The organism is Paenarthrobacter sp. UW852, from assembly GCF_024608385.1.
In the GTDB taxonomy this organism is placed as follows: domain Bacteria; phylum Actinomycetota; class Actinomycetes; order Actinomycetales; family Micrococcaceae; genus Arthrobacter.
In genome coordinates, this window is the sequence record NZ_JAMSGY010000001.1 from 400,916 (window position 1) to 457,823 (window position 56,908).

Here is a 56,908-nt window from a genome sequence, read left to right on the forward strand (position 1 = left end):
GGCGCAGGCTCCATTGGATCGGCTGCGGGACAGTGGCCGCGGGTTTGTGGATCTGCCCTGACTCCCTGCGGGGGGAGGTGGAGGAAATCCTGGCCGACCTGGACCTGCGGGACATGGCAACCGTCTTCGTGACCGAAACCCCGTTGGTAGGTGGCAGCCTCCGGGATGCCGCGTCGAACTGGTGGGACCTGGAGGCAGTGGCCGGCCTTCACAAGGACTTCATCAGGCAGCATGGTGCCGCGGTTTCAGGCCACGCCGTTGACGTCTCAGCGCAGGCCTTCGCCACCTATGTCCAGTGCATCGACCGATGGCGGATCATCCCGTACCTCGACCCCGGGTTGCCGGCAGCATTCCTGCCAGCCGACTGGCCCGGGGCCGAGGGTGCTGAATTGTTCAAACGGATTGTTGCCGCCTATGCCGAACCCAGTGCCGAATTCGTTCGACGCTGCCTGGCGGGCACGGCCGCAGCTACGGTTTCCTGACGGCGTTTCCCCGCCAGTACGGCTCCCCCAGGTCTTCGATGGGAGTCTTGGCGGTTTCCCGCGAGAAATAGGCGGAGACGCCGGCGATGGCCATGCACAGCACCGCGAACCCGGCGACAGGAAGCCACCCGTCGTGGCCCTTGCCCAGCAGCAGTCCTGCGATAAGGGGAGCAAAGCCAGCCACCACCAATCCCAACTGGTTCCCCAAAGCCATGCCCGAATACCGGACCGGTGCGGCGAAGAGTTCGGCGAAGTAGGCGGGCCAGATTCCGTTGAAGCAGGAATAGAGCAGCGTCATGTTGATGAACGCGGCGGCGAAGACCAGGAAGATGTTTCCGGTGGACAACGCCATGAAGTAGGCAAAGATCGTCGCTGAGCACCCTATTGCCGCTGTCAGGAGCAACGGCCTGCGACCCCAATTGTCGGACAGTTTCGCCGTCAGGGGCATCACGAACATGGACAAGCCAATGGCCACCGCGTTGACAGTGAGGATGGATGCCTTGTCGAAGCCTGCCGCGCCGGTGGCGTAGGACAAACCGAAGACTGTGAAGATCGTCTGCATGACGGACATGATGGACATGCCAACCACCCTCGCCACATCAGCCGACTGGAAACGAAGGACTTCCCGCAGCGGCATCGGGGCCACGGCGTGCCGATCCTTGGCGTCCTCAAACACCGGAGTCTCATCCAGGTGCGTCCGCACCCAGTAAGCGATGCCCAACACCACAATGGACAACCAGAAGGGGATGCGCCAACCCCAGCTCAGCAACGCCTCGGTGGGCAGTGCGGACACCGGGATAAAGACGAGTGTCGCGAGCACCATGCCGGAGGCATAACCGGTCATGACGAAGCTGGTAAAGAAGCCGCGGCGGCCCTCGGGTGAGTGTTCCAGGGTCAGTGTGGACGCACCTGCCGATTCCGCCCCTGCAGAGAACCCCTGCGCCAGGCGGCCAATGACCAGGAGGACCGGTGCCCAGAAGCCAATCTGGCTGTAGCTTGGCAGGAACCCGATGCCGAGGGACGACAGACCCATGACGCCCAGGGTGATGAGCAGGATTTTCTTTCGGCCCAGCTTGTCGCCGAAGTGGCCCATGACCAGCCCACCCACCGGCCGGGCCACATAGGCCACGCCGAAGGTGGCGAAGGCCCCGATCAGGCCCACCGCAGGATTATCGGAGGGAAAGAAGAGCGGCCCGAAAACCAGCGCGGCGGCTGAGCCATAAATGAAGAAGTCGTAGTACTCGAGGGTGCTTCCGAGGAACGAGGCCAAAGCCGCTTTTCCGGGGGTCTTGCGCAGCGTCGTTTGCTGGGCAGTTGTAGTCATGGCTGTTCTCCTTCGAACGGCGTCCAAGTGGTGCTAGAGGTGGAAATCGACGGCGATGATGTGCTCGCTGTTGGGAAACGAGTACTTCTTGAGTGGCTCGTGGAGGGGATGGGTGTTGTAGGCATCGATGTCCTCGGCAGAGGCAAAATCGGCAACGATCGCGTAGTCGAAGGAGCGTTCGTGCTGGAAGACATCAGCGCCGTGGGTCAGTTGCAGGAGGCCCGGAATCTTGCCGTCCATCGCATCCAGGCCTGCCACCCAGGCGGCTTTGTCCGCTGCGGGAAAGTCAGGCTTGAACTTGAACAACACTGCGTGGCGGATCATGCTCCCACCCCTGTCGGGACGCTTGCTCCCGCATACTCGGCCGGTTGGCCGGCAATGGTCCGGCCCGCAAGGTATCCCATGGTCATGATGGGGCCAAGGGTGGCTCCCGCCCCCGGGTAGCCTGCGGCGTAGGCATTCTCCGTGGTGTTACCGGCGGCAAAAAGGCCTGGGATGGTGTTGCCGTCCACGTCCAGGACGCGGGCCCGGCCGTCCGTCGCTACGCCTCCGTTGCTTCCGAACGCACCGTTGACCACCTCCATTGCGTAGAACGGTCCGGTCAACAGCGGGCCCAGTGACGGATTGGGCCACGGGCAGTCGTCATCGCCCCAGTACTTGTCGTAGGCGCTTTCACCCCGGCCGAAGTCCGGGTCCTCACCTTTAACGGCATATTCGTTGAAGCGGCTGACCGTTGCGTTGAGTTCGTCGGCAGGGACACCGATCCTTTCGGCCAGCTCTTCCAGCGTGGATGCTTCGATCAGGTAGTCCGGCGTCGGTTGGCCGGCCCGGTGAGCCAGGACGCCGTAGCGCTCCAGGTAGCCGTGGTCGAAGACCACATGTGCCGGGGTGTTCAGGGTCTGGTTGTTCGGCGAATCCCAGGACTGCAGGCAGCGTGCGAGGTCGTTGTAATTCTGGGACTCGTTGGCGAATCGGCGTCCGTGCCGGTTGACCATGAGCGAGCCAGGTCCTTGCCGTTCGAACCTCAGCAAGGTGCCAATGGGCGCTCCATCGCGGGTGTCTCCCGTGATGGACATCGGCGCCCACCAGGCTTCACGGGTTCCGCGGGTCTGTGCCCCGATCCGCTGTGCCATCTTTAGTCCGTCGCCAGTGTTGGAGGGTGGTGAGCACATGATGTAAAGGCGGGAGGCCAGCAACGAATCGGCCAGCGCCTTGTCCCACTCGAAGCCACCGGTAGCGAGGACGACGCCGTCGTTGGCGTGGATAGTTTCACCCGACTCGAGTTCGACGCCCACTACCCTGCCGCCGTCGAGCAGGAGTCGTTGACCGCGGGCGCCAACCACCAGTGCCGCGCCGTCCCGGACCAGGCTCGCAAGCAGCATGGCAACCAGGGCCTGGCCCTTGGCCACAAGTCCTTGGTCCTGCCGCTGGTTCAGTTCCTTCCACGGAAACTTGGTGAAGGCACCCCAGTTCTCATACTCCTGCATAGTGAACGGCGCCCTGCCGTCGGACCGGACATGGTGTGCAAGTTCGCCAAGTGCCTCGCGGATGTTGAACAGTTCGGGTTCAACGGTCCGCCCGCCTTCAACGGAACCGGGAAGGTCCTGGCGGTAGTCCGGGAAATTATCCAGGAAGATGAAACGGACCCCGCATTCGTCCTCGGTAAAACGGAGCATGGTGTCCCCGTAGTCGAGGGCAGCATCAAGGAGCTCTTCGCGGCTACGTCCGCGGGCCACAGCGCGGATGTATTGCGCCGCGGCTTCTTTGGAGTCGCTCAGACCGGCTTCGCGGGCGTGGTGGTTGTCGGCCACCCACAGCATGCCTCCCGATACCGCTGAGGTACCGCCCAGCAGCTCGGTCTTTTCGAGGACGACGACGGATTTGCCCGCCTTTGCGGCGGTGGCCGCTGCCGTCAGGGCGCCTGCGCCCGAGCCGACCACGACGACGTCGTAGGTATCGGTTTGTGTGCCGTTCAGGAATTTCACGGTGGAGCCTTTCGGGAATGAAATGGGGTTGCAGTTGCCAGGCGGGTCAGACCGCGGTGTAGCCGCCGTCGATCACCAGTTCGGATCCCGTGGTGAACCGGGACTCATCGGAAGCGAGGTACAGCACGCCGTAGGCAATTTCGTCCGGTTCGCCCTGCCTGGGCAGCGGGTTGCTGCCTACCAACTGCCGGTAATAGGCCTCTGCCCCGATCTCTGACTGTTCCGCCGACCGGCGGCTCATCCTGGTGTTCATGGATCCCGGGTGGATGGAGTTCACCCGTACACCGTGGGCGCCGTAGGTGGCGGCATCGGACTTGCTGAGGAGCCGGACAGCGCCCTTGGTTGCGTGGTAGAGCGGCACGTTGCGTCCGCCGGTCAGTCCGTGGATGGAGGAAAAGTTGATGATGCTTCCGGACTGCTTGGCGATCATGCCTGGAACCACGTACTTGGTCATGAGCCAAACCCCTTTGACGTTGACGTCAAAGATGGCGTTGAAGTCTTCCATGGACGCGGTGTGGCTTGCTCCGGCGACGCCGATGATACCGGCTGCGTTGACCAGGATGTCCGGAGCGCCGAGCTCTTCGCTGAGTTTTCCGATCGTCCTTGCGACGCTGGACTCATCGGTGACATCCACGTCGTATTCGGTGATACCGGGATGGTTGCCCCCGGCCGGCGTCCCGGCCCGGTCCAACGAGGCTACGGACGCCCCGTGGTCAGCCAACAACCGGGCGGTTGCGCTTCCCAGGTCTCCCCTGCCGCCGGTAACCACAGCCACTTTCCCGGCCACGCGTTGGGACGGCTTTCCGTGTACTGCTGACTCCATGACCAAAACTCCTCCTGCCGCGGCATTGCGGCGTTCAAACATCACTACGGCGCAGGGCAGCACGGAAGAGGGCCCGGGGGCCGTTGATGTACTTGGGCTGAATGCCTTGAAGGTCAATGTCCTCGTGTATGGCGCCGGCCGGTGGTCCGGTCCGCAGTGCCCTGCTGTGCGCTCCACTCTGCCAGCGGGCCTGTGAGTGGGGCCACAGCGTTACCGATGAACGGGAATCAGATGTTGCCATTGCTTTGGCGGAGTGCGCCTTTGAGCTCGCCGCGCCAACCCAGGGCCCTCGAAATACCGCGCGCGGCAGTCATCAATACCGGCACGCGCACGGCCGCGTTTTCTTCATTCCTGGGCACCACAACGCTTAAGGCAGCCACAACGGTGTTCGTTCGGCCGAAGACGGGAACGGCGATTCCGCTCGATTCCGGCACGATGATTCCGGGCATGGACGCGAATCCCCGTTGGCGGATGGCTGCAAGGTGACGGCGCAGATCGGCTGGATTGGTCAGCGTGGCATCGGTGAACTTCTCCAGCGTCCGGGAGAGAAAGAGGTCCTGGTAGGCAGCCGGCGAGTAGGCCAGCAGGACCAACCCTGACGATGTACCGTGCACGGGAAGCCGGCCGGCCACCTTGGTGATGTCCACCATGGAATCCCTGGAGCCGATGCGTTCGATGTAGAGGACCTCGTCGGAGTCCAGGATCCCAAGCGTCGTTGAATGCTGGACCACCGATTGAACGTCTTCCATGAACGGCAGCGCGGCTTCCCGCAGGCCCACCATCCGTGAACTCCTGGAGACGAGCTCCCACAGCCGTATGCCTACGCGGACCTCGGCATTGGCTTCGCGTTCAAGCAGGCCCTCGGCCAGCATCTCGTCCACCAGGCGATACGTGGTGGTCACTGGAAGCCCGGATCGGCGCGCCAGCGTGGCGACATTCATGGTGCGGTGGGAGTCATCAAATGCTTCCACCAGACGGACGACGCGGCGGATGACGGACTCACCTGAGGCCGAGTTGGCCATGCTAATCGCCTGATTTCACGCGTGAGACGAACCTGAACCTGTCCCCGCGGAACGTGCTGCGGGTCCACTCCACCGGAACACCTGTGGCGGATCTGGCCAGCCTGTGTACCACCAGCAATGGTGCACCCATTTCGATTCCGAGAAGCTGAACGTCGCCAGGACCTGCCAGGGCAGTTTCCACGGTATCTTCCACGTCGGCGACCCGGATCCCGTAGACGTCCTCGAGGACCGCGTACAGCGACCCGGATTTGGACAGGTTCGACTTGAAACGTGGCAGCTTGCCCGGCAGCCAGGCGACTTCGTGGGCCAGCGGTTCGCCCTCAATCAGGCGGATCCGCTCCAACCGGGTGACCTGCGCGCCCTCTTCCAATCCCAAGTGCGTCGAGACGACGGTGTCCGCCCGGACGACGTCGAGGCCGATCAGGGTGGAGTCGGGACGGAGGCCTTGCGTGCGGGCGTCATCGGAAAAGGACGTCAATTGCCGGACGTGCGTCACCTTAGGTGGTGCTACGAACGTTCCGTGCCCTTGGATCCTGCCCAACCTGCCTTCCGCGACGAGCTCGCTGATCGCCTGCCGGACCGTGGTGCGGGAGGTTGCATACTTTTCCGCCAGTGCCCGCTCGGTGGGGATAAGCGTCCCGGGCTGCAGACCCGCGATCAGCGCCAAGACCTCCGTTTTGAGGAGGTAATATTTCGGCGCAGCAGGTGCAGCTTCTGGTTGCATGTTGGACATCCTACTTGTAGACAGCTGGATTGGTCTATGCCAATCTAGGGACTGTTGGTTTCAACCAACTGCGGCGAGCCAGGGGCACTCCCCCACCTTCGCACAGACAGTCCGCACCTGAACCGAAGGGACGCCAGTTGAAGGACAATGTGAACTCGAGGAGCGCCGCTGCGAAGCGGGCCGGGACCCTGATCCGCGCCATCGCACCCGGCAGGACCAAAGCATCGGCGATGCTCCCGTGACGCCGCCAGTCCTCGGCCTCCACATCGGCGGCTCAAAGACACACGCCGTCCGCTCGGAGGAGACCCAGACAGTTAGCGGATCACCGGGGAGCTCCGGTGATGAAATCACGGAAACCAGCGCCAACTTGTCATCGGTCGGGCATCAGGGCGCTGACGCGGTCCTGCGCCGGATTGCCGCAAGCGTGGGAGGTGGAGTCAAAGCCGTCTGTGCGGGTGCAGCGGGCGCCGACACGCCAGCGAGCCGTGCTGTCCTCTCCGCCCTTCTCATGGAACATTTCCCCGGCGCCAAAGTCGAGGTGGTCCACGACACCCGCATTGTCCTCGCGGCCGCCGGCCTCGACGCCGGCGCCGTGCTGGTCGCTGGCACCGGCTCGGTAGCCTGGGGTCGAAACGCCGAGGGACGCGAAGCGCGAAGCGGCGGGTATGGCTATTTGCTGGGCGATGAGGGCAGCGGCTACTCAGTGGTGCGCGACGCCGTCCGGGAAGCCCTGCGCGAGTACTACGCCGGACTGGAGCCCGGGATACTGGTTCGGGCGCTGATGGAAGCAACCTCCAGCGCCGATGCCCTGCAGCTCATGGACTTCTTCTACGCGAAGCCGGAACCGGACCACTGGGCCAGCCTGGCCCCGCTCGTCCTGGAGTTTGCAGCTGAGGGAGACCCCGCTGCCGTTCGGATCCAGGCCGAGGCCGCGCATTCCCTGGCAACACTTGCCCGCCAGGTACTGGGGGAACTGGGCCTGGACTTGCCGCTCGTCATGGCCGGGGGCCTGCTGGTCAACCAGAGCCAGCTGGCTGGTGCCGTAGCCCGGAAAGTTTCACTCGAGGACCCGTCTTCCGTCCGGATCCTGACACAGGCACCGGTGCACGGTGCGGTGGAACTGGCGCGCCAGCTGATCCGGGACTAACTCGCGCTTCTGCGTAACTGCCCCCGATTCCGGCCAGGAACGGGAGTAGTCTTAATCCATGCCTTTCACGTGCGGTGGTCGGTAGCAATGACGCGGGCCAAGCGGCGGTGGCTGCCAGCCCTCCTGATCCCCCTTGCCCTTGCCCTTGCGGTGCTCACCGGTTCGGTCCAGGCCGGTGCCACAGTGTCGCTCCCGCCCAAGACGGCGGATGAGGTTCTTGCCATGATTGCGCGCACGCAAGTGCGTGAATTCTCCGGAACGCTTCAACAGACTGCGGAGCTGGGACTCCCGGATATAACCTCCTCGGCCCCAGGCATCACTCCGGCTGCTGGTACCGCACTTGAGTTCCTGGCGGGCAGCCACACCGCACGCGTTTTCGTTGGCGATCCCACCAAGGCGCGACTGCAAGTCATGGACGCCATGGCTGAGCGCGACCTCATCGTCAACGGCAAGGATGCATGGTTCTACAACTCGGCGGACAACAGCGCCACCCACCTTCAAGTCCCAAAGTCCGGCGCCCCCACGGAGACTCTTCCAAACAAGCCGACGTTGCCCACGCCCGAGGCACTGGCCAGCAGGTTCCTGGCCGCTGTTGATGCCGGAACCGAGGTAACGGTGGGAGAGGCTTCATCGGTTGCCGGTCGTAGTGCGTACAGGCTTAACCTTGCCCCGAAGGACCCCGGCACCCTGGTGGCCTCGGTGTCCATCGACGTCGACTCCGAAACCGGCTTCCCGCTGGGCGTCCACGTGCAGGCGAAGAACCAAGCCGACCCTGCCTACTCCCTGGCCTTCACCGATCTGAGCCTTAGCGCTCCCGATCCCGGCCTGTTCCAGTTCACGCCGCCCGCGGGATCCACTGTCACCACGAAGGTACTTCCCGCGCGGCCCACTCCGGTGCCCGATGCCGATGCCAGTGCCAAAGCGCCGTCCCCTCACGGCACACGGGTTTCCGGCGAAGGGTGGGGATCGATCGTCGTGCTGCCTGCCGCCGCTGTGCCTGCCGGGCTTACTTCGAATCCCCAAATCTCCCAGATGTTGCAAAGCGTTTCCGGCGGACGGGCATTGACCTCTTCGCTGGTGAGCGTCCTGATTCTCGACGACGGCCGCGTCCTCGCAGGGCTGGTCCCGTTGGAGCGGCTCCAGTCAGCGGCAGCCGCCCAGTGAAGGAGCCCTCACCAACGCAGCGCGGGGCCGCCGCTGAGGAGCTGGCTGTTGAGACCCGCGGGCTGGTGAAACGCTTCGGGCAACGCGCCGCCGTTGACGGCATCGACCTCGCTGTACCGCGCGGAGCGGTGTTCGGCTTCCTTGGACCCAACGGTTCGGGAAAGACCACCACCATCCGGGTACTGCTGGGGCTGGCTTCCGCCACGAGCGGCGATGTCCGGGTCCTGGACCAGTCCATGCCGGCCGCGCTGGCATCGGTCCTCCCCAATGTCGGCGCCTTGGTGGAAGGGCCCGGTTTCTACCCCTTCCTCACAGGACCCGGAAACCTCATGCGCCTCGATTCAGCTGACCGCCACGCCTTGCCGGCGACACGTCGACAACGCGTCGCCGAGGCCCTGGACCGTGTTGGACTTACCCACGCTGCCGGTAAGAAGGTCCGGGCCTATTCGTTGGGCATGAAGCAGCGCCTTGGCTTGGCGAACGCGCTGCTCAGGCCGCGGGAACTGCTGGTCCTGGACGAACCCACCAACGGATTGGACCCTCAGGGCACCCGCGAGGTCCGTAGCTTGGTGCGATCCCTCGCCGCGGGAGGGACCACTGTGTTCGTTTCCAGCCATTTGCTGGCCGAGGTGGAACAAATGTGCACCCACGTTGGCGTCATGAGTGCCGGGCGCCTGGTCGCCCAAGGACCGCTGGCGGAGTTGCGGTCCGCGGGCCAGAGGCAGGTTGTGGTTGAAACGCCCGACGCCGAACGCGCCATCGGCGTCCTGGCGCGCCTGGGGTTGGTCCCGGCCGCCACACCGGATGGGGAACGCCCCATCGAGGCGAGGGCTGTCATGAACGGTGGACTGGCCGGGCCTGCCCCTGAGGTGATCGTGGCAGCCTTGGTTGCCGATGGCGTTCGGGTACGGGGTTTCGCTGTTGAAGATGCAAGCCTGGAAGACCGGTTCGTGTCCCTGACCGGAGAGGGGTTCGACGTTGTCGGCTGACACCTCTAAGCCCTTGGCCCCGGGGGCGCGGCCCCCGGTTGGCTGGTCCCTGCTTGGCTCTGAATTGTCGGTGCTGTTCCGTCGCCTCCGTACATGGGCGATGCTGCTCGCCCTCGCAGCCGTACCCATCCTCATAGCTGTGGCCGTCAAACTGTCGTCCCGGCCCGTCGCCCCAGGCCGGGGACCGCTCTTTTTGGACCGCATCACCCAAAACGGACTTTTTGTGGCCGTGACCGCCCTGGTGGTGTGCGTACCGTTATTCCTGCCCCTGACCATCGGCGTGGTGGCTGGGGATACCATCGCCGGCGAAGCCAACATGGGGACCTTGCGCTACCTGTTGCTTGCACCCGCAGGCCGCGTCCGGCTCCTGCTGGTCAAGTATGCCGGGGCCGTTGCGTTCTGTTTCGCCGCGACGGTGACCGTGGCAGCGTCAGGTGCCTTGGCCGGCGTCGTGCTTTTTCCTGTAGGACCCGTGACGCTCCTCTCAGGCGACACCATTGGCGTGGGCGAATCGATGCTGCGGTCCTTGGGGATCGCCGGCTACATCACGGTTTCGCTGTTGGGTTTGTCTGCCATAGGACTGCTGATTTCCACTTTCACTGATGTTCCGGTGGGCGCCATGGCCGCCACGATTGTCCTCTCTGTTGTCTCCCAGGTGCTGGACAACCTCCCGCAACTGGACTGGCTGCACCCGTGGCTGTTCAGCCACCATTGGCTGGGCTTCGCGGATCTGCTGCGGCAGCCGATCGACTGGACGTCGTTCGGTGCCAATGCGTTGCTGCAGGCCGGATACATCGCCGTGTGCGGCACACTGGCCTACGCAAAATTCTCGAACAAGGACATCCTGTCCTAGCTTTGTCGTAGGCTCTTCCCATGGCCAGATTCTTTGATGTGCACCCGGAAGATCCCCAACCACGCGCCATCGGCCAAGTGGTCAAAATGCTGCAGGACGGCGGCCTGATCGCCTACCCTACCGACTCCTGCTACGCGTTGGGGGCACAAATCGGAAACAGGGAAGCGCTTGACCGCATCAGGGCGATCCGGCATTTGGACGACAAGCACCACTTCACGCTGGTGTGCAAGGACTTCGCCCAGATGGGCCAGTTCGTGATGCTCGACAACGACGTTTTCAGGAGCATCAAGGCGGTCACTCCGGGCAGCTACACGTTCATCCTGCCGGCCACCCGCGAGGTACCCAAGCGGCTCCTGCACCCCAAGAAGAAGACGGTGGGTGTGCGTATCCCTGACCACCGCGTTGTCCAGGCCCTGTTGGCTGAGCTGGGCGAACCGCTGTTGTCCAGCACGCTCCTGCTGCCCGACCAGGAAGAACCCCTGACGCAGGGCTGGGAAATCAAGGAACGGCTGGACAACCAGGTGGACGGTGTCATCGACGCCGGCGACACCGGAGCAGAGCCGACTACCGTGGTGGACTTTTCCAGCGGCGTTGCCGAAGTCGTGCGTCGCGGAACCGGAGATCCGTCCCGGTTCGAATAACCCCCGGACCGATGCCCCCCGACAGATGCCCCGGGCGCTGGCCGAGGCGCCGGAGGCATCCCCTGCCCGCGGCTTATTCCTCCGTCTTACGTGCGCGGCTCGGTTGCACCCGCATGGGTTCTCCCGGCATCTTGGGAAATTCCGGCGGGAAGGGCATCTCGCCCTGGCCGTTGCTGACATCGCGTTCCCACCAGGAAAGCAGAACGTCGATCTCCCCCGGTTGCGAGTGCATGGTCGCCCACGGGTCACCGGCTTTCCTGAGGCGCTCGGGAACTGTGGCGATGGTGTATTTCGCCGGATCTGCGTGATCCAGTTCGTCCCACGTCAGTGGACAGGACACCTGCGCTGTGGGTACTGCGCGTGGGCTGTAGGCACCGGCGATGGTCCTGTCCCGGTTTGCCTGGTTGAAGTCAACGAAGATCCGCTTTCCGCGCTCCTCTTTCCACCATGCCATGGTGACCTTATCCGGCATGCGGCGTTCCAATTCACGGCCGGCGGCGATCACGGCGTGACGTACGTCCAGGAACTCATGCTTGGGGTGGATGGGGGCATAGACGTGAAGCCCCCGGTTCCCGGAGGTCTTAATGAACGCCGTGAGGCCCGCCTCCTCCAGGACTGACCGAAGTTCAAGGGCGGCCGGCTTGGCGTCATCAAAGTCCGTCCCTGGTTGGGGATCGAGGTCGATCCGGAGCTGGTCCGGGTTGTCCGGATCGTCGGCCCGGGAAGCCCACGGGTGGAACACCACGGTGTTCATTTGTGCGGCCCACACTGCGGCCGCCGGCTCGTCGATGACCAATTGCGGATGGGACCGTGCGCTCGGGTACGTGACGGGCACGGAACGCACATAGTCTGGCGCTCCCTTGGGCGGATTCTTCGAGAAGAACATCTCGCCCTCGATGTTGCCCGAATACCGTTGAAGGCTGACAGGACGGTTCCCGTTGGCTGCCACAAAGGCCTCGCCCACGTCAATGAGGTAATTGGCCAGGTCCAGCTTGGTCAGTCCTGCCTCCGGCCACATGACTCGGCTGGGACTGGAAATTCGAACCTCCCGGGGGCCGTCGGGGCCGGGCACGGTGACAATGGTTGCTTCGCTCGCCATGGCCACAAGCTACCGTGTTTGAACCGCCCGCGTCAGCATTCGGGCCCGTTCCGGTGCGCATGTCCATCGCGGACCGCCTCACTGCAGGATGATGGATGCATGCCAACGCCTGAAACATCCTTGCGGATCGCCGTCAACGAACTCGAAATTTCGGCCCTTTCCATCCGGCCTGACCACCCCTCGGCCACCCTGGTAGTGGCCCATGGCGCCGGCGCGGGAATGGAGCACCCGTTTCTGCAGGGTTTCGCTGAAGCGATGGCGGACGAAGGCGTCGCAACCCTGCGCTTCAACTTCCCGTACCGCGAAGCGGGCCGGCGTTTTCCTGATCGGCCGCCTCTGGCTATCGCTACGTGGCGGGCCGTGATGGACAGGGCCACTGAGCTGGGCAATGCGGAACCCATCTGGGCTTCCGGAAAATCCTTCGGCGGACGCATGGCATCAATGGCCGTGGCTGAGGGAATGCCCGCACGGGGGTTGGTGTTCTTGGGCTACCCGTTGCATGCACCGGGTAAGCCGGAGAAGCTTCGCGACGAGCACCTCTATGGAGTCACTGTGCCCATGCTCTTTCTTCAAGGTACCCGCGATACCTTTGCCACGCCGGAACTGCTGGAGGGCGTGGTGGCAAGGATTGGCCCGACGGCGACACTCCAGTGGTGTGGGGGCGGCGATCATTCGTTCGCGGTCAAGGGTGTGAAGCGGGGCGCAGCCGAAGTGGGCGCATCGCTGGCGCCGGCTGTGGCCGCGTTCCTGGGGGCCAACCCGTAGGTCCTACTTGGGCAGCGCTTCATGCCGGAGGTAGGACCGCCGGAAGCGGCCCGTCCCGGCGGTCAGTGCACGCAGCTCGATGGCGTACCGCAGGAGCTCCTGGTCCGGGACCTCGGCGGTAATTTCGGTCCCTGCGGTATCGTCAGCCGTCGTCCCGGTGACGCGTCCCCGCCGACCGGAAAGGTCGCTCATGACTGTCCCTACATACTCATCGGGAACGCTGATAACCACCGCGGATACTGGTTCCAGGAGTTGGATTTTCGCCGCGGCTGCCGCTTCGCGCAGCGCCAGGGCTCCGGCCGCCTGAAAAGCCGCATCAGAGGAATCAACGCTGTGGGTCTTACCGCCCACCAGCGTCACTTTGATATCCACCACGGGGAAACCGGCCAAGACACCCTTAAGCATCTGCGCCCGGACGCCTTTCTCCACGGAAGAAACGAAAGTGCCCGGGATGGCGCCGCCCACGACTTTATCGGAGAACACGAATCCTTCGCCGCGGCCGAGGGGCTCGACTTCTATGTCGCAGATGGCGAACTGCCCGTGGCCCCCGGACTGCTTGACGTGCCGGCCGTGGCCATTTGCCTTCGTGGCAAAGGTCTCCCGGAGAGGCGTGATCACCTCCACGGTCTGCAGCTTGACGCCCTGGTTGCGGAGCCGGTCCAGGACTACCTCCGCGTGGGCCTCCCCCATGCACCAGAGGACGAGTTGGTGGGTATCCGGGTTACGTTCCAGGCGCAGCGTGGGGTCGGCGGCCGCCACCTTGCCGATGCTCTTGGCAAGCGCGTCCTCGTCACTTCGGGAGGCGCCTTCTATGGCGACCGGCATCAGGGGCTCGGGCATGTTCCAGGTCTCAAGAAGCAGCGGCGCCTCACGGTCTGATATCGAGTCGCCGGTCTCGGCGTTGGCGAGTTTGCTGATCGCGCAGATGTCACCTGCAATGCACTGCGGAACTGCTTTCAGTCCCTGACCGACAGGTGAGTAGAGGTGCGTGACGCGTTCGTCGGCGTCGTGGTCTTCATGGCCCCTGTCGGCGAGTCCCCTGCCGCCTACGTGGATCGATGAATCTTCCCGCAGGGTTCCCGAAAAAACCCGGACAAGGCAAACACGGCCAAGAAACGGATCCACGGTGGTTCGCACTACTTCGGCCGCCAATCGTGCTGCCGGATCACAGTGCAGGGGCTTCAGCGATGTGCCGTCCAACGTCATGGCCGGCGGGGGAACCCGTTCCAAGGGTGATGGCAGGGCTTCGGTCATGAGGGCCATGAGCTCAGCGAGCCCCATGCCGGCTTCTGCGGCGGTGGGAATGACGGGGAAGAAGCTTCCCCTGGCCACCGCTGTTTCGAGGTCCTTGATGAGGTCCGCCAGCGCCAGTTCTTCACCACCGAGATACCGGTCCATCAGTGTCTCGTCTTCGCTTTCGGCGATAATGCCTTCCACCAGGGGTCCCCGGGCTTCCTCCACCCGCGGCTCGCTGCTGGTGCCATGGATGATGCCGATGAGGCCGGCGTTGTCGGCGGCGGGAAGGTACAGGGGAAGGACAGAGTCACCGAATGCTTCCCGGCAGCGCACGACGGCGGCGGCGAAGTCAGCACGCGGATGGTCCAGTTTGCTGAGCACCACCGCACGCGGCATCCGGACCTTCTGGCACTCGCCCCACAACGTAACGGTGGCGCCGTCGATGTCGTCCACAGCGGAGACAACAAAAAGGGCCGCGTCTGCGGCCCTCAAACCTGCCCGAAGTTCGCCGGTGAAATCGGTGTAGCCCGGGGTGTCGATCAGGTTGACCTTGACCGCACCGACCCGGATCGGCGCCACCGACAAGGTCACCGACCGTTGCTGATGGATCGCGGACGGATCCGAGTCGCTGACCGTGGTCCCGTCGCTGATGGTCCCCATCCTGGGAATGGCGCCAGTGGCTGCAAGCAGGGCTTCCACCAGCATGGATTTACCTGCACCGGAATGTCCGACGAGTGCCACATTCCGGATGCCGGCAGGATCCGTGGGTGACATGGTCGAGCCATTCTCGCCGCCCTTGGCCTCAGCAGTGCCTGGGCCGCCTCCTTTTGCCGGTTCGCGCGTACCCTTCACGGACATGGGCACCTCCTGGTGTTCTCTCCGGCGCTCATGCAAACGCCCTGAACGTGGAACGTTAAAGAGGATTGGACACCCTGGGGTGGCCGCAGGACAAGGGCTTGCAGCGAGCAAAACCAGCCTGCCGGCGTCGGCCTTTGATCCACCGGCCCGGCTTTGGACTAAACCGTGAGCATGCCCCACAGCAACCAGGCAGCCACGAGTGAGCACCCCGCAATTACCAGGGTGAAGCCGGCCAGCCAGACGTAGGCCGGGACACCCGTGGTGCGGCCCAGAATGAACGCGTCCGAGGCCGCCAACCGGTTCCGTCGCCGGGTATGAACACCGACGAGTTTGAAGAGATCGCGGACACCGCCCACGGAGAGCGCAACACCAAGTGCCAGCACGACGTAATTGACGGTGGTGGGCGCCGCAAACAGTATCAGGACCTGGGCAATGACCGCGCTGCACACTGCCACCAGTATGCCCGTCAGGTTCCTGAGGAAGACCAGCGAAACCAGCAGTATCAGGGCGCCCACGGACATTGCGGCTCCCGAACGCCCGGCAGCGCATGCGGCGATCAGGCTTAGGCCCACAACCGCCGGGGCCGGATAACCCCAGAATCCTGACCATGCCGCACCGAAGGAACTCCGGCCGCTGCTGACCAGCCGGCCCGAATGGTCCAGCCCGATGCGAAGTCCGTGCACGAACCGGCCGGTCATCAGGGCTGCGTACGCGTGGCCGAGTTCGTGGACGAAGGTCACGTACAGGCCGAACCAGCGCCATGTGGGCCGTGGAATGCTCAGGACCACGGAGCAGGCGAGAATGCCGAGCAGGGCAGGGAGGGGAACTGCAGTGGTATGGGTGTCGGTGAAACCGCGAAGCACCGCGTCCCACCAGTTGTGGGCCACATTTCCAGCAGCGTCCACGTCTATTGCACCGTCGACTGGAGGCGCGAGTGGAGGCCTGCGATGAGGATTTCCAGACCGAATTCGAAAGCGGCTTCACCGCGTTCAGTGGGAGGGCCCGCATAGCTCAGGGCATGGGTGAGCGTCGGATAGCCGTGCTGTGGCGGAGCCCAGACGACGTCAGGAGCTGCCAGGTCCAGGGCGAACCCCAGCGCGAAGCTGTCAATGGTGGAGATCGCGGAGACTACGTCCCGGCCGGTGAACCCGGCTGCGCGGAGGGCGACGGCAAGGTTTTCGTAAAGCGCCAGTACTTGGGGGTCCTGGACTGTTTGGAGAACCAGTAGGGGCGCCAGCCTGGGGTGGCGGGCAAAAGCGTCGCGGTAGCTGCGGACGATCGCGCGGAGTGATGCTTCCCAATCCTGGTCGTCGCCGAGTACGTAGGGCAATTCTGCGATGATCCGCCCGCGCATGAGCTCAAGTATCTCTTCGCGACCGCTCACGTGGTTGTAGATGGAGGACTGGCTGACCCCGATCCGTTTGGCCAGTTTCGGCAGGCTGAAATCCCCTGCCTCGTCCACCAGTTCGAGGGCGGCGGTGACGAGTGCGTCGACCGATATCAGCGGGACCAGCGGGCGTGCCATGCGGGTGTCTCCATTCGCGGTTGTTGTTACGACTCTAGCCAGAAGTTTGCGTCGAAGTATTGTGCGGAGGGTCACAGGCCCTTACGATAAACGAAAGCCTTTCGCTTTAGGTTCCGGAACCTCCAAGAATTCCCCTCCCCACAGAACCCCAGAGGACCCCCATGTCTGACCTCGAAACCCGACCCCCGGCAGCAGATGCCGGGAATGGGCTCAAACGGAATGCCATCGGCACCGGCGGCATCGCCTTCCTGGTGATCTCCGCAGCAGCCCCCCTCACCGTGATGGCCGGAGTGGCACCAGTAGCCCTTGGCGTTGGGGGCATCGGCGCCCCCATGGGGTATGTCATCGCCGGCGCGGTACTCCTGGTGTTTGCCATCTCCTTTATGGCCATGACCAAACACGTCAAGGCCGCCGGCGGCTTTTACACCTACATCACACTGGCCATGGGCAAGACCGTGGGCCTGGCCTCAGCCATCCTGGCAATCGTTTCCTACAACTGCCTGCAAATCGGCGTCTACGGGCTCTTCGCCGTCCAGACCCAGGCGATGCTCCACACGCTCTTCGGCCTCGACGTTCCCTGGCCGGTAGTGGCCTTGGTTGCGATCGCAGCGGTGTGGTTCCTTGGATACCGCGGCATCGACGTCGGGGCAAAGGTCCTGGGGGTCCTGCTCATCGCCGAAACCGCAATCCTTGCCGTCATGGGGGTTGGAATCCTGGCCCATGGAGGCGCCCAAGGCATCAGCTTCTCCTCCTTCTCCCCCGAGCACGCGTTCACGCCAGGCGTGCTGGCCATCCTCGCCATCTGCTTCGCAGCTTTCATGGGCTTTGAATCCACGGTGCTGTACCGGCGCGAAGCACGCAATCCTGACAAGTCGGTCCCCCGGGCAACCTACATTGCCGTAGGTTTCATGTCCGTGTTCTACGCATTCATCGTCTGGACCGTCATCCAGGCATATGGGGACGGAAACGTGGTGGAGGCTGCCGGTGAACTGGCCGATGGCATGTTCTTCGCTACCATCAACCAATACGTTGGGCCCTGGGCCGAAGTCGTCATGTACGTGCTGATCGTGACCAGTGTCTACGCATCCCAGCTTGCCTTCCACAACGCCATCAACCGCTACGTGTACATGCTGGCGAAAGACGGCGTCCTGCCCGCATTCCTTGGCAAGACACACCCCAAATACAAGTCGCCGCATCGTGCAGGTCAGATCCAGACTGTCCTGGCTGCCGTCGTCATTATCATCTGTGCGATCGCAGGGGCCGACCCGTACAAGCAACTCCTGATCTGGGTCAACACACCGGGTATTTTCGGGATTGTCGCACTCCAGGGACTGGTGTCCGTTGCTGCCTCTATCTACTTGCGCCGTAACCCTGCCGCTGTCACGAACCGCCTGATCATCCCCCTGACAGTAGCCTCGGCCATCCTCCTGTTCGGAGTGGTGGCACTGATCGCCATCAACATCGAACTCCTCACCTTCGCCGATGCGCTGACCAATACCATCCTGCTCCTGGTATCACCGCTGGTGTTCCTTGCCGGCCTGCTCATCGCCCGTAGCCTGCGCACCAACCGCCCCGACGTCTTTTCCCGGATTGGAAGCTTTGAAACCCATGACTCCTGACCTCATCGTCCTTGCCGACACCGTTCACACACTGGATGACCGGCCACACCATGAGCCCATACAAGCCGTCGCAGTCAGCGGTGGCGTGATTGCCGCCGTCGGAAGCCGCACGGACGCCCAAAGCTGGCGCCAAGCGGGAACCCGGGTGGTGGACCTCGGTACGGCTACGCTGACTCCCGGCCTGGTGGACTGCCACATCCATCCTGTCTTTGGCCTTGACCTCACCATGGGGGTCGACCTGTCCGGTGCGGCGACATTGGCGGACGTGCGCGCTCTGTTGCGATCGGAAGCAGCGAACGACGGCGAGTGGTTGCGTGGCTGGGGCCTGAACCCGAACGCTTTCGGCACCACCCCCATGCACCGCCATGCCTTGGACGATGTCAGCGGCGGGAAGCCAGCCCTTGTACGGCTGTTCGATGGCCATTCGGCGCTGGCCAACAGCCGGGCGCTTGACCGTGCCGGTGTCCATGGGCCGGAGGAATTCAACCAGGCTTCAGAGGTGGTTTGCGACGGCGATGGCACCCCTACCGGGCTCCTGCTGGAAGCCGCGGCCATGGAACTCGTCCAGCGGCACATGCCGCAGGAGTCCTTCGCCGAGCGTAAGGCGCGGCTGGCCGGGTTGCTGAGGGACTTCGCCCGTTCCGGACTGACCGGCGGGCACATCATGGACCACAGTGAGGAATCGACCGCCCTGTTGCAGGCACTGGAAGCAGACGGTGACCTGCCCCTTCGGCTGCGCACGGCCCCGTGGTGCATGCCAGGCAGCGGCGAAGCCCAGTGGAAGGAGATGGCCCGCAGTATCGGAACCGGTGGTCGCCGCTGGTCCATTGAGGCCATCAAGCTCTTCGTCGACGGAACAGTGGACAACGGCACCGCGTGGCTCTACGAACCGGACACCCTTGGCCAATCCACAGCAGCGTTCTGGCCTCGTCCCGAGGACTACACCGCCGCTGTCCGCTACTTCGCCTCCCGGGGAATCCCCACAGCGACCCACGCCATCGGAGACGCGGGCGTGCACCATGTATTGAACGCGTTGGAATCGCTCTCCGAGACTGTTCCTGCCGATGTCCTGCGCCGGACGGTGCACCGGATCGAGCACATCGAATCCGTACCGGACCAACTGGTGGAACGCTTCAGGGACTCGGGAGTGGTGGCCAGCATGCAACCAACCCATTGCACGCACTATTCGCTCGCGGACCACAGCGACAACTGGTCTATCCGCCTGGGCCCCGAACGTGCGGACAGGGCATGGCGGTGCAGGGACCTTCGTGATGCCGGAGTGACCCTGGGCATCGGCTCGGACTGGCCCATCGCCCCCTACGAGCCGCTTCCCACCATCGCCGATGCGCAGCTGCGCCGGCGATCCGGACATCCCGAGCAGCAGCCCATCGCCCCGGCCCAGGCCCTCACCGCGCTCCAGGCCCTGGAGGGATACACCTCGCACGCGGCCAAGGCCGCAGGGTTGTGGGATGTATCGGGCTCCATCACCGTGGGCAAGCGCGCAGACTTCACAGCCTTCGAGCTCGATCCCCTGACCACCGGGCCTGACGAGTTCGCCGCCAGCAGCGTTGTGGGAACCTTCGTGGATGGCGAGATGCAGTTCATGGTGGAGCGGTTGGGCTAGCCGGCCTGCATCCGGTTCTTGGTTTTGGCCGTGGCCGGCGCCGTCCACGGGTCTTCGGGCCAGGGATGCTTGGGGTAGCGCCCACGCATCTCGGCCCGGACCTGCGCGTACGGCCCGGACCAGAACGAGGTGAGGTCGTCCGTGACAGCCAACGGGCGTCCGGCCGGTGATAACAAATGGAAGAGCACCGGAACGCGGCCATCGACCAGGTGCGGCGTACGGTCCCAGCCAAAGCATTCCTGGAGCTTGACCGCCACAACCGGCCTGCCGCCGTCGTCGTCCACGTCCGGATAATCGATCCGCACCCGCGAACCGCTCGGCACCTCAAGGCGCTCCGGCACCAGGCTGTCCAGCCTGGCCGCTTCCGGCCAAGGCAACAGGCGCCGCAAGGGTTCCACGAGGTTGATGGAGCCGGCAGGCGTGCCGGAGGCGATGGTCTCCAGCTCCGGGCCGAACCATTCGTCCAGGCGGGCGAGCAGGCCATCCTCACTGACGTCCGGCCACGGATCACCGAGCTCGCGCCTCAGTAAAGCGAGCCGCCTGCGCAGGGCATCGGCCGGTGCAGACCACCCCATCATCGAAAGCCCGGTGTTCTTCAGCGCCTCCGTCACGGCGTGCCGACCGGCTTCCACGCTGGGCCTGACCGGCGTGGAGGACAAGACGATGGCGCCCAGGCGACGTTCCAGCTTGGCGGTGACGCGCCCTTGGCCAAACTTTGCCTGCACCGTCTGGAGAAGGAGGTGGGGGGCTGCGGCTTCTGCAAGTTCTGCCGACAGTGGTGCTGCCGATCGGATCACCGCACCGGTACCCGCAGCGTCACGGCCATGGGCCCGGGACACTTCGGCGACAGCAAGCCACTCATGGGCCGTCAACGGGCTACCAGCCGGGAGACCGGCACGCGTTCCGGAGGAGAGCAGGTACGTGATGCTTCCATCGCCGGGAACGCGCCGGGCGATCCGATCCGGGAACGCCAACGCCACCACAAATCCGGGCGCTTCCCTCGCCGTGACGCCCTTGCTTCCTTGGGAAGGTTCGACGGCGGCCGCCTCCCGCCGCGCCATCGACTCCATCCGCCGCGTGTCCTCCGCGAATCGCCGGGCGCCGGGGTGTGAAGCCGTGCGCAGCGATGAGAGCAATGCAGTGAGATCGGCTCCGGGAGCCCGCTGGTCCCCCGCCACCAAGGCCACCGTTTCAGCGGCCGAACGTGGGCCGGCAACGCTGGATCCTTCCAGCAAGGCGCGTGCAAGCCGCGGATCGGCCGGGATCCGGGCCAGGGTTTTGCCCAAACTGGTGGCGGTTCCGTCGTCCGCCACCGCTCCCAATTCCCGGAGCACCTCCACGGCATCCCTCATGGCGATGGCCGGAGGTGCATCGGGAAGCGATAAGCCCTCGCCGCCAGGCGCGCCCCAGCAAGCCAGGACCAATGCCGCACCTGTCAGGTCCGCGACGGTAATCTCCGGGGTCTGGTGAGCGGGGGCAGCGGAAAACGCCTGCTGGTCATAACAACGCACTACCGTGCCCGGACCCTGCCGCGCAGCCCGGCCGGCGCGCTGCTCCGCCGAGGCGCGGGAACAAGAGACCGTCACCAGACCGGACATGCCCCGCCCCGAGTCGCGGCGCGGTTCCCGGGAGAGCCCCGAGTCGATGACCAGGCGAACCCCCGGAACGGTGAGCGAGGATTCCGCCAGGGACGTGGAGACAATGATCCGGGGCGCGCCTCCGGGTTCCCGGCCTGATACAGCGCGGTCCTGGGACTCCGGTCCGATCTGGCCGTGCAGCTCCAGCACCTCGATTTCGTCGGCCACCTGCCCCCGCAGGCGGGCAGCGACGTCGGACACCTCCCGGGCGCCCGGAAGGAACACCAAGGCATCCACCCCGGGATTGGTGTCCAGGGCAGCAGCGTGGGTGGTCGCCGCGGTGAAGGCAACGTGGTCGAGGAAGCTCCGGGTTATGCCCCGCTCATCCAGCCGCCGGTCCCGGGAAGGCACCCACCGGACCTCCAACGGATGCAGCGCGGACGGGCAATCAACCACCGGAGCAGGACCGGCGCCGTCGAGCCCGGATTTACCCAGGAGCGCCGCAAAACGAGGCGCGTCGACGGTCGCCGACATCGCCACCAATGACAGGTCATCCCGGAGTTCGCGGACCTCAGCGAGCATGCCGAGAAGAAGGTCCGTTTCCAGCCCGCGCTCGTGGACCTCGTCCAGGACGACCGCATGGACGCCGTCAAGCCCCGGATCAACCAACAGCCTACGGAGAAGAATGCCGGGCGTGACGAACTCCACCACGGTGTCGTTACTGATTTTGCTTTCACCCCGGACGGTGTAGCCGACCCTGCCACCAAGCCGCGAACCGTCCAGGCTGGCAAGCCGGCGGGCGGCGGACCGGGCAGCGACGCGCCGCGGTTGGGTGACGACGACGCGAGGCTGGCCGGGGTGCCGTTCGGACACAAGATTGGACAGCAGCGGAGGCACCAACGTGGTTTTACCTGTTCCTGGCGGTGCCTGCACGACTGCGGTGCCGGCGTCGCCCTGGTTGGTGAGGGCCGAGGCGAGGTTGTCGAGGGAATCGGCGAAGACCAGTCCCCTGCCAATGGTGTCCAGTCTGAATGTCACCAGACCATTGTCCCTGTTGGGGGCGCGGGAAAGGCCACGCTTCCGGGAGGAGGTGTGGCCTTTCGTGTTTTTGGTGGCGCCGTGTTGACGGTGTCGCCGGGGGTCCTAGCCGATGGTGGAGGTGTCTATGACGAAGCGGTAGCGCACGTCGGAGGCCAGGACTCGCTCGTACGCCTCGTTGATCTGGCTCGCGGGAATGACCTCGATTTCGGCGCCAAGGCTGTGCTCGGCGCAGAAGTTCAGCATTTCCTGGGTCTCCGGGATGCCGCCGATCATGGAACCGGCGAACCGTCGACGGCCGCCGATAAGGGCGAAGGCGTTCACCGGCAGCGGTTCAGCCGGCGCTCCAACGTTGACCAACGTTCCATCGAGGGTCAACAGCTGCAGGTAGGAGCTGATGTCGATGGAAGCGCTGACAGTGTTGATGATGAGGTCGAAGGTGCCTGCAAGCGCCTCGAAGGTGGCGGGGTCGCTGGTGGCGTAGTAGTGGTCCGCGCCGAGCTTGAGGCCGTCTTCCATCTTTTTCAACGACTGCGACAGGACGGTCACCTCGGCACCCATTGCGTGGGCGATTTTGACGCCCATGTGGCCCAATCCGCCCAAGCCGACAATGGCGACCTTCTTGCCGGGACCCGCACCCCAGTGGTGCAGCGGGGAGAAGGTGGTGATGCCTGCGCACAACAGCGGTGCGGCAACATCGAGGTCCAGACCTTCCGGAATGGTGACAACAAAGTCTTCGTTCACTACGACGTTGGTTGAGTAGCCACCTTGGGTGATGGTTCCGTCGCGGTCCACTGCGCCATAGGTGCCCACGTTGCCCTTGAGGCAGTACTGCTCTTCGCCGGCCAGGCAGTTCTTGCACTCCTTGCAGGAATTGACCATGCAGCCGACGCCGACGCGGTCGCCCACCTTATGCTTGGTGACCTCGGAGCCGACTTCGGTGACGATACCGGCGATCTCATGACCCGGGACCAGCGGGTACTGCTGGGGGCCCCAGTCACCGCGGACGGTGTGGATGTCCGAGTGGCAGATTCCGGCGAACTTGATGTCGATATGGACGTCGTTCGGGCCAACCTCACGGCGTTCGATGGTGGTCAGGGTCAGGTCGCCCGTGGCCGAGGGTGAAGCAAATGCGGAAGCGGTAGGCATGTTTCTCCTGCGTGTCTGTCTTAAGTGGATGTTTCCATCTAACACTCTTTGCCTGAAAGGAAGGGAGGCACTGCTGATAGGGGTATTGGCAGTGACTCCCTGAGCCGACCAAAAGTCTTACCGTTGAACCATAGACAACCGGACCGAGACACGCGACTTCCTCTCCACCCGGCGGGCAAAGATCACTCCGGAGTATTTCGCTATCTCACTCAATCTCCTGTGTCGTGGAAAGTCGTCTCGACTTTCTCGTCCATACGTCGAGTGGGTCGAGGAAATTTCGACATCCTGCCTCGAGATTTTTCGCGGGCTTTGTTTGGGGTTGGGGCGTACTCTGAAGAGACGGTGGAAAACGATGTGTTCAGTCCACCGGTAATTGGCTAGAGGCACCGTGGCACCAGAAGTTTCGTCCGAGAAGTACCGTCCGGAGCGAGGTGCCACCGCCCGGGCGGTCAACTCGTACTCCGCACTCCTGAGGTCCGTCCGCGATGCAGGCCTGCTTCAGCGCCGCAGAGGGTTCTACATCACCATCTTCATCGTCCTGATGATCGCATGGGCCGGAACGTGGAGCGGTTTCCTCCTGCTCCGGGATACGTGGTTCCAGCTCCTCATCGCAGCGTTCATGGGCGTGGTACTTACCCAGTTTGCTTTCCTGGCGCACGAAGCCGCTCACCGGCAGGTGTTCAAGTCCAAAGGAATGAACGAGTGGTCCGCTCGACTGATCGGCACAGGACTTGTCGGTATCAGTTACTCCATGTGGGCGCAGAAGCACACAAGGCACCATAACTTTCCCAATGTCATCGATAAGGATCCGGACATCCACACTGGAGCCATTGCGTTCCACCCCGGGGCGGCAAGCGGCCGGCATGGAGTCATGGTGCATGTCACCCACAAACAAGGCTGGCTGCTGTTTCCCCTGTTGTTTTTCCTAGGTGTCAGCTTGCACATTGATTCGTTGAAATACCTGTTGCGTCAAGGGAAAGTGGACCACCGATGGGTGGAGATCCCCGTCATCGTGCTGCGGTTGCTGATTGTACCGTTCTTGGTCTTTTCGCTCCTGCCGTTAGGGATGGCATGTGCTTTCCTTGGCGTACAACTGGGTGTTTTCGGTTTCTACATGGGCGCTTCCTTTGCGCCGAATCACAAAGGAATGCCCATACTCCCACCGTCCAGCAGGGCCGACTTCCTGAACCGCCAGGTCCTCACGGCACGCAACATCACCGGCGGCCTGTTGATGGACACCCTGATGGGCGGATTAAACCGCCAAATCGAACATCACCTTTTCCCCGACATGCCGCGGCCCTACCTCCAGCGGGCTTCTGGGATCGTCAGGGGGTGTTGCGATGATCTGGGCATTCCTTACACGGAGACCAGTTTGATTGCTTCCTATGTGATCGTTGTGAAGTATCTGGACGGTGTAGGCCTGTTTGCCGGGGAACCTTTTGAGTGTCCCGTTGCAGAGCAGTTCAGGCCGCATTAGGTGTCTCCCCGAAACATGACGCGAAGGATCCCCCAAGCCGAAGCCTGAGGGATCCTTTTCAGTTGGCTTCCAGCCAGGGAGGGGCGGGCACCTAACGCTCGCCGCCGCCTCCGATGACCCCGGCTTCGACAGCCTTGGTCACGGCGTCAGCTTCGGCCTGCGTGAGCTTTCCGTCTGAAACGGCTTTGTCGAGCCTGGTCTTCAGTGCAGCTGCCCGCTCTGCCTGGCCGGCGGTGCGGATCTCCTCCAGCGCGCTGGTCACCTTGGCCTCGTCAACACCCAATGCCGTGGCCAGGGACTTGGCCAGTGCGGCCTCTTGCGCCGTCCGGTCCGGCTTGGTGCCTTCCGATCCTTCAGCAGGTGGCGTGGCGGGCTTGTTGGCTTCGCGGAAAGCCTTGAGGGCTTCGGTGACCTTGGCTTCATCAACGCCCAGCTTGGTTGCGAGCTGGGAGGCGATCTGGCCCCCGTCACGTCCATGGCCGTGGCCTCCGGGCTTGCCCGCGTGATCAGCTGGGGCCGTGCCCGCATCCGTGGAGGATGTGGCACTCGGCGACGGGGTAGTGGCTGCTGTCGCCATCCCTGTCACTCCCATCCCCGCGCCAAGGGCCAGGGCTCCGGCCGCGATTCCGAGTGTGATTCTCTTGGTTCTCGACATATACCTCTCCTCAATGGACCGTGTTGCCTCGGTCCGTGCCTGAGGGACGGTCAGGTGTGCCGTCCTCCTAACACGATGGAGGTGCTACCCCAGTCTGCGCTGTTGTGAACCTGTAATTCCGCTGTGAATTCGAGGTTCAGCCGAGCTTGTCCAACGCATCCAGGAGCCTCTTCACAGCGCCACCCAGGTTCCACTCGGTAGCGAGCCGCTCAAGTTCAGCGCGTGCATCCCCTGTTACTGGCCGCAGTTCGGCGCCGGCTTGTTCGAGCGTAGGAACCTCCAGGTCCCGGACAACATTGACGACGGCGGGCGCAACCTTAAGGTAGTCCGCCGCCGCTGAAAGTTTGGCCCGCACCGTAGCCGACAGTCCGCCGTCGGGCGTCTCGGCAGCCTCCAGCAGGCCAGCCAACGAACCGTGCTCGCCCAACAAGGACGCTGCGGTTTTTTCACCGATTCCGGCCACGCCGGGCAGCCCGTCGGAAGCGTCACCCCGCAGGGTCGCAAAGTCGGCGTACTGCTGGGGCAGCACCCGGTACTTGCCCACAACAACGACGTCGGTCATCACCTCAAGGTTCTTCATGCCGCGGGCGGTGTAAATGACCCTGACGCCGCGGGCGTCGTCGACGAGTTGAAACAGGTCGCGGTCGCCGGTGACCACATCGGTGGGGAACTGTGCGTGACTGGCGTACGTGCCAACGACGTCGTCGGCTTCGTGATCATCCGCGCCAACGACCGCAATGCCGGCGAGCTCCAGCACTCGCTGGATCATGGGGATCTGTGCCTCCAACGGGTCGGGAACCACTTCGACGTCGGGACCGTCCGGGACGAGCTCCGCGACACGGTGCGATTTGTAGCTGGGAATCAGCCCCACCCGCCATTTGGGTCGCCAGTCGTTATCCCAACATGCCACCAAGTGGGTTGCTTCATAGTCGGTGATGAGACGGGCAATCATGTCCATCAGGCCCCGTACCGCATTGACCGGTGTTCCGTCTTCGCGACGGATCGAATCCGGCACCCCATAGAAGGCGCGGAAGTACAACGAGGCAGTGTCCAGAAGCATCAGTCGAGGCATACCTGATCCTCACATGCCCAACCACTATTCCGAAGGAACTGGAGTGCAACCGGGGTCAAATCCGAAAGGACTTGAACGCGTGTGTGACCCGCATTACGATTGTCTGAGCGATAATTGAACAGGCTGTTCTATTATCGAACACAGTCCGAACACTCATGAAGCACCAGCCCACGAAGAAGTGAGGAAAGCCCGTGCAGTTCCACCACCACGGTTACGTATCCGGTGACCCCCGAGTCGAGCCGGCAGCCGGCGTTGGTCTTGATCGACCAGCCGGGCTTCCCGACGAAGTTGACGTGCTGATTGTTGGCACCGGCCCCGCTGGCATGCTCACCGCGGCACAACTGTCCCAGTTCCCGGGTGTCACTACGCGCATCATTGAGAGGCGCCCGGGCCGGCTCGCGATAGGCCAAGCCGACGGCATCCAGGCACGCAGCGTGGAGACCTTCCAGGCGTTTGGTTTCGCTGAGCGGATCATTGCCGAGGCCTACCGGATTACCGAGATGGCTTTCTGGAAGCCTGACCCTGCCGATCATTCGCGCATCGTCCGGGCTGCCCGCGCGGTGGACGATCCGGCGGGGATCAGCGAATTCCCGCACCTGATCGTGAACCAGGCACGTGTTCTGGACTATTTCGCGGAATTCATGGCCAACTCCCCTACCCGAATGGTTCCCGACTACGGCTACGAGTTCCTTGGCCTCAATGTCACAGGCGAAGGCGACTACCCAGTCACTGTGACGCTCGGCCACACTTCCGGTCCGAACGAAGGCCAGCAACGGCTGATCCGCGCCAAGTACGTCGTGGGCGCCGACGGCGCCCGCAGCAAGGTCCGCGAATCCATCGGCTGCCATCTTGCAGGCGATCAGGCCAACCATGCATGGGGCGTCATGGACGTTCTCGCCGTCACGGACTTCCCCGACATCCGCACCAAGTGCGCCATCCAGTCCGGCTCGGGCGGCAGTATCCTCCTGATCCCCCGCGAGGGCGGACACCTGTTCCGCATGTACGTGGACTTGGGTGAGGTCGCTGCAGATGACCACGGCGCGGTCCGCAAGACCACCATTGAGCAGATCATCGCCAAGGCCAACGACATCCTGCACCCCTACACGCTGGATGTCCGCAATGTTGCGTGGCACAGCGTCTACGAAGTCGGTCACCGGCTCACGGACAGGTTCGACGACGTCCTGCCGGAAGAGCGCGGCACGCGCACACCACGGGTGTTCATCACCGGAGATGCTTGCCACACCCACTCCGCCAAGGCCGGGCAAGGCATGAACGTCTCCATGCAGGACGGCTTCAACATTGGCTGGAAACTCGGCCACGTCCTCGAAGGCCGGTCCCCGGAGTCCCTGCTGGACACCTACTCCGCCGAACGGCAGGTAGTAGCGAAGAACCTGATCGACTTCGATAAGGAATGGTCCACCCTCATGGCTAAGAAGCCCGAGGAATTCAAGGACCCTACGGAGCTGGAAACGTTCTACACGAGCACCGCGGAGTTCCCGGCCGGGTTCATGACACAGTACGCGCCCTCCATGCTCGTTGCCGAGGCAAAGCACCAGGAACTCGCCACCGGCTTCCCGGTGGGCAAGCGTTTCAAATCAGCACCGGTGGAGCGTGTCTGTGACACCAACCCGATGCACCTTGGACACCACGCAAAAGCCGACGGACGCTGGCGGATCTACGTCTTCGCCGACGCCGCACCTGCAGGATCCGCCGGCCCGCTCGCGGACGTGGCCGAGTGGCTCGAAACCGCACCCGACTCCCCGCTGGCCGCTACGCCGTCGAGCCTTGACCGCGACGCCTGGTTCGACGTCAAGGTGATCTACCAGCAAGACCACACCGGAGTGGACATCAACGCCGTCCCGGCGGTCTTCAAACCCACTGTGGGACCGTTTGAGCTCACGTACCTTGAGAAGGTCTTCGGAACCGACCCGGCAAACGACATCTTCGAACAGCGCGGACTCAGCCGCGACGGCGTCGTCGTGGTGGTCCGCCCCGACCAATACGTTGCCAACGTCCTGCCACTGACCGCAACGGCCGAACTCGGCGAGTTCTTCAGGCCCTTGCTTTCGGCGCGCCAGACGGTAAGTGCCGCTGCAGATGGCCTGGTGAGCAACCAAGCCTAACGATGTACCGCCAAGTGCCGGGGAACCCACGCAGGGTTCCCCGGCACTTGGTACTTAAGGTGTCCCGAAGATTTACATCCCCGTAACGCAAACCTCTAGTCGCACATCAAACCTCGCCCGGATCTGGCGAACAGGGGCGATCAGCGCGAGAATGGGCGTGTGGTCCTTCCCCGCCCTGGCGGAAGCGGCGACACCATGAATCCCGCCGCACGAACGATCCAACGTGTGTACCTCACACTGACGCTGGGTAATACCGTGGCGGCGTCCTTCATCTGGGGTATCAACACCCTTTTCCTGCTTGATGCGGGCCTCAGCAACTTGGAAGCCTTCGCCGCGAATGCCTTCTTCACAGCTGGCATGGTCCTCTTCGAAGTTCCCACCGGGGTGGTCGCCGACGGTTGGGGCCGCCGCGTATCGTTCCTGCTCGGTACCGTGACACTGGCCGTGTCCACCTACCTGTATTACGTGCTCTGGCAGGTCTCAGCCCCGTTTTGGATGTGGGCAGTGGTTTCGGTCCTGCTGGGCCTTGGCTTCACGTTCTTTTCCGGAGCCGTCGAAGCTTGGCTCGTGGACGCACTGCGATTCTCCGGTTACGAAGGCGGGCTCGAATCCGTGCTTGGCCGCGGGCAAATGGTCCAGGGCCTCGCAATGCTGTTTGGGTCCGTCGCGGGCGGCGTGATTGCCCAAGCCACCAACCTGGGCGTGCCTTTCCTTTTGCGCGTGGGGGTGCTGCTTGCCATGTTTGTAGTGGCCTTCGGTCTCATGCACGACGTCGGTTTCTCGCCTGAGCCTTCAACCAGCCCTATGCGGGCTGTCCGTACCGTACTGACGGCCTCGATAGACAACGGCCTGAAAAACCGGCCCGTTCGGTACATGATGCTGGCCGCTCCCTTTAGCGCCGGCGTCGGAATTTACGTCTTTTACGCTCTGCAGCCGTACCTTCTCAACCTTTTTGGGGACCCGAAAGCCTATTCCATCGCGGGCCTGGCCGCCGCGATTGTCGCAGGCTCGCAGATTCTGGGCGGCTGGCTGGCCCCGCACGCCCGGGGACTGTTTCACAAACGCACGTCAGTGATGATCCTCGCCAGCCTGGCGGGTGCCGTGATTCTCCTCGTGCTGGGATCCACGCGCGTGTTCTGGGTAGCCCTGGTGCTGCTGGCGTTGTGGGCCGTGGTGGGTTCTGCGGCTACTCCGGTCCGACAGGCGTATGTGAATGACATGATCCCGTCGAAACAGCGGGCCACCGTCCTCAGTTTCGATTCGCTGATGGGTTCCAGCGGCGGAGTGGTGATCCAACCACTCCTGGGCCGCGGCGCGGACCTTTACGGTTATCCGGCTTCATTGGCCATGGCCGGCGTTATCGAGCTTATTGCGGTGCCCTTCCTGCTGGCGAGCAGGAAGCAAGGGGCTGCGGCGGACCGGGCCAGCACCTTGGCTGCGGAACCAACCCCGGAGGGCCCAGCTCCTGAAACGCCTAGAACGACCTGACGGTGAACCCCAGGCCCAGCAGTCCCCGGCCTGCTTGCTCAACAATGGGGTCGAAGCTGAGCGTCGGATGGTTCAGGAGGACATTCACGTCCCTTTGGATGCGCTGCAAGGGATGCGACAAGCGGTGTGCGCTGCCGCCCGAACCCGCGACGACGAGCCTGACCGCGGCCTCCGACGCCTGGCCGCTGAGGGCAAGTGATAGCCGGTACCGCGACCGCTCAGTATCCGTGGGCTCCGTGTCGGACCGTCCGATCACCGCAGCCAGGATTTGGATGGCCTCCTCCCAATGCATCCTCGCGGTGGCAACCTGTCCGAAGGCCTCGGAGAAACGGGCTTGGGCAAGTACAGAGTCCGCTTGGCGCACCTCGGTAGTGTTTTTGACCTTTCGCACCATCAATTGCGCTTGAAACAGCTCCAAGGCATGCTCTGCGGCGCCCAAGGCGGTGGACGGTGCCACCAGGTTCAACAGCGTCGCCATCGGGATGTGAAGTGTGGGGTCGGGGTGGACCAAGCTTCCCGGGTTGTCCGAAGCGACCAGGGTGGCCCATTCCAAAACCCGGTGGTCAGGAACGAAGAGCTGGTCCGCGCGCAGGTCATTGCTGCCCGTCCCCCGCAACCCTGCGGTATGCCAGGCGTCCATCAATTCGAGCCCCGCGACAGGGACCAAGGCCTGGAGACGGACACCGTCGCAGTCAACAGCCAGGAGCGCCCACTCCGAATGCATGACTCCGGAAGCAAAACTCCAGTGGCCGGAGATGCTGTAGCCACCGGCAACCTTTATGGCGGCGCCAACCGGGGCACCCGTCGCTGCCGCCAGGGGAACGCCGCCAAAGGCAAAGACTTCGTCCTGGACTTCCTTGGGCCAGCGGGCCAGCATCCACACATGTTCCATCAGGTGCCCGGCGGTCCATGCAGTTGATGCGCAACCACGGGCAAGCTGCCTGACCACCCCGGCATAGTCCTCAACGCCAAACCCGTAACCTCCAACGCCCTTGGGCGCGAGGAGGCGGAAAACGCCCGCCTCATGAAGGTCATTCACGGTAGTTTCGGGCAAACGACGGAGTTCTTCGGTTTCGGATGCGCGTGCCCTGAGGTGCGGGACCAGGGCTCCTGCCCGGGAGATCAAAGTTCCCGGGCTTGGCGGTTCCGTGTGGAATCCCGGGCTCCGGACCTCCGGGACAGGCTCAGGCACCAAGGCAGGCTCAGGCAATTCCAGCACATGTCCTGTCCGGTCGCGTTTGGCTGCCAGGTACGCCAGGTTGGCTTCGGACACATGGACGCCGGTGGGCACTCGTTCGCTGATGTCGATTCCCAGTGCGGAGAGCTGTGCTGCCTTGTCAGGATTATTGCTGAGGAGCCGGATTCGACTGGCACCAATGGCCTGGAGCATCTGGACTCCGGCGGAGTAGTCACGTTCGTCTTCGTCATGGCCAAGAGCCAGATTGGCTTCGTAGGTATCCAGGCCGTTGTCCTGGAGCGCGTAAGCATCCAGTTTGGAATACAGGCCAATGCCCCGGCCCTCCTGTCGAAGGTACAGCAGGAAACCTCCGACGGCGGCAATCTCCTCCACCGCTTCACGCAGCTGGGGACCACAGTCGCAGCGCTCGCTGCCGAAGACGTCACCTGTCATGCATTCGCTGTGAAGGCGCACCAGAGGAGCAACACCTGTTTCGCTATCCGGGGCCAGCAGGGATTGCTCCCATGAGCCGAGGGCCAGAAGCAAATGCTCCTTGCCGTCAGCCAGGCCGTGGAACGTGAAGACTTCCGCCGGCGTCCGGAATCCGTCAGGAAACTGAAGCGGCACGGTGACGTTGCTGCGAACCGTCGCCCTGGGCAGCGATGCAGCGGGTGGAGCGATGTCCAGGCAGGCGGTCATGTGGGGTCCTTCAGGGTTTGACTGGAAGGGCAAAGCTTGAACCTTCAAGTTAACCGTACAACTTATTGGTTGAACCTGCAACTAAAATGTCGACGGTAGAGTCCCTTGCGGGAAGATAGGGGAAACCTCTTCTGAAAGCGTGGCCGCATTGATTTCCCTACAGCAGGATCCCCAAGGTTTCATCCGCATGAAGCGCCACTTCCCAAACGGCATCAACGTACAGATCACCTTCACCGATGGCACGCAGGAGATCCTCAGCGGCCGGCAACTCAACGAGGCCTACGACCAAGCCCTGGCGGACTACCGGGCGGGTAATCACCTCGATGCCAAGGGCTTCTCCCGTGGACCGCAAAAGAAAGTTCACCAGGGCATCGAGTACGTTCCGGTCAAGCCGGGGATGGGGACCTAGCGGACGCGGAGCCTGAACCCCGAGCAGCCAAGGAAGCGAAACGGCCACTCTTCGAAAGAGCTATGCCCTGCCGGAGGAATGCTTAACGCAGAACGGCGTCCATGGCCGGGCCTCCAGCCGGCCCTCTGGTATTACCGCACCACACACGGCGCACAATCCATAGCTCCCTGCGACAATGCGCTCAAGAGCGGCGTCAATCTGGGCCAGTCCACGCTTGCTCTGCTGCAGTAGCGCAGAGGCCTGGGAAAGTTCAAAAGCGATGGTGCTGCCCTCGGGGTCATGCTCGTCATCAACATTCGAGTCCTGCCGTGCGCGGTTCACCGATGTGATGTCGCTGCTCAGCGCCGCGAGAAGTTCGAGCTTCTGCTGCTTCTCGTCCTCCAGGAGGCGCCGAAACCGCCCCGAATCAACCACGTCGGTTCACAGGTCAACCGTACCGCTCTCGCCGACGCTCATCCGCGAGTGGGTGACCTTGGACTTCACCCACTGCAGCACAGTCGCAGCCGTGCCACCAGGGCTGGTCCAGTACTCGGCAGACTCAGAGTCGACACGCAACAGGCAGACCTCCGGGGTCTCAGGGCCGTCCGGGAACCACGCTTCAACTGTTTGGTTCCACATGTCGCGGATTATCTGCCGGTCAGTGACCACCTCGGCGTTTCCGGCAACAGATACCCACTCCGTGTTCTTTCCGAAGGACACGTTGACCCGAGGATCATTTCGGACATGCGCTACCTGTGACGTACCGAGTCCCGTGAAGAACCACATGTCGCCGTCGTCCTTGACATCCTGGATCGCCAGCGGACGGCTAACCAAAGCACCTTGTTCATTGACTGTGGTCACCATGCCAATCTTGGCACCGTTGATGATGTCCGTGACTTTGCTGATGTCGCGCTCTTCTGCCATGTTCGCCTCAACTCTCTTCGTTCGGGGACGCCCCCACGCCCAGCCTATTAGTAAGTTTGCTTATTGACCACCGGTGGTGGCCGACAACGGCAGCAACGGGAATCAAGAAGGGCTCCTGTCCGTTTACTTTTCATGATGGTGTGACGTGGCAATGACCACGGGCGCCTGGGCTTGAGTGAACGGGCTTGAGCGACGACAGGAAGTGTGGGGAGCTGGCCATGACGTTAAACGAAACCATCGCCCATGTTGAGGCAGCGCACCTCATGGTCCGAGACGACAAAGAGTGGGACGGGCTATCAAAGGGTCTATTGGACGCCTACAACATTCAGGACGAGGACCTTATTGAGCAGCTAAAGCCACCGTTCCTGCAGTCATGGCGGACCGTCACCACCTACGTCCTGCGCGACGCCTTCGATGCCACTGAGATTACCGTGGCGGATCCCAACCATCCGTGGGGTATTGCGACGCTCATGGCAAACGGGACCAGCAGCGAGCCCATATTGTGGCGTGAGGCCGGTGACGGAAACCGCAGCATCGAAGGCCCCGCAGGCTTCGAACTTCTGAAGTTCTCCGAAGCCATGACCCACTACGCCGACTGCTTGAAGAGTTTGCTCCCCGAACAGCCCTAGTCCCGGCTGTCCACCAGGACCCTGCGGATCCTGTTCCTGTGCGGTGCCTCACACTCGGCCAGCCCGTGGGCCGTCGATAACGGTGGGAATGTACTCGAGCATTTGCAGCCCGCCTCCAAACGTCCTGCTTCCCACCATGTCAAGGGAGACATCCGGATAGCCGTCGTAAATCCGCTCCCGTCCCGTCCGGCCTGTGATGACGGGGAAAATGACCAGTCGATACCTGTCAACCAGGCCTGCAGCCAGCAAGGAACGGCTAAGACTGAGGCTGCCCAGGGTCATCAACTTCCTGGTTCCGGATTCCTTCATCCTTCGCACGGTCTCCACCGCGTCACCGCTGACCAGCTCCGAGTTGGGCCACGCCAAGGGCTCCTGCAGGGTGGATGAGAAGATGACTTTGCGCATGGCGGCCAACCCGGTGAGGGCGGCGTCTTCTTGTTCGGAGAAGCCTGAGTCTTGGCCCGCGGCCTGTTCGGACATACCTGACATGACCCTGTAGGTATTTGCCCCCATCAGAGTGGTGAACTCCTTTTTGCCTTCTTCCTCCAGCCACGCCAGGTACTCCGGGCTCTCCAGCCCCCACCATCCCGGCCACCCCTCGGCTGAAGCGTAACCGTCCAAGGAAATAATCAAGTCCACTGTCAGCGTGGCGGACGATTCGCTCATCTGGATCTCCTGGTTTTGGCCGCACGGACCTGCCGTTCGCAAATGCTAGCTCCGCACCGATCGGGCGTTCAAGGGCCAGCGGCTAGATGATCACCAGGAGAAGTCCACCGACAGTACTCAGGAAACCAATGCCAGTAAGGACCCAGCCAAGAATCAGCACGGTGTTGTCGTACTTGGGCGGCTGAAGGGAGCATCTGGAGGGGTGGCAGATATCGTAGTGGACCACCACTGACCGTGATGTGAGGCTGCCATCTTTTGCGGCGACGTCCAGGAGGACTTTCTGTTCCTCATTGCGTTGGTCCACCCAGTGGAGTCCCAGGTATCCCCCGGCGGTGAACTGTTCGCCGTCGGCCGCCGCCCAGGGGCAGCGGCGCCTCGCAGCAACCCACGCGATGACCAGCAGAGGCACGCCGGGGACAAACCCCACCCACGTCATCACCTCAAGAATGGGGCCGAGGAAATCCAGGGAACCGGCCATGACAAGATCCTAGCGTGGGGCGTGCAACGCTTAATCCATGGACTTGGACATCCCGCCCTCGCTGAAAATCCCCGCCGCTGAACTCAGCTGGCGGTTTTCGCGGTCCTCGGGCCCGGGCGCGCAGCACGTCAATACCACCGACACCCGCGCCGAAGTGATGTGGAACGTCGAGGAGTCCCTTGCCCTCACTGATGAGCAACGCCAACTCCTGCTCCAGCGGCTTGGTCGCAGGCTCGTCTCAGGCGTCATTACTGTGACGGCGTCCGAAGAGCGGTCCCAGCTTCGCAACAGGGAGCTCGCCCTTGCCAAACTGGCCGGCCTCATTGAGACGGCCCTCGTTCCCGAGTCGGTCCGTCGGCCTTCCAAACCAACCCGTGGCTCGGCACGACGCCACAGGGCTGCCAAGGAACAACGGTCGGCAACCAAGCAACAACGACGTCGGCCTGCCGCCGATTAGCGGCGCCCCCTTTTGGCCGTCGACGCCGGATGGCACCATACCCTCATGTCACCTATTCAGCGCCTCCGCCCACCCGGGTTGGTCAACAGCCCCGCCTTCAGCCACGTCGCCGTCGTTCCCCCCGGCGCAACAACCATCTACGTCGGTGGTCAGAACGCCGTAGACCGGAACGGAAAACTGGTTGGAGAAGGCGACGCAGCCATCCAGTCTGCCCGCGCACTGCACAACGCCAAAACTGCCCTCGAGGCCGCGGGCGCGGGCCTGGAAGACGTCATCCAGTGGACTGTGCTCTTCGTTGAAGGTGCCGACCTCTCGGCAGGCTACGGAGCGATTGCTGCGCAGCTCGCTTCAGAGGAGCCACCCCTGGTGACGGCAGCTTTCGTGGCGGGCCTGGGCGTACCCGGTGCGCTGGTGGAGATCAGTGCGGTAGCCGCCGTCGTCAACGCTGAGGAAAACGGTGCGGGAGCCGGACGCCGATAGAGTCGTGTCAATGGACAGCAAACTGATGACGACCCAACGGCCCGGACCCGACCCTGCTGCACCGCAGTCCCCCGCCGAGGACGGCTTCGTGAGGGTCCACGGGGCCCGCGAGAACAACCTCCGCAATATCGACGTGGACGTCCCGCGCGATTCCATCGTGGCCTTCACCGGAGTTTCCGGTTCCGGGAAATCCTCCCTGGCCTTCGGAACCATCTTCGCCGAAGCCCAACGCCGCTACTTCGAGTCCGTCGCGCCCTACGCACGCCGGCTTATCCAACAAGGCCACAATCCCAAGGTCGAGTCCATCACCGGGCTGCCACCCGCCGTCGCGCTCCAACAACGCCGTGGTACCGCCAGTACCCGCTCAAGCGTGGGAACAGTGACCACCTTGTCGAACTCGCTGCGGATGCTCTTTTCACGTTCCGGGACCTACCCCGATGGCGTCGGGCAGCTCGACTCCGATGCCTTCTCCCCCAACACCGCAGCAGGCGCCTGTCCCGAGTGCCACGGGCTCGGGACCGCGCACACAGTCACCGAAGCCTCCTTGGTCCCCGATCCGACCCTCAGCATCCGGGACGGCGCCATCGCGGCCTGGCCCGGCGCCTGGCAAGGTAAGAACCTCCGCGACATCCTGACCCATCTGGGCTACGACGTGGACACCCCGTGGCGGAAGCTCCCAAAGAAGGACCGCGACTGGATCCTGTTCACCGAAGAGCAACCTGTGGTGGAAGTGACGCCGCAGCGCGATCGGGTGGCCAAACCCTACAAAGGCAGGTTCTGGAGCGCCCGGAGCTACGTGATGCACACCCTGGCCGATTCCAAGAGCACCACCATGCGCGACCGCGTGCTGCGCTTCATGGTCAGCGGCCCATGCCCACGCTGCGGCGGCAGCGGGCTCCGGCCGGAGGCGCTGGCCGTGACCTTCGCCGGGAAGAACATCGCCGAACTCAACGCACTGCCCATGACCGAACTGGCCGACGTTATCCGGCCAACCACGGAGCTCGCTTCTGCTGGGACGGCTTCCCGAAAGCAGTCCTCCGGCGAAGCAACTGAAGTAGCCGTTGCGATCACCCGCGACCTGCTCAAGCGGCTCACGGTACTGACCGACCTTGGCCTCGGATACCTGGCATTGGGCCGCCAAACGCCTACGCTTTCCCCGGGCGAAATGCAGCGGCTGAGGATTGCCACGCAGCTGCGTTCGGGGCTGTTTGGGGTGGTCTATGTGCTCGATGAACCATCGGCGGGGCTGCACCCCGCAGATGCCGAATCCTTGCTCGATGTCCTGGACCAGCTCAAAGCCTCCGGCAACTCGGTGTTTGTGGTCGAACACAACATGGAATTCGTGCGGGCTGCCGACTGGCTGGTTGATGTTGGTCCGCGCGCGGGTGAAGGTGGCGGAGAAATTCTTTACAGCGGCCCCGTCGCCGGCCTTGCCGACGTGAAGGAGTCAGTGACGCGGCCGTTTCTCTTCCCTGCTACCAGCAGTGCGGGGAATCAAAAGAACGACGACGGTCCAGCCGCCGCCGGGAGTCGAGGGAGCACCAGCCAACCCCGGGGAGCGAATGAATGGGTGACGCTTCACAACGTCAACCGGCACAATCTGCGCGACCTCGAGGCCGGATTCCCGCTGGGCGTCCTGACCGCCGTGACCGGTGTGTCAGGCTCTGGAAAGTCCACCCTGGTCAGTCAGGTCCTGGCAGAGGTAGTGGACGCGGCAATTCATCCGGGGACCATCGAAACAGCTGACCGGGACGTACCCAACAGTGCGGGGTCAGTCTCCGGGCTCCATGGGCTGGACCGCCTCGTCAAGGTCGACCAGAAGCCCATCGGCCGTACGCCGCGTTCCAACCTTGCAACGTACACCGGCTTGTTTGATGGGGTGCGGAAGGAGTTCGCTGCCACCGAAGATGCCCGTGCCCGCGGCTTCGGCCCTGGCCGCTTCTCCTTCAACGTCGCTGGTGGGCGCTGTGAAACCTGCCAGGGCGAGGGATTCGTTGCCGTGGAGCTTTTGTTCCTGCCCGGCAGCTACGGGCCTTGCCCGGAATGCCAGGGCTCACGGTTCAACCCGGAAACCCTTGAAGTGAAGTACCACGGTAAGAGCATCGCAGATGTCCTGGGCATGACAGTGGAGGCTGCGTCCGGCTTCCTGTCCGGGCTGCCAGGCGTCGCACGCAGCCTGCAAACCCTGCTGGAGGTGGGCCTGGGTTACCTTCGCTTGGGACAGCCTGCCACCGAACTCTCCGGTGGTGAAGCCCAACGCATCAAGCTCGCTACTGAGCTGCAACGCGTTCAGCGGGGACACACCCTTTACGTCCTCGACGAGCCCACCACGGGGCTTCACCCCGCTGATGTGCAGCTCCTCATGGCGCAACTGCACCGGCTCGTGGACGCGGGGAACACCGTGATCGTGGTCGAACACGAGATGGACGTCGTTGCCGGGGCTGACTGGGTGATCGACCTGGGACCGGGCGGCGGCGACGCCGGCGGCACAATCATCGCCGCTGGGCCGCCGGCCGCCGTCGCGCGTTCCACCACCAGCCGGACGGCACCCTACCTGGCAGCCGCTTACGGGCGCTGAGTCAGCGTCGCGGGATGTTCCGCAGGTTGCTGCGGGCCATGCTGACAGCCTCACCGGCACCGCGGTTCAGCACCACCTTGGACATCGCAGTGGCGAAGCCGATGACCTGCGAACCCGAAATCTTCGGCGGGATGGACAGTGCGTTCGGGTCCGTGATGAGTTCCACCAAGGAAGGGCCGGGATGCGCGAACGCCTCCCGGTAGGCGGCCTCAATGTCAGCAGGATCCGTAACGCGCACGGCATGGAAGCCCAGGGCCTTGGCCACGCCCGCATAGTTGGCGTCGGGCACATCCACACCGAAATCGGGCAGTCCATCCACCAGCATTTCGAGCTTGACCATGCCCAGGGTGGAGTTGTTAAACACCACGACGTTGACCGGCAACTGGTGCGCTGCCACGGTGACGAGCTCGCCCAGCAGCATGGACAAACCGCCATCGCCCGACACGGAAACCACCTGCCGCCCCGGATAAGCCAGCTGCGCACCGATGGCATGTGGAAGCGCGTTCGCCATGGACCCGTGCAGGAAGGACCCAATCAACCGACGGGTACCCAACGGGTTGATGTAGCGGGCAGTCCAGACATTGCACATTCCAGTGTCGGCGGTGAAGACGGCGTCTTCGGCAGCTACCTGGTCGAGCAGGGACGCCGCGTATTCGGGGTGGATGGGCTGCTTCTTCTCGACCTTGCGCGTGTAGGCACCCACCGCCTTATTCATGAGCCGATCGTGCTTCTTGAGCATCTGGTCCAGGAAGCGCCGGTTCTTCTTTGGCTGTACCAACGGCAGGAGGGCTCTCAGAGTGGGGAGCACGTCGCCATGGACTGCGATGTCGACGTCGGTCCGACGCCCCAGCCGCTGCGCGGCGCGATCAACCTGCGCGGTCCGGGTGTCCGGGAGGAACTGGTCATAGGGAAAGTCGGTACCCAGCAGGATGAGCAGGTCGGCGTCTTCGATACCCTCGGCGGCGGCACCATAACCGAGCAGTCCGGTCATGCCGATGTCGAACGGGTTGTCGTACTGGACGAAGTCTTTGCCCCGCAAGGAATGGCCAATCGGGGCGTTGATCAGTTCAGCCAAGGAGATCAGCTCACTGTGCGCGCCTTCGACGCCCGCGCCGGCGAAAATGGCGACCTTTCCGGCGTCGTTGATGGCTCCAGCCAGTTCCTGGACGCTGGTTGGATCAGGGACCAGACTGGCGGGCCGGAAGGTCGCCGGCAGGGGCGTAGGCGCGACGGCCTCGAGTCCCGCGATATCCCCCGGCAGGGTAACCACGGCGACACCGCCCAGGCCCAGTGCGTTCTGGATGGCGCTGTGCATGACCCGCGGCGCCTGTTCGGCGGTGCTGATCATTTCGGAGTACACGGAGCATTCGTTGAAGAGCCGGTCCGGGTGGGTCTCCTGGAAGAAGCCACTGCCGATCTGCTTGCTGGGGATGTGGGAAGCAATGGCCAAAACGGGTGCGCCGGTACGGTTGGCATCGTAAAGGCCGTTGATCAGATGCAGGTTCCCCGGGCCGCAGGAGCCTGCGCAAACGGCCAGCTTGCCGGTGAGCTGGGCCTCGGCAGCAGCAGCAAAGGCGGCAGCTTCCTCGTGGCGGACATGGATCCAGTCGATGCCGCCCTTGCTTGACCCGCCTGTTTGGCGGACTGCATCGACCATCGGGTTGAGGCTGTCCCCCACTATTCCGTAGATCCGCTGCACCCCGGCAGCCTGGAGTTGTTCGATAAGTTGGGTGGCAAGTTCCTTCGCCATAATGTGCAGGCTCCCTCAGTTGTGGCGGTGGGCTGACATGGCCAAATATAGTCGCCCAGCCTCCGGGCAGCCTGCGCATCATAGTGCCGGGACGTGGTCAGTCCCGGCCCAGGGCCGGAGCACGGACTGGCCAGACCCTTTTCAGGCCGCCAACCGGGCCCCAAACAACCGCTCTGCCAGCAACAGCAACTGTCCCGGGACATCCGTTTCATTGCCGTCGCTCCCCTGGCCGAGAAACACGGCGTTGCCACTCACCGGATCCTCGATAGGGGTGCCGGCTTCGCGGATCAGGACTTCAGCCCGGTGGTTCAGGGGCAACGGAATGGACTCAGCCTGGTCATTGAGGAAAGCATGCCAGCCACGCCCTGAAATGACTTCCACATTCCCCTCCACTAGTGACTGCCGATTTGCAAGTCCCGCCCCGATTTCCTGAACCCTGATGGGCTCATGAAGCCGGGCAGGAACAATAAGCGCAAAAAGAAACTTCTGCATTTCAATCTTTATACTTTCTGCCAGGCAGTCGTCTCATGTTTTTCCTTGAACAAACGTGAGTCGACCGCATGCCCGACGAAGTCCCTCAACCCTGAGGGGTCACCGCCCGCACGGCGGCCTTACCGGTGGCTTTTCCTGGGCTTGGCGAACAGGTTCTCGTTGCCCTCCGCCTTGGCACGCTTTTCTGCCCTCTTTTCCAAGATGGTTTTCCCGGGTTTCTTCTTCTTCGCATTGATCGGTGATTTACCGGACAAGCCAATCATTCCCTTCGAATTCGCTTTAGAATCACCATACCCGTTTATATTTTTAAAGCCAGTCTGAGCCTTTTGGCCACCCCGATTGCTGCGGCCATGCACTTTGTTTCATCGCAACTCTGGTTGTGACGGCTGTTGCTTGCTAGCGTGGCCGCATGAGCCCCTCCAAGACGCCGGCGGAGATCCTGGACGTCGACGGCGCCGAAGTCCGCATCTCCAATCCGGATAAGGTGGTTTTCCCCGAGCCCGGGCTGACCAAGATGGACCTGGTCCGCTACTACCTGGCGGTCGCTGACGGTGCCTTGCGGGGAGCCGGGGGCCGCCCCATGGTCCTCAAACGCTTCCCGAAGGGCATCAACGCTGAGCCGTTCTTTCAAAAGCGCGTGCCTGAGAACCATCCGGAGTTCATCGATACAGCAACCCTGCACTACTCATCAGGCACCTCCGCTGAAGAAACCGTCATCAGGGACGCGGCAGGCCTGGCATGGGTGGTCAACCTGGGATGCCTTGACCTGAACCCGCACCCAGTACGAGCCGAGGACCTCGAGCACCCGGACGAGCTCCGGGTCGATCTCGATCCGATGCCGGGGGTGGACTGGTCACAGATCGTGGACACCGCCTACGTCGCGCGCGAGGTAATGGCCGACGTCGGACTCGTGGGGTGGCCCAAAACCAGCGGTTCGCGGGGGCTCCACATCCTGGCGCGTATTACGCCGCAGTGGTCCTTCCGCGATGTTCGGCTGGCTGCAGAAACGCTGGCGCGTGAAGTGGAGAACCGCGCCCCGGGGCTCGCCACAGCGCGGTGGTGGAAGGAAGAACGCGGCGAAAGCGTCTTTGTCGACTTCAACCAAAACGCCAAGGACCGCACCGTGGCATCAGCCTATTCGATCCGGTCACTCCCCGATGCCAGGGTATCGACGCCGCTGAGCTGGGAGGAAGTGCGGACCGCCCGACCTGAACAGTTCACCGTACTTACGGTTCCGGTCCGCTTCGCCGAATCCGGCGATCCCCACGCGGGCATTGATGACGCCGCTGGTTCACTGGACGGCCTTCTCGCACTGGCCACGGAGCTCGGGCCGGCAGAGAAGGCGCCGCGGGCCGGTGACGGATCGGGCAGGAGGATGTCCAGCATGCCGCTCATTGAGGTGGCCAGGACCAAAACCAAACCGGAAGCACTTGCAGCACTCGAACAGTGGAAGGCAAGCCATTCCGACCTCACCTCCGCGCTACGCCCTGCGGATGTCCTTATTGACGGTATGCGGGGTTCGAGTTCCCTTTGGTACCGGGTGCGCATCAACCTCCAACACATACCGGAAGAACACCGTCCTGCGCAGGAAGCCCTGGTAGCCAACTATGATCCCTGGGCCGGCAAGGATTGGCCCGGCCGGCCGTGACATCGGCGACGCCCATGCAGGATCTGTCCACTTCATTGGTGCTGATAGCCCTGCTCGCCGTGGCAGCGCCGCTTGCGGCCCGGTTGTTGGATCGTGTAGCCAAGGTCCCGATCGTGGTCTTCGAGATTGGCTTGGGAATCCTGTTGGGCCCGAGCCTGCTGGGATGGATCGAGTCGACCCATTTCACCGACACCCTGGCCGACTTCGGCGTTGCCATGCTGTTTTTTGTCGCCGGAAACGAGATCGAGTTTTCGACCATCCGGGGCAGGCCTGCCAACCGCGCAGCAGCGGGTTGGGTGATCTCCCTCGCCGCAGGCATCGGCGCCGGACTCCTGCTGGCTCCAGGCCCGGAAGCGGCCGTCATCATTGGCATCGCCTTATCCTCCACTGCGCTGGGTGCCATTCTGCCGATCCTTCGCGATACGGGAACCTCGGCCTCGCCTCTTGGGATCGCCGTAACAGCCCTCGGGGCAGCCGGCGAGTTTGGGCCGCTGATCGCCATCTCACTGTTCTTCAGCGGGCGCCAAGTAGGCTTTGCGTCGGCGGTATTGGTGGGTTTCGTTGTCCTTACCGGCGTTGCGGTCTTCGTCGCTTCCCGCGCACGCCACACCGCGTTCCACGCCCACGTGACCCGGACCCTGCACACGAGCAGCCAGTTCGCGGTCCGGTCCATCATGCTGATCCTGAGCGCACTGGTAGTGCTGAGCATGGTGTTGGGCCTGGATATGCTGCTCGGCGCTTTCGCCGCCGGCGTCCTCTGGAAAACCGTCATGGCCCGGGCTCCGGAGGAGGACCGCAAAGTGGTTGAAACGAAGATCGACGCCGTTGCGTTTGGTTTCCTGGTCCCCATCTTCTTTATCGACGCCGGTATCGACTTCGACCTGGCTGCCTTGACCTCCAGCCCCGCTACCCTGGCCTTGGTCCCCTTGTTCGTGGCCCTCTTGCTCATCATCCGCGGGCTGCCATCATTGCTCGCCTCTCCGCCAGGCGCCCCGCCCAACGAGAAGCGGGCTTTGATCCTGTTTGGGGCAACTGGGCTGCCCATCATCGTTGCCGTGACCGCCATCGGCCGGGACCAGGGGCTTATAACCAGCGGAATTGCCTCGGCACTGGTGGGGGCCGGAATGATCTCACTGCTGCTCTTCCCGCTCATGGCACTCCGCCAGATCCGGACAAGGCTCAGGACGGATGCGCGGCCGGGTTAGCATGGGTGCGGACACGTCCTACAAGGAGGCTGCATGCCGCACATCGTTGATTTTGAGAAGGTTTCCACGGCTGGGCTTGAGACTTCTCCTGTGGCCGAGGCCCTCGCGGGCCTGCGCGCCAACGAGGCCCGGTATTTCCGGAACAAGTACCAGCACGTCTTCGCTGTGAGTCCGGCCAGCGAGGTCCCCGACGTCGTTGAACGGGTGAGCCGCATCCTCCGGGAGGAACGCGGGATCGTTATCGGATCGCCGGCCCTGGAAGCTACCGCCTTCGAAGTCGACGGGCTGAGCATGGCCTACGTTTTCTACCAATCGGGGCTGTCCATCAACGTGATGTACGGCATCGAGGGCGGCAAAAGAGCTGTGGGCTTCAAACTCTCGGACGGCATGGAGGTTCCGGAGGAACTGGCCGCGAACTTTAAGTTCGCCAGGCAGAAGTCCAAGCTGGCTGGGGTCATCCGCGGTTCGTACTTCGTCATCAAAGGCGAGTACTAACCCAGCAGGCCCAGCAGGCTTGACCGGACGGACGACGGCGACCTCCCGCCGTCGTCCGTCCGTCCCACCGACGGCGATGGGCGGCGTCGTCAGGCGCGACCCCGAAGGATCAGCCGCCAATAAACCTGCGGGAACATGATCCTGTCCACCCACCAGGAAAGCCGGCTCTCCTTCCACGTAGGCACTTTGGGGATGGTTGGCATGGGCCGGTAGTGGTTGTCGAATTCTGCGAAGACCACCGTGTTGCGGGAAACCGTAAACGGGCACACTGAGTAGCCGTTGTACTTCTGCGTGACGGGTTTTCCTTCCCGGGCCGCCACGAGGTTTCTGGCGAGCACCTTGGTCTGCTTCCGGAGCGACCCGCCGGACTTTGAGTTGGATGTGCCGGCAGCATCGCCCAGGGACCAGACGTTGGCGTACCGGGGGTGGCGCAGGGTTTCCGTGTCCACCTCGACAAAGCCGCCCTGGTCCCCCGCGGCCGGGAGGTCGGTGGATGTGAGCCAATCGGGCGCGGACTGGGGTGGTACGGCGTTGAGGACCTCGTACTGCAGCTCTTCGATGGTGCCTGCTGCGGTGTCACGGATACTGACTGTCCGGCTGGCCGGGTCCACCGAGACCAGTTCACTGTTGGTCCGGAGCTCAATGCCGTACTCGGCTATCTTGCGTTCCAGCTCCTGGTCCACCTCCGGGACACCGAACACCGTGGGATATGGCTGGACCATCACGACACGGATTTTGTCGAGGACTCCCTTTTCCTTCCAGTAGTCGCAGGCCAGGTACATCGGTTTTTGGCTGGCGCCGGCGCATTTGACGGGACCGGCAGGCATGGTGAAGATGGCCGTGCCCGAACGCAGGGCGCTGAGCAAGCTCCACGTCTTGGGGGCCAGCTCAAATTCGTAGTGGGACGATCCATAGGGCGAATTTACGGCCTCTGCCAAGCCGGGCACTGCTTCCCAGTGGTACTGCAACCCTGGGCACACCACCAGGTGCCCGTAGTCCACTGAAGAGCCGGACTCCAGCATGACGGTGTTGGCCCCCGCATCAACGTCCGTTGCCTTGTCCCTGATCCAGGTGACTACCTTGGGCATCACGGACTGCTGGCTGCGGACAGCTTCCTTCACTTGGGCGCGTCCGCCCGCGATATGGGAAAACAACGGTTGGTACAGGTGATGGTCGCGGGGCTCGATGAGGGCAACGTCCTTGACCCCGTACCTCACCAGGCGGGCTGCCAGGGAGACACCGGCGTTGCCACCACCGATGATCACTACCTCGTGCCGGGCCACGGCACTACTTCTTCTCGGTCAACGCTGCGCCCTTGTGCGCTGCCCGCGCGCCGGTCTTCTCCGATTCGACGACGTATTGCGGCTCATCTTCGCTGGCACGGTGCATGTTCCCGTCCAGCTCGAAGTCGCTGGTCTTCTTCTCCACGATTTTGCCTTGGGTCTTCCCCTGGGAGGTGTTCCACTCCACGCGGGTCCCTTTGCTCAATGTCATGTCCGCTCCTGGTAAGTGGTGGTCTCCCCTAAGATGCTCCCTAATGGTAAGCATCATGATCATTTCCCGGTAGCCCCGCTCCCCGCGTCATGACACCCCCCGGTTGTCTGTCATGCTTAAGGGTCGCCATTTTTACGCGCCGGGACTGCGGCGGAATCTTGGTGCACGCCGAACCCGGAGCACAACTGCGCTTTCGGGCTTGGAATGGCGTAATAGGGGTACAGTCACCGCAGGAACGCGGGACAGAAACGAACAGGGGCTTGAATTGGCAGGGAACGCAACCTTCAGGCACAGCAACACCGCTCTGCTGTCGGTTAGTAGCGTCGAGGCTCCACGGATCGTCAGCTCCTCGGACTTCGACCGGAAGTTGGCTACCACCCTGAAGCGGCTTAAGTTCCCGCCCCGGCTCCTGGAACGCGTTGCGGGCGTCACGCACCGACGCTGGTGGGCGGCTGGAACATCCTTTGACGATGCCGCCGTCGAGGCCGGGGCGAAGGCCTTGGCCGATGCCGGAGTCGAAGCTTCAGAGGTCGGGTTGTTGATCAACACCTCCGTTACCCGCCGCAACCTCGAGCCGTCCGTTGCAGTGAAGATCCATCACGAACTGGGCCTGCCATCCTCGGCCATGAATTTCGACCTCGCCAACGCCTGCCTGGGGTTCGTCAACGGGCTGATCCTGGCCGCCAACATGATCGATTCCGGACAGATCAAGTACGCGATCATCGTCAACGGTGAGGACTCACAGCTGACGCAGGAGGCGACCCTTGCCAGGCTGCAGCGGCCCGAAACGACCCGGGAAGATTTCAACCGGGAATTCGCCACCCTGACCCTCGGGTCAGGAGCCGCGGCCGCAGTCCTGGGACCGGCCGACGAGCACAGCGGAGCGCACCGGCTGGTGGGCGGCGTGATGCGCGCCGGCACCGAGCACCACGAATTGTGCGTGGGTGGCATTGACGGCATGACCACCGACACGAAGGGCCTGCTCGACGGCGGCCTGCAACTCGTCGTCGACGCCTGGCACGAAGCCCAGCCCGAATGGAACTGGACGGCCATGGACCGCTACGTGACCCACCAGGTCAGCAATGCCTACACCCAGGCCATCATCAACGCCGTGGGGCTGGACCCTGACAAAGTTCCCATCACCTTCCCGCACTGGGGAAACGTGGGTCCGGCTTCACTCCCCATGACCCTTGCCGCCGAGGCGCAGTCCCTGCGCGCCGGCGATAGGGTCCTCTGCATGGGTGTCGGATCCGGGCTGAACGCCGGCATGGTCGAAATCGTATGGTGACAGGTACCTGGCCGGGCGTACGCCCCGAATGGTCACGGACAATCGGCGTACCCTCCACTTCCGCCGTTGACGCTCCCGGAACCGTTCGCCAATGGCATCTCCTGGACAACGGTGGACAGCTCGCGCGGCGCGGCCTTACCCCAGCCGGCACCCTGCTCTGCGTGCATGGGAACCCCACCTGGTCCTATCTGTGGCGAACACTGCTGGCCGCCGGAACCGATCCTGCCCAGCCTTGGCGCGTCATCGCGGTCGACCAACTGGACATGGGCTACTCGGAACGTACGGGCGAATTCCGTAGCCTCGCCGACCGGATCAATGACTTGGGCGACCTCACCGATGCCTTGGGCGTGGAAGGCCCCGTGGTCACTGTCGGCCACGACTGGGGAGGTGTGATCAGCCTCGGCTGGGCGTTGGCCCACCCCGCGGAGCTCACCGGAGTGATCCTCACCAACACAGCGGTCCACCAACCATCCGAATCCAAGATCCCGTCCGCATTGCGGCTTGCCTTGCACCCGGCCGTCCACTCCTGGGGGACGACGACGTCCGACGCTTTCCTGCGGGTCACGCATTCCTTGGCGTCTCCTCCGCTGGCCGCCGAGGTCCGGAAAGCGTACATGGCCCCCTACAAGGGTCCGCACCGCCGCAGTGGCGTGGGAAATTTCGTGGCCGACATTCCCGCTGACGCCACCCACCCCAGCTTCCCCGCGCTTGAAGCCGTGGCCGAGGGCTTGCGCGAAGTAAAGGTCCCCGCTTTGATGCTCTGGGGACCGCGCGACCCTATTTTCTCCGACCGCTACCTCAAGGACCTTATCGGCCGCCTTCCCCACGCGGAGGTCCACCGCTTCGAAGGGGCAGGCCACCTGCTCGCAGAAGACCGCGACATTGCCACACCTGTTTTCCAATGGTTGGCAGGGCACACACAGGACAGAACCCAACACAGCGCAGACTCCGGACAGGACGCCGTGGTGTCGGGGGAAGCTGCCCTGGAGCCTGCTGCTTTCCGTCCCCTCTGGGGCGAGCTCGGCACCCTCGCGGACTCTGACGCCGCCGCCGAGACAGCCGTTGCGGAAATGGCGTCCGATGGCAGTGTTGCACGGTCGCTGAGCTGGCACGGACTCAACCGCAGGGTGTTGGACGTCGCGGCAGGACTCCGGGAAGCCGGTGTTGTCAGTGGCAGCCGCGTGAGCCTCATGGTCCCGCCAGGCGTGGACCTGACAGTGGCACTCTATGCCTGCCTTCGGCTGGGCGCCGTGGTGGTCGTAGCGGACGCCGGGCTCGGAACCAAGGGCCTGAGCCGCGCTGTCAAGGGGGCAACCCCTGATTTCCTGATCGGTATTGACAGGGCACTTGCTGCAGCCGCCGCGCTCGGTTGGCCGGGTCGACGGATCAGCGTCCAGGACCTGCCAGCCACCCGCCGTCGAATCCTTCGGGTTGAAACCTCGCTTACGGCGTTGGCCAGTCGAGGGTCGGACACTCGGGACATCCACCACACGGCCGTGGACCCCGATGCTCCGGCGGCCGTGCTGTTCACGTCCGGATCAACGGGCCCCGCCAAGGGCGTTCTCTACACGCACCGGCAATTGGCTGCGACGCGGGATACCCTGGCGACAACCTTCGATATCCGTCCGGGCGCCCGGCTCGTGGCAGGCTTCGCTCCGTTTGCCCTGCTGGGTCCCGCCCTGGGTGCCGTCTCGGTCACCCCGGACATGGACGTTACCGCCCCCCGCACCTTGACTGCCCGCGCCCTGGCAGATGCCGCTGCAGCGATCGACGCCACAGTGGTCTTCGCCGCCCCGGCAGCACTGCGCAACGTCCTGGCCACTCGGGACGGGATCAGCGGAGCGGGCCAAACAGCACTAGACCGGGTCCAGCTGCTCCTCTCCGCCGGCGCCCCTATCCCGGAGCCTCTCCTGGCACAGGTGCAGCTGTTGTTGCCGGGTGCCTCGCTGCACACGCCGTACGGGATGACAGAAGCCCTCCCCGTCACTGACATCAGCCTCCAGGAGATACAGGCCGCCGAAGCCGCCGTCGGGACCGTTAAGGGAGCCGGCAACGGCGTCTGCGTCGGCACGCCGGTTCACGGTGCCCGCATTGCCGTCATTCCGCTCGCTGAGGACGGGACCGCATCAGGTTCCCGGCCCGTGACGGAGGCCGGCGTGACGGGCGAGGTCCTGGTCACCGCACCCCATGTGAAGGACTCCTACGACCGGCTCTGGTTGACCCAGCAAGGGAGCACCAATCCTGTCGGCTGGCACCGGACCGGGGACGTAGGGCATTTCGACGCCGAAGGCCGCCTCTGGCTGGAAGGCCGCCTTCAGCACGTCGTCACCGCGCCAGGCAAGGCAGTGACGCCTGTTGGTGCGGAGCAGGCCGTCGAGCGTTTGGACGGTGTGGGGCTGGCCGCCGTCGTAGGCGTTGGTCCTGCGGGCACCCAGGCGATTGTCGCCGTCGTCGAGACCGTCCCTCCGGTCCGGAAGGCCGGTCCCGCCGCGCCGCATCTGGCGCACCGCGTCCGCGCCGCCGCCCGGGAAGCGGGCGTCGATGTCTCTGCCGTGTTGATGGTTCCCAACCAGCCCACGGATATCCGGCACAACGCCAAAATAGACCGGACCCGGCTGTCCGCTTGGGCTGCACGGGTGCTGGCTGGTGGCCGTCCGGGTAAGCCATGAACGTCCTGGTCACAGGCGCCAGCGGCTTGCTGGGCCGGGAAGTGGCCCGGCTGCTAGTGCGGCAGGGCCATAACGTCACGACATTCCAACGAAGCCCTTCCGCGATCGACGGCGTCACGGACGTGCGGGGGTCGGTCATGGACCCTGTTGCGCTTCGCAGCGCCCTCAAGGGCGTGGACGGGGTGATCCATCTCGCTGCCAAAGTGTCGTTCACGGGCAGGGCGGCCGAGTTCGACGACGTCAACGTTCGCGGGACTGCCCATGTGCTCTCCGAAGCCAAGGCCACCGGGGTACGCGAGATGGTCTTCGTGTCCTCCCCCTCCGTAGCCAATTCAGGTGCCGCCATCGCCGGCCTGGGAGCCGGACCGGCCGACCCCAAGCATGCCCACGGCCACTATTCCCGGACCAAGGCAGAGGCCGAACTGCTGGCACTCGCGGCGGATGCGCCCGGTTTCCGTGTCACCGCGATCCGCCCGCACGTCGTGTGGGGACCGGGTGACACCCAGCTCGTGGAGCGCGTTCTCGCCCGCGCAAAGCAACGGCGGCTGCCGCTGCTGGACGCCGGCGCAGCCCTGATCGACACCACCTACGTGGACAACGCGGCCTCGGCCATTGTCACCGCACTGCACCGAATGGACCATGTACACGGCAAAGCCCTGGTGGTCACTAACGGCGAACCCCGGCCCATCGGGGAACTGCTTGCCGGCATTTGCGCTGCAGGCGGGGTTCCGGCCCCTGCATGGTCTGTACCGGGCCGCGCGGCCCGGGCGGTGGGTTCGGTGGTCGAGAAACTTTGGATCCTGGCAGGACGAACAGAAGAGCCGCCAATGACGAGGTTCCTCGCTGAGCAGCTATCCACTGCGCACTGGTTCGACCAGCGCGAAACGCGGCAACTCCTCGATTGGAAGCCGGCCGTTTCCATCGACGAAGGACTGGCCAAACTCGGACAATACTACGGTACGGGGCAGCATCGCTGAGGCGCTCCGCCCCTTCCGGCGCGGCCACGCCGTGCCATAGTCTGGGCCCATGCTGATCTGCTCCACCTGCGCTGTTGAACGTGATGAACCGGCTCCGGCCCTCTGTCCAATCTGCGTGGACGAGCGACAGTATGTGCCCGAGGCCGGTCAGTATTGGACCACGCTGGACGAACTCGCCAAGAGCGGACAACACACCACCCTGATGGAAAGCGAGCCTGGCCTCGTAAGCATCGGGACCCAGCCCAAGGTGGGGATCGGCCAAACGGCCCAGCTTGTGGTGACTCCTGCCGGATCGCTGTTGTGGGATCCGGTTGGCTACGTCGACAATCACGCGGTTGGCGCCATCCTGGAACACGGTCCCGTCCTGGCCATTGCCGCCAGCCATCCGCACATGTTTGGCGTGCAGGTTGAATGGTCCAACAGGCTCGGCGGCGTCCCGGTCCTTGTGTCCGAAGCAGACCGGGAATGGTTGGGCCGCGGCGGCCCGAACGTCACCACCTGGTCAGGCAGCAGAACCATCGCGGACGGTCTGGTGCTTCACCAAACCGGCGGCCACTTCCCCGGCAGTGCCGTGGCGCACTGGTCAGCTGGTGCGGACGGCAGAGGGGTACTGCTCACCGGGGACAGCGTCTTTCCCAACCCCGACCGCCGTTCGGTTGCCTTCATGCGAAGCTACCCCAACCATCTCCCGCTCTCAGGTTCCGTGGCTCTGCGCATCGCCGCGCAGCTCGGCGACCTGGAATTTGACCGGATCTATGGCAACTTCAACAACAAGATCCCATCAGGCGCCAAGGAAGTGTTGTTCAGCTCCGCCCAAAGGCATGCCGCCTGGTCGCGGGGAGACTTCGACCAGCTCTGTTGACCTGCCTTGCAACGCAGAGGAGCCGGCAGATTTGGTGCCCTGCCTCTCCCTGAGCGGGAACCGCTGAATGAAGCAAGCAGGCTGGCCAATTCTTTTCGGTTTACCCTCGACTCTCATAATAAGTGTGCTTAGTATTGAGCCTCAAGCAGTTTCTCTTCTGCGGACGGACCGGCAGGAAGATAGTACTGGACAGCCTGCCGTCTGAAAGCCTTGGGCCAACCAACCCCTGGAAGCGACTCACTGGCAAGAACCTGCACGACCCATCTCCTGGCTGACGGCCGCGCCTTCTCTCCGGTCATGGTTCCGCACTCTTCTGCGACTCCCCCGCCGGAAGCACCATCGACATGGTCGAATCAGCATGGGCAAAAGAAAAGAGCGGAAAAATGAAAGCAGTAGTTTACAAAGGACCGAACGACGTCAGCGTCGAGGACGTCCCGGATGCCAAGATAGAGCATCCCGCCGATGTTCTGGTGCGGATTACGTCAACGAACATATGCGGCTCGGACCTCCACATGTACGAAGGCCGGACCAGCTTCGAAATCGGGCGTACTTTTGGCCATGAAAACCTCGGTGAGGTGGTCGAGGTCGGCCCCGCGGTGAACAAAGTCAAAGTTGGCGAACGGGTCGTCCTGCCGTTCAATATCGCTTGCGGGTTCTGTAAGAACTGCGAACGTGGTTTTACCAACTACTGCCTCACGATGCAGCCTGAGCCCAAGCTCGCCGGCGCGGCATACGGTTTCGCGGATATGGGACCCTACCAGGGCGGCCAAGCTGAGTACCTCCGCGTACCGTACGGTGACTTCAACTGTCTGCGCCTCATAGACATGGCCCGGTACCTCGTTGGGGAGTTCAGCGCCGTCAATGCTGTCCTCTCGACATGGATCCCGGAACGTCCGCTGCAGGCCGGCGGTGCCGACGCACTCGGTACGGTTCGGGGTGGGGAAGGTCCACGCGGCCAGGTTGATGTCGATGATGAAGTGATGACCATGATCCGTTTTGCCAACGGAGCGGTCGGATCCGTCGAAGCGACACGAAACGCGCACGGAAGGAACAACTACATCACTTTCGAAATCCACGGCACGGAAGGCAGCATTGTCTTCAATTACGAGCGCCGCGACGAGTTGCAGGTGTGCTTCGCGTCGGACCAGGCCGACCGTCGTGGATTCCGGACCGTTTACACAGGCCCGGCTCATCCTTACGGTGACGGCCTTTGGCCCATTCCGGCCCTGGGCATTGGTTACGGGGAAACGAAGATTATCGAGGCCTATGACTTCTTCAAGGCAATCGCCGAAGGCGGGACTGTGAACCCCAACTTCGCTGACGGCTATCAAGTGGCCCTCATCGACGACGCCATCGTCGAATCAGCGGCAAAAGAATCTTGGGTGGAAGTTCCACAGATCAACGCGTGATCCACTCTGGGAGGGACGGGGGAATCCCCCGTCCTTCCCACTCCTTGAACAAATTTAGGAAGACAGGATGTCCCGTCCCATGCCAACCCACGGAAGGGCCACAGAAGTGTGGCTCAAGCCGGTTTTCATCGCCAAAGCAGGGCGTGAAGCCGAACTTCAGGAAGCCCTCCGCTCCCTGCAAACCCTAAGCCGCAACGATCCCGGATGCCTGGAGTACACCGTTTTCTCTGATGGAGAGCGACCGGGCACCTTCGTGCTGTTTGAGGGGTGGGTCAGTAGGGAGGACCTTGAAGCGCACAACCAGGAAGTCCATGTGACGGCCTTTGTGGAAGCCGTGGAGCCTTTGTTGGCCAAGCCGTTCACCGTTACGCCTCTTGTTCCCCTCGTGATTTCACCCCGGACCCCGTAACGTCGAGTCAACCTACATGGACCCACGGGCGCCGGCTGACCTCGGGTTCGGCCTCACGCAGCACCTCCCGTGTCACCGGCGCAATTTCGCCTTCCCCCAGGAACAGGAACTTCAGGAGGTTGATCACGGGATTCCCCTCAGTCCAGCGGAAGTAGACGTGTGGCATCAGCCCGGTCACATCACGGATGTGGAGCAGCACGGAAGCGATCGTGTTAGGCACCACGGGACCGTGGACTTCCAGGATCCTGTAGCCGTGCCGGGTGATGCCGTGAACCGCCAACTCTGTCTCAAAGTCCGATGAGTCGTCCACGACCACTTCCAGGAACAGGGGCTGTTCACCGACAGGAATGTGGCTTACTTCTACGGCGGACTCGAATTTTTCCCTGTAGGCCTGCGGGGTCAGCCGGAGTGGTTCGTGGGCGATAAGGCGGATTGGTCCTTCCCAGGTCTCTGAGATGAAGCCGAGAGCCTGCTCGTCCAGGTGGACCCTCGTGGCGTGGAGCTCGAAGGAACGGCGGACGCGTGACAGGAATGAGACGACGATGATGCCGGCGATGAACACTGCTGCGATTCGAAGACCCTCGGGCCTCTCGAAGATATTGGCCACGGTGGTATAGATAAAGACCACTGCAATGATTCCGAATGCCACTGTCCGCTTCCCTTGGTGACGACGGCGGGCGGAGAGGGTCACGGCCGTCGCCGCCGACATCATCAGCACCAGCACGCCGGTGGCGTACGCGCCACCTTGTGCATCGACGTCGGCGTTGAAGATGACGGTGATCAGGAAACCGACCAACGTGAAAACGAGCACGAGTGGCCGCACAGCTTTGGCCCATTCCGGAGCCATGCCGTAGCGCGGCAGGTAGCGGGGCACCAGGTTGAGCAACCCGGCCATGGCGGACGCACCAGCAAACCACAGAATGGCAATCGTGCTGATGTCATAGGCCGTGCCGAAGCCGACCCCAAGGTACTCATGGGCCATAAATGCCAACGCACGCCCGTTGGCTTCGCCTCCGGCCTGGAATTCCTGTTGGGGAATCAGTACGACGGTGGTGAAACTCGTCGTGATCAGGAAACTGCTCATGATCACAGCGGCAGTCGTCAGCAGCCGACGCGTTCCTTGAATGCGGCCTACTGGCTGTTCCTCAGTGTCGCCGGCCTTCCCCCGGACCTGCGGCATCACCGCCACACCAGTTTCGAAACCTGAAAGTCCCAGCGCCAGCTTAGGGAAGACGAGCAGGGCGATTCCCACAGCGAGCAGCGGGTTCCCGTGGGAGGTGGTGAGCTCGAGCCACCAGTCATTGATGGCTACGGGGTGCATGACCGCTTCGAACATGGATACGGCTACCACGACGACGTTTAGGCTGAGGTAGAGCGCCACCAGAACGACGGCGATATTCACGGCTTCCTTGAACCCCCGAAGGAAAACTGCCCCCAGCAGCGCCAAAAGGAACAGCGTCACGGGCACATTTTGGTTATGCAACCAATCGGGCACTAAGGGGTTTTGGATCAGGTGCGCGGTGGCGTCGGCGGCGGAGAGCGTCATGGTGATCATGAAGTCCGTGGCCGCAAACCCCAGCAGGACCAGCACGATCAATTTTCCGCCCCACCGGGGCAGCAGACGCTCCAGCATGGCGATCGACCCCTCACCGCGATGGCTTTCGCCGGCCACCCTTCTGTAGACGGGCAAGGCACCGAGCAACGTTACGGCTACCAACACCAGTGTTGCCAAGGGCGAGATGACGCCAGCGGCCAAGGCAGCAATGGCTGGTTGGTAGCCGAGAGTGGAGAAGTAATCGACGCCGGTCAGGCACATGACCTGCCACCAGGAGTGCTTCCTTGCGTGGGCGTCGCTGACCGCGCCGGGTCCCTGATGCGTGCCTTTGCTGTCCTGAAGCCCGAAGAGAAGCCAGCTCCGGAAACGGCTCCGCGCGTCGGGATGCAATGCTGACGGATCCGCCGGTGGCCGGCTCATAGTTGTCATTCCGGCCTCTTCCGCGGGCGTTCCTGGCCTGTTCTCTGCTGAACATAGCACCGCCACTCCCCTGCGGTGGCCGGTCTTGATGAATCCTTAACGGCCGGTGTCAGGCCAGCCAGCGCCACCAGCGCGGCTGTTCCGGTTCCGGCGTCGGTTCCGGTTCCTCGCCCAACGCCAAGGCGGCCTCGACGATGTCGTCGGCAGTGAGGGTCATAACGGCCTCGCGATCAAGGGAATCGAGGCTCTGTTCCTCGTTGAGCGACAGCCGCAGCGCTTGGCGGTTGAGCGCTTGCTCGAACAGGGTGCGTGCAAACCGTGCATTGCCGGAGTCCTCGCCGGCGTGGAGACCGCTAAGGATGCGGCGCAGCATCTGCTCTGCGCCCGGCTCCAACGTGTACTCGTGTTGGACCAACATCCTTTGGAAGATCGTCAGGAGTTCGGCCACGGAGTAGTCCGGAAACGTGATCTCGCGGGCAAACCGGGAACGCAGTCCAGGGTTTGAAAGCAGGAATGACTCCATCAGCCGCGGGTACCCGGCCACGATCACGACCAGCCTGTGCCGATGGTCCTCCATCCTTTTAAGCAGGACCTCGATTGCCTCCGGACCGAAGTCTGTACGACCGTCTTCCGGGGCCAAGGAGTACGCCTCATCGATGAACAGGACGCCGTCCAGCGCCCGCCGGATCACCCGGTCTGTCTTGATGGCTGTAGCCCCCACGTATTGCCCAACCAGCCCGGAACGATCGACCTCCACCAGATGGCCCTTCTGCAGCAAGCCGACAGCGCGGTACATCTCGGCGAGAAGCCGTGCGACCGTCGTCTTGCCCGTGCCTGGGTTTCCGAGAAACACCAGGTGCTGCGAGGTGGCTACTTCCGGCAGACCGTGGGCTTTCCGACGGGCCTGAACCTGGAGCAGTGCCACAAGTGCGCGGACCTGTTCTTTCACGGTCTCGAGCCCGACCAAGGCGTCGAGCTCAGCCTGCACCTCGGACAGCGGCCGGGCTGGACCGGGCCTGGGACCGATGAGGTCCCCGACCAGATCGTCTACACGCTCCGAACCGGGCAGCTTGAGCTGATTGGCCAGATGGCCTATGGACTCCCGGAGGTCATCGAGCGGATTGCGGCTGGCAGCCATACATCCACTGTAGCTCCCGGTTCCCCAAATACGGTGGCGCTGGTCCACCCGCATTAATCCGCAACGGCCTCATGACCGGTGACACTAGGGATCCTGGCTTGCTAATTCCCCTGTCACTACTTCTCCCGGGATGCGGGCCGTGCGCCAAGTATCCACGGCGAT

Annotated in this window: 53 protein-coding genes (2 of these 53 cut by a window edge); 27 read left to right on the forward strand and 26 right to left on the reverse strand. The window is 63.4% G+C overall.

Going from position 1 to position 56,908, the window contains the following annotated elements; genetic code table 11:
* Window positions 1–482, forward strand: partial view of a PaaX family transcriptional regulator C-terminal domain-containing protein gene (locus tag NEK97_RS01870; RefSeq protein ID WP_257368168.1) — the 3' portion only. The gene continues 373 nt to the left of window position 1, outside the view; only the last 482 of its 855 coding nucleotides appear in the window; the start codon falls outside the window, past its left edge; its stop codon occupies window positions 480–482.
* Here the strand turns inward: NEK97_RS01870 and NEK97_RS01875 are convergent.
* From NEK97_RS01875 to NEK97_RS01890, 4 genes are read right to left on the reverse strand one after another with little or no spacing between them, the layout of a single operon-like run.
* A complete protein-coding gene (locus tag NEK97_RS01875; RefSeq protein ID WP_257368169.1) occupies window positions 469–1,806 on the reverse strand; it encodes an MFS transporter in 1,338 nt (445 codons plus the stop codon). The genes NEK97_RS01870 and NEK97_RS01875 overlap by 14 nt on opposite strands.
* Before the next feature lie 33 nt (window positions 1,807–1,839).
* Window positions 1,840–2,130, reverse strand: coding sequence for a Dabb family protein (locus NEK97_RS01880; protein WP_257368170.1), 291 nt, complete (start codon window positions 2,128–2,130; stop codon window positions 1,840–1,842).
* The gene (locus NEK97_RS01885) at window positions 2,127–3,791 is read right to left on the reverse strand and encodes an FAD-dependent oxidoreductase (RefSeq protein WP_257368171.1); all 1,665 of its coding nucleotides are present in this window, start codon (window positions 3,789–3,791) and stop codon (window positions 2,127–2,129) included. The genes NEK97_RS01880 and NEK97_RS01885 overlap by 4 nt, the downstream gene beginning before the upstream one ends.
* Before the next feature lie 46 nt (window positions 3,792–3,837).
* Window positions 3,838–4,614 (reverse strand): SDR family NAD(P)-dependent oxidoreductase, encoded by a 777-nt coding sequence (locus NEK97_RS01890; RefSeq protein WP_257368172.1) that lies wholly within the window; start codon window positions 4,612–4,614, stop codon window positions 3,838–3,840.
* On the opposite strand from NEK97_RS01890, the gene NEK97_RS01895 reads away from it, so the two are divergent.
* A complete protein-coding gene (locus NEK97_RS01895) occupies window positions 4,613–4,810 on the forward strand; it encodes a hypothetical protein (protein WP_257368173.1) in 198 nt (65 codons plus the stop codon). The genes NEK97_RS01890 and NEK97_RS01895 overlap by 2 nt on opposite strands.
* A gap of 31 nt (window positions 4,811–4,841) precedes the next feature.
* On the opposite strand, the gene NEK97_RS01900 is transcribed toward NEK97_RS01895, so the two are convergent.
* Both NEK97_RS01900 and NEK97_RS01905 read right to left on the reverse strand, forming a co-directional pair.
* Window positions 4,842–5,636 (reverse strand): IclR family transcriptional regulator, encoded by a 795-nt coding sequence (locus NEK97_RS01900; protein WP_257368174.1) that lies wholly within the window; start codon window positions 5,634–5,636, stop codon window positions 4,842–4,844.
* Between the two features lies 1 nt (window position 5,637).
* Complete coding sequence (locus tag NEK97_RS01905; RefSeq protein ID WP_374111500.1) at window positions 5,638–6,369, reverse strand: GntR family transcriptional regulator; 732 nt, start codon at window positions 6,367–6,369, stop codon at window positions 5,638–5,640.
* A gap of 229 nt (window positions 6,370–6,598) precedes the next feature.
* On the opposite strand from NEK97_RS01905, the gene NEK97_RS01910 reads away from it, so the two are divergent.
* The 5 genes from NEK97_RS01910 (at window position 6,599) to NEK97_RS01930 (ending at window position 11,154) form a co-directional block, all read left to right on the forward strand.
* Window positions 6,599–7,507: a BadF/BadG/BcrA/BcrD ATPase family protein gene (locus NEK97_RS01910; RefSeq protein ID WP_257368175.1), complete on the forward strand. Its 909-nt coding sequence runs from the start codon at window positions 6,599–6,601 to the stop codon at window positions 7,505–7,507.
* An 87-nt stretch (window positions 7,508–7,594) separates the two neighbouring features.
* A complete protein-coding gene (locus tag NEK97_RS01915; RefSeq protein WP_257368176.1) occupies window positions 7,595–8,671 on the forward strand; it encodes a DUF2092 domain-containing protein in 1,077 nt (358 codons plus the stop codon).
* Window positions 8,668–9,660, forward strand: coding sequence for an ABC transporter ATP-binding protein (locus NEK97_RS01920; protein ID WP_257368177.1), 993 nt, complete (start codon window positions 8,668–8,670; stop codon window positions 9,658–9,660). Before NEK97_RS01915 ends, NEK97_RS01920 begins: the two co-directional genes overlap by 4 nt.
* A complete protein-coding gene (locus tag NEK97_RS01925) occupies window positions 9,650–10,513 on the forward strand; it encodes an ABC transporter permease (RefSeq protein WP_257368178.1) in 864 nt (287 codons plus the stop codon). The genes NEK97_RS01920 and NEK97_RS01925 overlap by 11 nt, the downstream gene beginning before the upstream one ends.
* A 20-nt stretch (window positions 10,514–10,533) precedes the next feature.
* Window positions 10,534–11,154, forward strand: a complete 621-nt coding sequence (locus tag NEK97_RS01930) for an L-threonylcarbamoyladenylate synthase (protein WP_235521689.1) — start codon at window positions 10,534–10,536, stop codon at window positions 11,152–11,154.
* Window positions 11,155–11,227: 73 nt separating this feature from the next.
* Here NEK97_RS01930 and ligD (NEK97_RS01935) read toward each other — a convergent pair whose 3' ends face one another.
* Window positions 11,228–12,253, reverse strand: coding sequence for a non-homologous end-joining DNA ligase (gene ligD / locus NEK97_RS01935; protein WP_257368179.1), 1,026 nt, complete (start codon window positions 12,251–12,253; stop codon window positions 11,228–11,230).
* Between the two features lie 99 nt (window positions 12,254–12,352).
* Between ligD (NEK97_RS01935) and NEK97_RS01940 the strand changes: the two genes are divergently transcribed.
* Entirely contained in the window at window positions 12,353–13,018 is a 666-nt protein-coding gene (locus NEK97_RS01940; protein ID WP_257368180.1) for an alpha/beta family hydrolase, read from the forward strand.
* 3 nt (window positions 13,019–13,021) lie between these two features.
* Here NEK97_RS01940 and NEK97_RS01945 read toward each other — a convergent pair whose 3' ends face one another.
* The 3 genes from NEK97_RS01945 to NEK97_RS01955 form a co-directional block, all read right to left on the reverse strand.
* Window positions 13,022–15,112, reverse strand: coding sequence for an elongation factor G-like protein EF-G2 (locus NEK97_RS01945; RefSeq protein WP_257368181.1), 2,091 nt, complete (start codon window positions 15,110–15,112; stop codon window positions 13,022–13,024).
* 158 nt (window positions 15,113–15,270) lie between these two features.
* Window positions 15,271–16,017 (reverse strand): M50 family metallopeptidase, encoded by a 747-nt coding sequence (locus tag NEK97_RS01950; RefSeq protein ID WP_257368182.1) that lies wholly within the window; start codon window positions 16,015–16,017, stop codon window positions 15,271–15,273.
* A gap of 2 nt (window positions 16,018–16,019) precedes the next feature.
* Complete coding sequence (locus tag NEK97_RS01955) at window positions 16,020–16,637, reverse strand: TetR/AcrR family transcriptional regulator C-terminal domain-containing protein (protein WP_257368183.1); 618 nt, start codon at window positions 16,635–16,637, stop codon at window positions 16,020–16,022.
* A 161-nt stretch (window positions 16,638–16,798) separates the two neighbouring features.
* Here NEK97_RS01955 and NEK97_RS01960 point away from each other — a divergent pair, with 161 nt between their 5' ends.
* Both NEK97_RS01960 and NEK97_RS01965 read left to right on the forward strand, forming a co-directional pair.
* The gene (locus NEK97_RS01960; RefSeq protein WP_257368184.1) at window positions 16,799–18,256 is read left to right on the forward strand and encodes an APC family permease; all 1,458 of its coding nucleotides are present in this window, start codon (window positions 16,799–16,801) and stop codon (window positions 18,254–18,256) included.
* The gene (locus NEK97_RS01965; protein ID WP_257368185.1) at window positions 18,246–19,880 is read left to right on the forward strand and encodes an amidohydrolase; all 1,635 of its coding nucleotides are present in this window, start codon (window positions 18,246–18,248) and stop codon (window positions 19,878–19,880) included. The genes NEK97_RS01960 and NEK97_RS01965 overlap by 11 nt, the downstream gene beginning before the upstream one ends.
* Here the strand turns inward: NEK97_RS01965 and hrpB are convergent.
* Window positions 19,877–22,495: an ATP-dependent helicase HrpB gene (hrpB, locus tag NEK97_RS01970; protein WP_257368186.1), complete on the reverse strand. Its 2,619-nt coding sequence runs from the start codon at window positions 22,493–22,495 to the stop codon at window positions 19,877–19,879. The genes NEK97_RS01965 and hrpB overlap by 4 nt on opposite strands.
* A 105-nt stretch (window positions 22,496–22,600) precedes the next feature.
* The gene (locus NEK97_RS01975; RefSeq protein ID WP_257368187.1) at window positions 22,601–23,644 is read right to left on the reverse strand and encodes an NAD(P)-dependent alcohol dehydrogenase; all 1,044 of its coding nucleotides are present in this window, start codon (window positions 23,642–23,644) and stop codon (window positions 22,601–22,603) included.
* 388 nt (window positions 23,645–24,032) lie between these two features.
* On the opposite strand from NEK97_RS01975, the gene NEK97_RS01980 reads away from it, so the two are divergent.
* The gene (locus NEK97_RS01980; RefSeq protein WP_257368188.1) at window positions 24,033–25,121 is read left to right on the forward strand and encodes an acyl-CoA desaturase; all 1,089 of its coding nucleotides are present in this window, start codon (window positions 24,033–24,035) and stop codon (window positions 25,119–25,121) included.
* A 91-nt stretch (window positions 25,122–25,212) separates the two neighbouring features.
* On the opposite strand, the gene NEK97_RS01985 is transcribed toward NEK97_RS01980, so the two are convergent.
* A complete protein-coding gene (locus NEK97_RS01985) occupies window positions 25,213–25,776 on the reverse strand; it encodes a Clp protease N-terminal domain-containing protein (protein ID WP_257368189.1) in 564 nt (187 codons plus the stop codon).
* Between the two features lie 136 nt (window positions 25,777–25,912).
* A complete protein-coding gene (locus tag NEK97_RS01990; RefSeq protein ID WP_257368190.1) occupies window positions 25,913–26,848 on the reverse strand; it encodes a 5'-3' exonuclease in 936 nt (311 codons plus the stop codon).
* Between the two features lie 191 nt (window positions 26,849–27,039).
* On the opposite strand from NEK97_RS01990, the gene NEK97_RS01995 reads away from it, so the two are divergent.
* Both NEK97_RS01995 and NEK97_RS02000 read left to right on the forward strand, forming a co-directional pair.
* Complete coding sequence (locus NEK97_RS01995; RefSeq protein WP_257368191.1) at window positions 27,040–28,971, forward strand: FAD-binding monooxygenase; 1,932 nt, start codon at window positions 27,040–27,042, stop codon at window positions 28,969–28,971.
* 195 nt (window positions 28,972–29,166) lie between these two features.
* Window positions 29,167–30,459, forward strand: a complete 1,293-nt coding sequence (locus NEK97_RS02000) for an MFS transporter (protein ID WP_257368436.1) — start codon at window positions 29,167–29,169, stop codon at window positions 30,457–30,459.
* Here the strand turns inward: NEK97_RS02000 and ribA are convergent.
* Window positions 30,446–32,335, reverse strand: a complete 1,890-nt coding sequence (ribA, locus tag NEK97_RS02005) for a GTP cyclohydrolase II RibA (protein ID WP_257368192.1) — start codon at window positions 32,333–32,335, stop codon at window positions 30,446–30,448. The genes NEK97_RS02000 and ribA overlap by 14 nt on opposite strands.
* A gap of 148 nt (window positions 32,336–32,483) precedes the next feature.
* On the opposite strand from ribA, the gene NEK97_RS02010 reads away from it, so the two are divergent.
* A complete protein-coding gene (locus NEK97_RS02010; RefSeq protein ID WP_257368438.1) occupies window positions 32,484–32,744 on the forward strand; it encodes a hypothetical protein in 261 nt (86 codons plus the stop codon).
* A gap of 60 nt (window positions 32,745–32,804) precedes the next feature.
* Here NEK97_RS02010 and NEK97_RS02015 read toward each other — a convergent pair whose 3' ends face one another.
* A complete protein-coding gene (locus NEK97_RS02015) occupies window positions 32,805–33,158 on the reverse strand; it encodes a TraR/DksA family transcriptional regulator (RefSeq protein ID WP_257368193.1) in 354 nt (117 codons plus the stop codon).
* Between the two features lie 6 nt (window positions 33,159–33,164).
* Window positions 33,165–33,647: a pyridoxamine 5'-phosphate oxidase family protein gene (locus NEK97_RS02020; protein ID WP_257368194.1), complete on the reverse strand. Its 483-nt coding sequence runs from the start codon at window positions 33,645–33,647 to the stop codon at window positions 33,165–33,167.
* Window positions 33,648–33,865: 218 nt separating this feature from the next.
* Here NEK97_RS02020 and NEK97_RS02025 point away from each other — a divergent pair, with 218 nt between their 5' ends.
* Window positions 33,866–34,276, forward strand: a complete 411-nt coding sequence (locus tag NEK97_RS02025; RefSeq protein ID WP_257368195.1) for a hypothetical protein — start codon at window positions 33,866–33,868, stop codon at window positions 34,274–34,276.
* 48 nt (window positions 34,277–34,324) lie between these two features.
* Here NEK97_RS02025 and NEK97_RS02030 read toward each other — a convergent pair whose 3' ends face one another.
* Together NEK97_RS02030 and NEK97_RS02035 are read right to left on the reverse strand one after the other, a co-directional pair.
* Window positions 34,325–34,942 carry a dihydrofolate reductase family protein gene (locus NEK97_RS02030; protein WP_257368196.1) on the reverse strand — a complete coding sequence of 206 codons (618 nt, stop codon included), beginning with the start codon at window positions 34,940–34,942 and terminating at the stop codon, window positions 34,325–34,327.
* 82 nt (window positions 34,943–35,024) lie between these two features.
* Window positions 35,025–35,420 (reverse strand): hypothetical protein, encoded by a 396-nt coding sequence (locus tag NEK97_RS02035; protein WP_257368197.1) that lies wholly within the window; start codon window positions 35,418–35,420, stop codon window positions 35,025–35,027.
* 37 nt (window positions 35,421–35,457) lie between these two features.
* On the opposite strand from NEK97_RS02035, the gene arfB reads away from it, so the two are divergent.
* Genes arfB through uvrA form a run of 3 tightly spaced genes read left to right on the forward strand, consistent with a single transcriptional unit; the run spans window position 35,458 to window position 38,935 of the window.
* Entirely contained in the window at window positions 35,458–35,877 is a 420-nt protein-coding gene (gene arfB / locus NEK97_RS02040; protein ID WP_257368198.1) for an alternative ribosome rescue aminoacyl-tRNA hydrolase ArfB, read from the forward strand.
* Between the two features lie 45 nt (window positions 35,878–35,922).
* On the forward strand, window positions 35,923–36,357 hold the full coding sequence (locus NEK97_RS02045; protein WP_257368199.1) for a RidA family protein: 435 nt from the start codon (window positions 35,923–35,925) through the stop codon (window positions 36,355–36,357).
* A gap of 10 nt (window positions 36,358–36,367) precedes the next feature.
* Window positions 36,368–38,935: an excinuclease ABC subunit UvrA gene (gene uvrA / locus NEK97_RS02050; protein WP_374111502.1), complete on the forward strand. Its 2,568-nt coding sequence runs from the start codon at window positions 36,368–36,370 to the stop codon at window positions 38,933–38,935.
* Window position 38,936: 1 nt separating this feature from the next.
* On the opposite strand, the gene NEK97_RS02055 is transcribed toward uvrA, so the two are convergent.
* Window positions 38,937–40,685: a pyruvate dehydrogenase gene (locus NEK97_RS02055; RefSeq protein WP_257368200.1), complete on the reverse strand. Its 1,749-nt coding sequence runs from the start codon at window positions 40,683–40,685 to the stop codon at window positions 38,937–38,939.
* A gap of 141 nt (window positions 40,686–40,826) precedes the next feature.
* On the reverse strand, window positions 40,827–41,066 hold the full coding sequence (locus tag NEK97_RS02060) for a hypothetical protein (protein ID WP_257368201.1): 240 nt from the start codon (window positions 41,064–41,066) through the stop codon (window positions 40,827–40,829).
* Between the two features lie 520 nt (window positions 41,067–41,586).
* On the opposite strand from NEK97_RS02060, the gene ligD (NEK97_RS02065) reads away from it, so the two are divergent.
* The 3 genes from ligD (NEK97_RS02065) to NEK97_RS02075 are packed head-to-tail and all read left to right on the forward strand — an operon-like array spanning window position 41,587 to window position 44,525.
* Window positions 41,587–42,825, forward strand: a complete 1,239-nt coding sequence (gene ligD, locus NEK97_RS02065) for a non-homologous end-joining DNA ligase (RefSeq protein ID WP_257368202.1) — start codon at window positions 41,587–41,589, stop codon at window positions 42,823–42,825.
* Window positions 42,822–44,030 carry a cation:proton antiporter gene (locus tag NEK97_RS02070; RefSeq protein ID WP_257368203.1) on the forward strand — a complete coding sequence of 403 codons (1,209 nt, stop codon included), beginning with the start codon at window positions 42,822–42,824 and terminating at the stop codon, window positions 44,028–44,030. Before ligD (NEK97_RS02065) ends, NEK97_RS02070 begins: the two co-directional genes overlap by 4 nt.
* A gap of 33 nt (window positions 44,031–44,063) precedes the next feature.
* Window positions 44,064–44,525: a phage tail protein gene (locus NEK97_RS02075; RefSeq protein WP_257368204.1), complete on the forward strand. Its 462-nt coding sequence runs from the start codon at window positions 44,064–44,066 to the stop codon at window positions 44,523–44,525.
* Window positions 44,526–44,614: 89 nt separating this feature from the next.
* Here the strand turns inward: NEK97_RS02075 and NEK97_RS02080 are convergent, their stop codons facing one another.
* A complete protein-coding gene (locus tag NEK97_RS02080) occupies window positions 44,615–45,808 on the reverse strand; it encodes an NAD(P)/FAD-dependent oxidoreductase (RefSeq protein WP_257368205.1) in 1,194 nt (397 codons plus the stop codon).
* A gap of 4 nt (window positions 45,809–45,812) precedes the next feature.
* Complete coding sequence (locus NEK97_RS02085; protein WP_257368206.1) at window positions 45,813–46,019, reverse strand: DUF2945 domain-containing protein; 207 nt, start codon at window positions 46,017–46,019, stop codon at window positions 45,813–45,815.
* 265 nt (window positions 46,020–46,284) lie between these two features.
* Here NEK97_RS02085 and NEK97_RS02090 point away from each other — a divergent pair, with 265 nt between their 5' ends.
* The 6 genes from NEK97_RS02090 (at window position 46,285) to NEK97_RS02115 (ending at window position 53,633) form a co-directional block, all read left to right on the forward strand.
* A complete protein-coding gene (locus NEK97_RS02090) occupies window positions 46,285–47,307 on the forward strand; it encodes a 3-oxoacyl-ACP synthase III (RefSeq protein ID WP_257368207.1) in 1,023 nt (340 codons plus the stop codon).
* On the forward strand, window positions 47,301–49,976 hold the full coding sequence (locus NEK97_RS02095) for an alpha/beta fold hydrolase (protein WP_257368208.1): 2,676 nt from the start codon (window positions 47,301–47,303) through the stop codon (window positions 49,974–49,976). Before NEK97_RS02090 ends, NEK97_RS02095 begins: the two co-directional genes overlap by 7 nt.
* Window positions 49,973–50,953, forward strand: coding sequence for an NAD(P)-dependent oxidoreductase (locus tag NEK97_RS02100; RefSeq protein ID WP_257368209.1), 981 nt, complete (start codon window positions 49,973–49,975; stop codon window positions 50,951–50,953). Before NEK97_RS02095 ends, NEK97_RS02100 begins: the two co-directional genes overlap by 4 nt.
* Before the next feature lie 49 nt (window positions 50,954–51,002).
* Window positions 51,003–51,815, forward strand: a complete 813-nt coding sequence (locus NEK97_RS02105; RefSeq protein WP_257368210.1) for a hydrolase — start codon at window positions 51,003–51,005, stop codon at window positions 51,813–51,815.
* A gap of 383 nt (window positions 51,816–52,198) precedes the next feature.
* A complete protein-coding gene (locus NEK97_RS02110) occupies window positions 52,199–53,224 on the forward strand; it encodes an alcohol dehydrogenase catalytic domain-containing protein (RefSeq protein WP_257368211.1) in 1,026 nt (341 codons plus the stop codon).
* 79 nt (window positions 53,225–53,303) lie between these two features.
* Window positions 53,304–53,633, forward strand: a complete 330-nt coding sequence (locus tag NEK97_RS02115; RefSeq protein ID WP_257368212.1) for a putative quinol monooxygenase — start codon at window positions 53,304–53,306, stop codon at window positions 53,631–53,633.
* A 7-nt stretch (window positions 53,634–53,640) separates the two neighbouring features.
* On the opposite strand, the gene NEK97_RS02120 is transcribed toward NEK97_RS02115, so the two are convergent.
* The 3 genes from NEK97_RS02120 to NEK97_RS02130 all read right to left on the reverse strand — a co-directional run.
* Window positions 53,641–55,617 carry an amino acid transporter gene (locus tag NEK97_RS02120; protein WP_257368213.1) on the reverse strand — a complete coding sequence of 659 codons (1,977 nt, stop codon included), beginning with the start codon at window positions 55,615–55,617 and terminating at the stop codon, window positions 53,641–53,643.
* Between the two features lie 100 nt (window positions 55,618–55,717).
* Window positions 55,718–56,746, reverse strand: a complete 1,029-nt coding sequence (locus NEK97_RS02125) for an AAA family ATPase (protein ID WP_257368214.1) — start codon at window positions 56,744–56,746, stop codon at window positions 55,718–55,720.
* A gap of 84 nt (window positions 56,747–56,830) precedes the next feature.
* Window positions 56,831–56,908, reverse strand: the 3' end of a protein-coding gene (locus NEK97_RS02130) for a phosphatase PAP2 family protein (RefSeq protein ID WP_257368215.1). 696 nt of this gene lie beyond the right edge of the window; only the last 78 of its 774 coding nucleotides appear in the window; its start codon lies beyond the right edge, outside the window; it ends in the stop codon at window positions 56,831–56,833.

Coding starts and splice junctions, on each gene's coding strand:
- NEK97_RS01875 (WP_257368169.1), bottom strand. CDS start 1,806: ATGACTACAACTGCCCAGCAAACGACGCTGCGCAAGACCCCCGGAAAA.
- NEK97_RS01880 (WP_257368170.1), bottom strand. CDS start 2,130: ATGATCCGCCACGCAGTGTTGTTCAAGTTCAAGCCTGACTTTCCCGCA.
- NEK97_RS01895 (WP_257368173.1), top strand. CDS start 4,613: ATGACCAAAACTCCTCCTGCCGCGGCATTGCGGCGTTCAAACATCACT.
- NEK97_RS01890 (WP_257368172.1), bottom strand. CDS start 4,614: ATGGAGTCAGCAGTACACGGAAAGCCGTCCCAACGCGTGGCCGGGAAA.
- NEK97_RS01900 (WP_257368174.1), bottom strand. CDS start 5,636: ATGGCCAACTCGGCCTCAGGTGAGTCCGTCATCCGCCGCGTCGTCCGT.
- NEK97_RS01905 (WP_374111500.1), bottom strand. CDS start 6,369: ATGTCCAACATGCAACCAGAAGCTGCACCTGCTGCGCCGAAATATTAC.
- NEK97_RS01915 (WP_257368176.1), top strand. CDS start 7,595: ATGACGCGGGCCAAGCGGCGGTGGCTGCCAGCCCTCCTGATCCCCCTT.
- NEK97_RS01930 (WP_235521689.1), top strand. CDS start 10,534: ATGGCCAGATTCTTTGATGTGCACCCGGAAGATCCCCAACCACGCGCC.
- ligD (WP_257368179.1), bottom strand. CDS start 12,253: ATGGCGAGCGAAGCAACCATTGTCACCGTGCCCGGCCCCGACGGCCCC.
- NEK97_RS01940 (WP_257368180.1), top strand. CDS start 12,353: ATGCCAACGCCTGAAACATCCTTGCGGATCGCCGTCAACGAACTCGAA.
- NEK97_RS01945 (WP_257368181.1), bottom strand. CDS start 15,112: ATGTCCGTGAAGGGTACGCGCGAACCGGCAAAAGGAGGCGGCCCAGGC.
- NEK97_RS01955 (WP_257368183.1), bottom strand. CDS start 16,637: ATGGCACGCCCGCTGGTCCCGCTGATATCGGTCGACGCACTCGTCACC.
- NEK97_RS01960 (WP_257368184.1), top strand. CDS start 16,799: ATGTCTGACCTCGAAACCCGACCCCCGGCAGCAGATGCCGGGAATGGG.
- NEK97_RS01965 (WP_257368185.1), top strand. CDS start 18,246: ATGACTCCTGACCTCATCGTCCTTGCCGACACCGTTCACACACTGGAT.
- NEK97_RS01975 (WP_257368187.1), bottom strand. CDS start 23,644: ATGCCTACCGCTTCCGCATTTGCTTCACCCTCGGCCACGGGCGACCTG.
- NEK97_RS01985 (WP_257368189.1), bottom strand. CDS start 25,776: ATGTCGAGAACCAAGAGAATCACACTCGGAATCGCGGCCGGAGCCCTG.
- NEK97_RS01990 (WP_257368190.1), bottom strand. CDS start 26,848: ATGCCTCGACTGATGCTTCTGGACACTGCCTCGTTGTACTTCCGCGCC.
- NEK97_RS02000 (WP_257368436.1), top strand. CDS start 29,167: ATGAATCCCGCCGCACGAACGATCCAACGTGTGTACCTCACACTGACG.
- ribA (WP_257368192.1), bottom strand. CDS start 32,335: ATGACCGCCTGCCTGGACATCGCTCCACCCGCTGCATCGCTGCCCAGG.
- NEK97_RS02020 (WP_257368194.1), bottom strand. CDS start 33,647: ATGGCAGAAGAGCGCGACATCAGCAAAGTCACGGACATCATCAACGGT.
- NEK97_RS02025 (WP_257368195.1), top strand. CDS start 33,866: ATGACGTTAAACGAAACCATCGCCCATGTTGAGGCAGCGCACCTCATG.
- NEK97_RS02030 (WP_257368196.1), bottom strand. CDS start 34,942: ATGAGCGAATCGTCCGCCACGCTGACAGTGGACTTGATTATTTCCTTG.
- NEK97_RS02035 (WP_257368197.1), bottom strand. CDS start 35,420: ATGGCCGGTTCCCTGGATTTCCTCGGCCCCATTCTTGAGGTGATGACG.
- arfB (WP_257368198.1), top strand. CDS start 35,458: ATGGACTTGGACATCCCGCCCTCGCTGAAAATCCCCGCCGCTGAACTC.
- NEK97_RS02045 (WP_257368199.1), top strand. CDS start 35,923: ATGTCACCTATTCAGCGCCTCCGCCCACCCGGGTTGGTCAACAGCCCC.
- uvrA (WP_374111502.1), top strand. CDS start 36,368: ATGGACAGCAAACTGATGACGACCCAACGGCCCGGACCCGACCCTGCT.
- NEK97_RS02055 (WP_257368200.1), bottom strand. CDS start 40,685: ATGGCGAAGGAACTTGCCACCCAACTTATCGAACAACTCCAGGCTGCC.
- ligD (WP_257368202.1), top strand. CDS start 41,587: ATGAGCCCCTCCAAGACGCCGGCGGAGATCCTGGACGTCGACGGCGCC.
- NEK97_RS02075 (WP_257368204.1), top strand. CDS start 44,064: ATGCCGCACATCGTTGATTTTGAGAAGGTTTCCACGGCTGGGCTTGAG.
- NEK97_RS02085 (WP_257368206.1), bottom strand. CDS start 46,019: ATGACATTGAGCAAAGGGACCCGCGTGGAGTGGAACACCTCCCAGGGG.
- NEK97_RS02095 (WP_257368208.1), top strand. CDS start 47,301: ATGGTGACAGGTACCTGGCCGGGCGTACGCCCCGAATGGTCACGGACA.
- NEK97_RS02100 (WP_257368209.1), top strand. CDS start 49,973: ATGAACGTCCTGGTCACAGGCGCCAGCGGCTTGCTGGGCCGGGAAGTG.
- NEK97_RS02105 (WP_257368210.1), top strand. CDS start 51,003: ATGCTGATCTGCTCCACCTGCGCTGTTGAACGTGATGAACCGGCTCCG.
- NEK97_RS02110 (WP_257368211.1), top strand. CDS start 52,199: ATGAAAGCAGTAGTTTACAAAGGACCGAACGACGTCAGCGTCGAGGAC.
- NEK97_RS02115 (WP_257368212.1), top strand. CDS start 53,304: ATGCCAACCCACGGAAGGGCCACAGAAGTGTGGCTCAAGCCGGTTTTC.
- NEK97_RS02120 (WP_257368213.1), bottom strand. CDS start 55,617: ATGACAACTATGAGCCGGCCACCGGCGGATCCGTCAGCATTGCATCCC.
- NEK97_RS02125 (WP_257368214.1), bottom strand. CDS start 56,746: ATGGCTGCCAGCCGCAATCCGCTCGATGACCTCCGGGAGTCCATAGGC.